Genomic DNA, 56056 nt, shown 5'->3' on the forward strand with positions numbered 1-56056 from the left:
CAGTGATCTTCAACGAAAGATCACTGTCTTGGTGGACGTTTCGCAACAGTCACTGAGGCGCGGGGACCCCGAGGTCCGGGACGCAGAGGATCTCAGGACCGCAGGATGCCCGGGACTCCAGGACGTGGGGCGCAGAGGACCGCAGGGTGCCGGGACCTGAGGATCCGGGACGCAGAGGACCGTGAGGCTTGGGGCACGGGGCCCGACCGGCCGCCCGCGGCCTGCGGGACCGCGGGCGGCGGGGACTACCGGGCGAGGTCCTCGACCGCGCCGGCCAGCTGGTCGACGGCCCAGACGAGGTCGTCCTCGGCGATGACGATCGGCGGGGCGAGGCGGATGGTGGAGCCGTGGGTGTCCTTGGCCAGGACGCCCCGGCGCATGAGCGCCTCGGAGATCTCCCGGCCGCTCCCGAGCGAGGGGTCGACGTCCACGCCGGCCCACAGGCCCCGCCCGCGTACGGCCACCACGCCCCGGCCGACCAGGGCGTTCAGCCGCTCGTGCAGCACGCCGCCCAGCTCCTTGGAGCGGGCCTGGTACTCCCCGGTGCCGAGGATGTCGATGACCGCGCACGCCACCGCGCAGGCGAGCGGGTTGCCGCCGAAGGTGGAGCCGTGCTGCCCCGGCCGGATCACGCCGAGGACATCGGCGTCGGCCGCGACGGCGGAGACGGGGACGACGCCGCCGCCCAGCGCCTTGCCCAGCACGTAGACGTCGGGGACGACGCCCTCGTGGTCGCAGGCGAAGGTCTCGCCGGTACGGCCCAGCCCGGACTGGATCTCGTCGGCGATCATCAGCACGTTGTGCTCGGTGCAGAGCTCGCGGACCTGCCTCAGGTAGCCGTCCGGCGGGACCAGCACGCCGGCCTCGCCCTGGATGGGCTCCAGCAGCACCGCGACCGTGTCGGCGTCGATCGCTTCGCGGATCGCCTCCACCGAGCCGTACTTCACGACCTTGAAGCCCGGCGTGTAGGGGCCGTAGCCGCCGCGCGCGTCGGGATCGGTGGAGAAGCTCACGATCGTCGTGGTGCGGCCGTGGAAGTTGTCCTCCATGACGATGATGTTCGCCCGGTCGCGGGCGACGCCCTTGACCTCGTAGCCCCACTTGCGGGCCGTCTTGATCGCGGTCTCCACGGCCTCGGCGCCGGTGTTCATCGGCAGGACCATGTCCTTGCCGGTGAGGTCGCCCAGCCCGGCGGCGAAGGCCGCGAACTGGTCGTGGAAGAAGGCGCGGCTGGTCAGGGTGAGCCTGCCGAGCTGCTCCCGCGCCGCTTCGATGATCTTCGTGTTCCCGTGCCCGAAGTTCAGCGCCGAGTAGCCGGACAGGCAGTCCAGGAACCGGCGCCCCTCGACGTCGGTGACCCAGGCGCCCTGCGCCTCGTGGATCACGACGGGGAGCGGGTGGTAGTTGTGCGCGCTGCGGCGCTCACTGAGCTCGATGAGCTCGGCCGTGGTGGTCATCGGTACGTCACCGTCTTCTCTGGTCCGCGGCCTCCGCCGCCCCCCGTTCATCCCCGGATCTCGAGCGTGCAGCACTTCGGGCCGCCGCCGGCCTTGCGGAGCTCGGACAGATCGACCGGTACGACCTCGAAGCCTGCGCGTCCGAGCGCGCTCCGCAGCCCCGCCGCCTCTTCGTTGATCACTACGTGGGTGCCGTCGCTGACCGCGTTGAGGCCCAGCACGGCCGCGTCGTCCTCACCGGCGATGACGGCGCCGGGGAAGAGGCGGCGCAGCACCTCCTGGCTCCCCGGGGAGAACGCGCCGGGGAAGTACGCCACGTTGTGCCCGTTCAGCGGGAAGAGGGCCGTGTCCAGGTGGTAGAAGCGCGGGTCCACCAGACGCAGGGTCACCACCGGGCGGCCGAGGAACTCCTGCGCCTCGAAGTGGGCGGCGATGTCGGTGCGGAATCCGGTCCCGGCCAGGATGACGTGGTCGAGGGTGAGGAAGTCGCCCTCGCCCTCGTTGGTGAAGGTCGCCTCGCGCACCTGGTCGTAGCCGTTGCGGACGAACCACTCCAGGTAGGCCGGGCCCTCGGCGGCGCGCTCGGGGTGCGCGAACCGCGCGCCGTACACCCGGCCGCCGACGACCAGCGCGCCGTTGGCCGCGAAGACCATGTCCGGCAGGCCCTCCACCGGGTCGATCAGGCTGACCCGGTGCCCCAGGGACTCGTAGGCGCTCCTGAGCGCCTCCCACTGCCGGATCGCAGCATCGCGGTCGGCGCCCGCGCCGGGGTCCATCCACGGGTTGATCGCGTACTCGACCGCGAAGTGCTCGGGCGGGCACATGAGGAAGTGCCGCGTCACGGTGGTCCCGCCCGCCGCGGGGAGCGGGGCCGCGGCCGCCGCGGGCGACGGCCCGGCGCCGGTGGTCACGGAGGCGGGGGGAAGGGGGTTCTCCCGGCCGAGCACCCCGGTGACTTCGCTGGCTGTGATGGCGCACCTCCACGGGAGGACGTGGTGTCAGGGACGGCAACAGCCTAGGAACGGGATCCGCGCAGGCCAAGGGGCCTGTCGTGCGCGCCGGCGCGGCTTTCGCGCGTCCTTCAGGCGAGGAACGGCGATTCGTTGCGCGGGGTGATCAGCGGGGCGTCGATCAGCCGGGAGAGCACGATGGAGCTCTTGGTCCGCACCACGAACGGCTCCGCGGCGATGCGCTCGATCACCCGCTCCACGTGGCGCACGTCCGTCGCCCGGATGTGCAGCAGCGCGTCGGCCTCCCCGGTGATCGTGCACGCCGAGACCACCTCGGGGTGCCGGGCCACGGCCACCCCGATCTCGGCGGGCGAGGTCTTGCCCGCGCAGAACAGCTCGACGTACGCCTCGGTGGTCCAGCCGAGCGCCGCGGGCTCCACCCGCGCGGTGAACCCGGTGATCGCCCCCGTCTCGCGCAACCGGTCCACCCGCCGTTTCACCGCCGACGCCGACAGGCCCACCCGCTGCCCGATCTCCGCGTAGGTGGCGCGGGCGTCCTCGACGAGCGCCCCGATGATGTCGCGATCCAGCCGGTCCAACTCCACGCTGCTTTGTAACACAGCCGCGCGGGCGGGCGGCGCGCGGCCGGGGTCCGGCCCGCGCCCCGGCGGGCGGCCGGGCTCGCGGTGGCCGCACGGCCCGGACCGGCTCGGACCGGCCGGGGTCGGCCGGTCCGGTGCCGCGGTCAGGCGGAGGTGCCGGCCGGGGCGGGCGCCGGCCCGGGGACCCCGGCGGCCCTGCGGGCGCGCAGGCCGAACGCGGTGACGACCACGGCCAGCACGGCGGCGGCGACCGGTACGGCGAGCGCTGTGCGGAGCGCGGCGAGCTCCGCCCCGGGTGATGCGCCGCCGCCCAGCGCCGCGACGTGGACGGCGGTCACCGCCGACAGGCCGAGGGCGGTGCCGAACTGGATCGCGGTGTACAGCAGGCCGCCGGCCAGGCCGTGCTCGCGTTCGTCGACGCCCTCGGTGGCCGCCATGGTCAGCGGCCCGTAGGCGAGGGAGAAGGCCAGCCCCAGCAGGGCCATGGTCGGCAGCATGGCGGCGTAGGTCCAGTCCGGCCCCACGGGCAGGAACAGCGCGTAGGCCAGGGCCGCCAGCAGCAGGCCGCCGAACAGCACCCGGACGTTGCCGAACCGGTTCACCAGCCGCGGGGTCAGGGTCGGGGCGAGGACGGTGTCGACGCCGACCACCAGCATCGCCAGACCCGTCTCCAGCGTGCTCCAGCCGCGCAGCTCCTGCAGGTACAGGGTGACCAGGAACTGGAAGCCGGCGAAGGAGCCGACGAACAGCAGCGCCCCCGCGTCGGCGCGCAGCAGCGGGCCCGAACGCAGGATGCCCAGCCGTACCAGCGGGTGGGCGGAGCGCCGCTCGATCACGGTGAAGGCGGCCAGCAGCGCCAGTCCTGCGGTGAACACCCCGGCCGTCACGCCCCCGCCGTTCCCGGGATGCTCCAGCCGGACCACTCCGTACACCAGCAGCAGCATCGCGCCGGTGATGCTGAACGCACCGGCCAGGTCGAAGCCGCCTGCCGGGCGCTCCGCGGCGGCCGGTTCCCGGACCAGGGGGACGGCGGCGAGCAGGATCACCGCCGACAGGATGACCGGTGCGAAGAACACCCACCGCCAGCCGAACGAGGCCAGCAGCCCGCCCGCGACCAGGCCCAGCGAGAACCCGCCCGCGGCCGTCCCCGCGTAGACCCCCAGCGCCCGGGTGCGCTGCGGGCCCTCGGGGAAGTTGCCGGTGACCAGCGCCAGCCCGGCCGGGGCCATGAAGGCGGCCGCGACCCCCGTGGCGAACCGGGCGACCAGCAGCATCCACCCCTCGGTGGCGAACCCGCCCAGGCCGGAGAAGACCAGGAAGACGGCCAGCCAGAACAGGAACATGCGGCGGCGGCCCAGCAGGTCGGCGGCGCGGCCGCCCAGCAGCATGAACCCGCCGTAGCCGAGGACGTAGGCGCTGACCACGCCGCTGAGCATCCCGGTGGACAGTCCCAGGTCGGCCCGGATCGACGGCAGCGCCACGTTCAGCATCGCCACGTCGATCCCCTCCAGGAAGATCGCCCCGCACAGCACGAGCAGCACGCTCCAGGCGCGCCCGTCCATGCGTCCGCCCACGGGTCCGTACGGGTGTCCGCTCACGGGTTCGTGCGCGTGCCGATCCGTGTGCCGGCCTGTGTGCCCGTGCGTGTGCTCGGGCGTGCGTCCGTCCGGCGCGGATCTCGATGCGGACATGTGCCGGCTCCTCTCGGAGATCGGGGACCGCCCCCCGGTTCTCCGGGTGACGGTCGGTTCCCTCTTGTTACCGGCAGCATCGTCGGACACCATGAAGCCATGGAAGAAGGCACTTCGAAGTCCCTCGGTCACTGCTGTGATACCGGCGACGACTACGACGTCCTCCAGTGGGACACCCGGGAGGACTGCGAGGTCCGGCAGATCCTCGACCGGGTGGCGGACAAGTGGTCCCTGCTGGTCATCGCCCTGCTCGACCGGCGCAGCCTGCGCTTCACCGAGCTGCGCCGTGAGATCGACGGGATCAGCCAGCGGATGCTCACCCGGACCCTGCGCCACCTGGAGCGCGACGGGCTGGTGAGCCGGACCGTGCACCCGACCGTGCCGCCGCGGGTGGACTACGAGCTCACGCCCCTGGGCGCGACCCTGCACGACACCATCCGCGCGCTGGTCACCTGGACCGAGGAGCACCAGAACGAGATCGCCGCCGCCCGCGCGGCGTACGACGTCCGGGAGGCGGCGGAGCGGCAGGCCGCGGAGCGGGCGGAGGCCGGGCGGGCGGCCGTCGCCCGGGACGTCCTCGCCGGCGGACGCTGAGCGGTCCTGCCGTACCCGAGTGGTCCTGCCGTACCCGAGTGGTCCTGCCGTACCCGAGTGGTCCTGCCGTACCCAGGCGGTCCTGGCGTGCCCAGGCGGACCGGCCTCTTCATACGGCGAGGGCCGCGGCGGCGCGCCGCGGCCCTCGGGGTCGTCGTACGGCGGGCGCCCTCCGGCGTCCGCTGCGGTTCGTCAGGCGGGTTCGGCCTCGCCGGTCGCCTGCTCCATGGCCTCCTCGGGGGAGGTCTCCAGGTCGTCGCTCTCCTGGGCCTTCGACGCCGACGCCTTGTCCAGCCGGACCCAGCTCGTCACGCTCTCGATGGCGAACAGCACGCCCAGGTAGAGCGTGAGCGCGGCCAGCACCCAGGTCAGCACGCCCAGCGCGGCGCCCGCCCCGAGCAGCAGGAGGCGGATCTCCCAGCCCAGACCGGCGCGGAACACCCAGTCGGGCGGCCAGATGCCCTGGCGGGTCCGGTAGACGGTGTCGTAGGTGTGGTAGCCGACGACGTAGAGCAGGACGAACAGCAGCCACTTGGGCGCGTCCGCGGCCAGGCCGACCAGGATGACGACCAGGAACTCGGTCGCCCGGATCAGCGGCGGCACCAGCCAGTCGAGCTTGCCCAGGTGGTCGCGGGCCGCGGTGGGCAGCACCAGCGCCACCATGACCAGCGCGGGGACGATCAGGACCGGGCCGTCGTCCAGCGTTCCGGCCACCGCCATCGCGACCACCACGAGCAGCGCGGCGAGGCAGGCCGGGACCGGGGGCAGGCCGGGGCCGACCGCGCGGCGCAGCGCGGTGACCAGCGGGCCGTCGTCGCGGTAGGCGAGCAGGCGTGCGGTCTGGATGCGCAGGCGCTCCTCGTAGGGGTCGGGAGCGGGGGTGGCCTGCGGCTGGGTGATCATGCGAGCGACCTCATCAGACGTCCGGTGAGCGAGTAGGTGGCCCCGATGCCGCCCCAGATGATCAACACGAGGAAGGTGATCCGGGCGTCGAAGAGGGCTCCGGTGATGGCGATGACGGCGAAGCGCTCACCGATCGGGAACACGATCATCTTGCGGGCCCAGTGCACGGCCCGGTACCTGCCGGCCTTGGTCCACATCTTCAGCAGGTTGCGGATCCCGCTGCTGCGCGCCGCCTTGCGCTGCTCCAGCGCGTCCCGGAGCGGGGTGTCGGGAGCGATCGAGAGCGGGATGGAGGGCAGCGGGGACGGGGGCCTGCGCCGGTTGGCCGCGCCGAAGGAGAAGTCCAGCAGGTGCTTGATGGACTGCAGGCCGAGCGCGACCAGCGCCAGGGTCCACACGTCGCCGACCCCGGAGACGGCCGCGCCGACCGCCAGGCCGGCGAAGACCACGTACTCCTTGAAGCGGTCGAAGGTGGCGTCCAGCCAGGCGCCGAGTACGCCGAACTTGCGGGCGTACCGCGCGACCTGGCCGTCCACGCAGTCGAAGACGAAGGCGAAGTAGATCAGGAGCCCGCCGGCCACCATGCCGGGGCGCTCGCCGGTGGCGAAGCACGCCGCCGACGCCACGCCCAGGGCGATCGAGATCAGCGTGACCTGGTTGGGCGTCAGCCCGCGCCGGGCCGCCCAGCGGGCGATGTAGCGCGAGTAGGTGCTGACGAAGAAGGTGGTGAAGAAGCCGTCGGCGCCCTTGACCGCGTTGTTCAGCCGGGCCTTGTCCTCGTCGAACCCGGCCATGTCCGCCACGGCCTGGTCGGCTTCGGACCGTTCGGTGATGCGGCGGTAGAACAGGTCGCGGCGGCCGCGGATGCCGACCGAGACGCCGCGCCGTACCAGGCCCAGCACCAGCAGCTGGACCAGGTCGTCCTCCGGGCCGAGCAGGTGCGCCATGTCGGCGAGCTCGCGGGCCGCCTCGGCCAGCGTCGGCGCGTGCTTGACGTGCACGTGCAGCGGGCCGAGCAGGACGGCGTTGGGCCGGGTCACCGCGTGGTAGGCCGAGCCGACCGAGATCACGCGGGACTTGGCCGCGCGGACCCGGACCGGCAGGCCCTCGAGGACCCGGTCGCCGATCTCGGGCTGGGCCTCGTCGATGGGGACGTTCGGGACGACGGCGTCGCCGTTCTCGTCCTCCTCTCGGGGCTCCTTGACGATCAGCGCGAGCGCGCCGCGCTTCGACTTGGTGATCTGGTAGATCAGCTCGTCGTGGATCAGGGAGTCGGCGGGGAGGATGAGCAGGTTCTCCGTGGCGTGCTCGACCGCCTCGGCGACGGCGCGCAGGTCGCCTGCGAGGTCGGAGGTCTCGACGAGCGTGCCAGGGAAACCCCGGTAGGCCGTGGCGTCGCCCGAGCGGGCGATCGTCACCGGCGCGGAGTCGAGCGAGGCGAGCTGGCCGTGCAGCTTGCCGATCACCGTGGGGCAGCCGGGAAGCGCGGGCAGAGTCAGCGCGGCGGACGGCGTCGACTGGCCGGGGGCGGCATCAGGGCCGGGCGATGAGCCCAGCAGGACCACGCGGGGCATGGCACCCTTTCGTGCGGGGGTGAGGTGGAACCGGGTCGAACATGGCGGGAAAGTTCGCCAGAGGCCAAAGTTTAGTGAGTCCCGAGTGAACAACACGCACTCGTGACCCATCCGTACTCCATGATCATTGACGGAGGCCTGCCGGGCCGGGTCTCCCCCTAGACTGGGCGGGTGAGCCTCTACCGTGACGAGGGCGTCGTGCTGCGCACCCACAAGCTGGGCGAGGCCGACCGCATCATCACGGTCCTCACCAAGCGGACGGGCAAGATCCGGGGCGTGGCCAAGGGCGTCCGGCGCACCACCTCCCGCTTCGGCGCCCGGCTGGAGCCCTTCACCCATGTCGACCTCCAGCTGCACACCGGCCGCACGCTGGACGTGGTCGCCCAGGTCGAGACCATCAGGCCGTACGGCGAGGCGCTCATCGCCGACTACCCGCGCTACACCGCCGGCAGCGCGATGCTGGAGACGGCCGACCGGCTGATCATGGGGGAGAAGGAGCCCGCCCTCCGCCAGTTCCTGCTGCTCGTCGGGGGCCTGCGGGCGCTGTCGGCGGGGGAGCACGAGGCCAGGCTGGTGCTGGACGCCTACTTCCTGCGCTCGCTGGCCGTGGCCGGATACGCCCCCGCGCTGGTGGAGTGCGCCCGGTGCGAGGGCACCGCCGTGCGGGCGTTCGCCATCGTGGCGGGCGGCGCGGTGTGCGGAAACTGCCGCCCGGCCGGCGCCGCGGTGCCCGCGGGGGAGACCCTCGCCCTGATGAACGCCCTCCTCAAGGGCGACTGGCCCGCCGCGGACGCCTCCGCGGCCCGGCACCGGGCCGAGTGCAGCGGCCTGGTCGCCGCCTATCTCCAGTGGCACCTCGAACACGGCATACGCTCTCTGCGACACGTAGAAAGGGAGCCCGCAACGTGAACGTCCGTCCCCCCGCCCCCCACCCCTCCGGCGCCGTCCCGCCGCCGATCCCGCGCGACCTCGTCCCCCGGCACGTCGCGATCGTGATGGACGGCAACGGCCGGTGGGCCAAGCAGCGCGGCCTGCCGCGCACCGAGGGGCACAAGGCGGGTGAGGCGTCGCTCTTCGACGTGATCGAGGGCGCGATCGAGCTGGGCATCCCCTACCTGTCGGCCTACGCCTTCTCCACCGAGAACTGGAAGCGCTCGCCCGACGAGGTGCGCTTCCTGATGGGGTTCAACCGCGACGTCATCCGCCGCCGCCGCGACCAGCTGCACGCCATGGGCGTGCGGGTCCGCTGGGCCGGCCGTCCCGGGCGGCTGTGGAAGAGCGTCATCTCGGAGCTGCAGGACGCCGAGGAGATGACCGAGCGCAACTCCACGCTGACCCTGCAGTTCTGCGTCAACTACGGCGGCCGGGCCGAGATCGTGGACGCCGCGCTCAGACTGGCCGAGGACATCGCCGCCGGGCGGGTCAAGCCGGGCCGGGTGAAGGAGGAGACCTTCGCCCGCTACCTGGACGAGCCGCAGATCCCCGACGTGGACCTGTTCGTGCGCTCCTCCGGAGAGCAGCGCACCTCCAACTTCCTGCTCTGGCAGTCGGCCTACGCCGAGATGGTCTTCCTCAACCGGCTCTGGCCGGACTTCGACCGCCGCGACCTGTGGGAGGCGTGCGAGACCTACGCCAAGCGCGACCGCAGGTACGGCGGGGCGGTCCCCAACGAGGTGCGCTGACCTCCCCGCACAGGTCAGCGGTCTTGTGGGCCCCTCCCGGCGGTGTGAGACTGGAACTGACGAGAGGGGGACGTCATGATCGAGGTGAAGAGCGTCGACAAGCCGGACGAGCGCCGCGACTTTCCGATGGGGCACCTGGACGTCTGCGACCTGGAGGGGCTGACCTTCGGCGTCGCCACGTTCGAGCCCGGATGGCGCTGGTCGGAGTCCGTCAAGCCGATCGCCGGGACCGACTCGTGCCGGGTCCGCCACAACGGGTTCGTCGTAAAGGGCCGGTTGTGCATCCGGATGGACGACGGCGAGGAGGCCGAGGTGGGACCCGGCGACGTCTTCGTCTGCGATCCCGGGCACGACGCCTGGGTCGTCGGCGACGAGCAGACCGTGGTGTTCGACTTCGCCGGCGGGGCCGCGGAGTACGCCAGGGCGCCGGCCCGGTGATCTGAGCCGGTGATCCGCCGGCAGTACGGGCCGAGGGCGCCGAGGGACACCCGGTCGCCGACGCCGCGGGGATGCCGGTCCGCTGCTGCCGGCGCGGTCCCCGGCAGCGCCGCGCCTTCGAGACGCGCAGGTGATGACCGCGGCGCACCTCACCAGTGCACCTCACCGGGGCGCATCACCAGGGCACTTCGCCGGCGTCCTCGAAGAACTTGCCGGTCGGGCCGTCGTCGGGCAGAGTCGCGAGTCCGACGGCGATCGCCGCGCCCTGCTCGGGGGTGCGCACGCCGCGGAAGCCGTTGAGATCGGTCGCGACGAAGCCGGGGCAGCAGGCGTTGATCAGGATGTTCGTGCCGCTCAGCTCCCGGGCGTACTGGAGGGTGACGGCGTTCAGGAACGTCTTCGACGGCGCGTACGCCGCGGACACCGGGCCCGTCGTCTGCTCACCGCCGGGTCCCGATTGCCGGGTGAGGGAGCCGACGCTGCTGGACATGTTCACGATCCGCGGTGAGGCGGAGCGGCGCAGCAGCGGCAACATCGCGTTGGTGACGCGGATGACGCCGATCACGTTGGTCTCCACGACCGTCCGGACGACGGCGGGATCGACCCGGGTGGGCTCCTGCGGCACGCCGCCGGTGATGGCCGCGTTGTTGACGAGCACGTCGAGGCGCCCGGCCTGCTCCTCGATCAGCCGTGCGGCGGCGGTCGCGCTCGCGTCGTCGGTCACGTCCAGCGGTACACCGAACGCGTCGACGCCGGCCGCGCGCAGCTTCTCCACCGCGGCCTCCCTGCGCCGATCGTCGCGGGCGCCGACGCCGACGCTCCAGCCGAGGGCGCCCAGGCCCGCCGCGATCTCGTATCCGATTCCCTTGTTCGCGCCGGTGACCAGCGCGGTCGTGTGTTCGCTCATGGGAGCGATACTGCCGCCGGCCCTGGCGAGGGGTCCAACACCGATCGGCTGAGCATCGATACCGCGCGGGTATCGATGCTGGATAGCATGACCGGGTGGAGACCCGGGAACTGCGTTACTTCGTCGCCGTCGCCGAAGAGCTGCACTTCGGGCGCGCCGCGCAGCGACTCGGGATGGCACAGCCGCCTCTGTCACGGGCGATCCAGCAGCTCGAACGCCGGCTCGGGGCGGCGCTGCTGGACCGGACCAGCCGCACCGTCACGCTGACCGAGGCCGGCGCGGTGCTGCTGGCCGAGGGCCGGGCGGCCCTCGAGGCGGTCGACGCCGCCGAGCTCCGGACCCGCCGCGCCGCCCTCGCCGCGACCGGCCGTTCGGGCCTGGTTCTGGTCGCGAAAGCCGGCGCGTCCAGCGAACTGCTGGCGAAACTGCTCGACGCCTACGCCGCCGAACCCGGCGCGGTCTCCGTCGACGTCGTCCTGTGCGGCCCGGGCGAGCAGGAGCGGCTGCTGCGCGAGGGCCGGGCCGACGTGGCGCTGCTGCACCGGCCGTTCGACTCGACGGCCGGGTTCGACACCGAAGAGCTCATTACGGAGCGCCAGGTCGTGGTCCTGCCGGCCGGGCATCCGCTCGCCCTCCGGGAGCACGTGCACATGGCCGACATCGCCGTGCTGCCCGACCTGCCCCTGCCGCGCTGGCCCGACTCCGGCGGCGCCTACCCGCCCGGCCCCGGCCCGCAGGTCCGTGACCACACGCAGCTGCTGCAACTGGTCGCGCTCGGCCGCGCGTGCATGATCCTGCCGGAGTCGTGCCGGGCCCGATTGCACGGTGACCTGGCCGCCGTGCCCGTGCTGGACGCGCCGACGGTCACCACCGTGATCGCCTGGCCGCCGCACAGTCGGTCCAGAGCCGTCGCCGACCTCGTCAGGACCGCGGCACGTCTCTAGCGGCCGCCTCATCGGCGGCCCCGGTCCGGGCCGCCCCCTGCCGCAGGGCCCTTCTTGACGGACGCGTGCGGCTCCGGGACGGGCGGGCGGCGGCTCAGGCGCGGCGGCGGGCCCGGTAGGCGGCCACGTGCATGCGGTTGCCGCAGGTACGGCTGTCGCAGTAGACCCTGGAGCGGTTGCGGGACTCGTCGACGAAGACGCGCTCGCAGTCGGGGGCCGAGCAGGTGCGCAGGCGCTCCCACTCGCCCTCGACCAGCAGGTGCGCCAGGGCCACGCCGAGGTCGGCCGCCAGGTGCTCGCCGAGGGAGGCGCCCGGGGCGAAGTAGTGGACGTGCAGGGAGTGGCCGTCGTGCTCGGTCAGGCGCGGGGTGATGCGGGTCTCGCTCAGCAGGGTGTTCAGCCGGATCACGGCGGTGGCCTGGTCGGGCGCGGTGAAGACCTTGTGGAAGGCCTCGCGGAGGGCCCGGACCTGGCCCAGGTCGGCCGCGCCGAGCTCGCCGACGCCGCTGATCTGCCAGCGGTCCACGAATTCGCCGAGCCCGTCCAGGCTGTCCAGCCGGTCCTCGCCCCCGGTCGAGGGGGAGGTGTTGACCAGGTCGACGGCGGTGGCGAGCGAGTGCACCATGTCATGTCCGAATGGCATGTCGACTCCTGTTCGGTGCGGGGTTCGGCGTGGTCGCACGTACGGCGGCCCGCCGTCCCGGAAGCGTATCTCTCCGGGACGGCCCCGCGGCCTTCCGTCACCGGACATCACCGCATCGGTTTCACCGGACATCACCGCATCGGTTTCACCGGACATCACCGCATCGGTTTCACCGGACATCACCGCGCCGGTTCATCGCGCCGGTTCCACGGCGTCGGACCGGGGCGCCGGGGACCGGAGCGGTCACGGGGCCGGCCGCCTCCGTCCCCGCGGGCGGGGCCGCTCAGGACCGCGCGGCGGTGGAGCAGGACGAGCAGGTGCCGAAGACCTCGACCGTGTGTGTGATCTCGGTGAAACCGTGCTCGCTGCCGACCGCCTCGGCCCAGCGCTCCACGGCGGGCCCGGCCACCTCGACCGTCCGCCCGCAGCGGCGGCAGACCAGATGGTGGTGGTGGTCGCCGCTGGCGCACGCCCGGTAGACCGACTCGCCGTCGTCGGTGCGCAGGACGTCCACGTGGCCCTTGTCGGCCAGCGCCTGCAGCGCCCGGTAGACGGTGGTCAGCCCGATCTTGGCGCCTTCCGCGCGCATCTCGGCGTAGACGTCCTGCGCGCTGCGGAAGCCCTCGCTCTGGCGGAGGATCTCGTGTACGGCGTCGCGTCTGTTGCTCATGGGCGGGACTCCTGAGGTCGGCTTCGGCGTACGAATCTACCGAGCCCGAGGGCCAGGACGAACCCTCCCAGCGCGACGAGCACGATCAGCGCACCCGGCGGCGCCTCGACGTAGAAGGAGGTGGTGAGGCCGCCGACCGTGGCGACCACCCCGGAGGCCATGGCCAGCAGCATGGTGCTGCGGAACCCCCGGGTGAGCTGCTGGCCGGTCGCCACCGGGACCACCATCAGGGCGCTCACCAGCAGCAGCCCGACCACCCGCATGGCGATGACCACGGTCAGCGCCGCGGTGACGGCGATCAGCAGGCTGAGGAGGCGGACCGGCAGGCCTGCGGCCTTGGCGACCTCCTCGTCCTGGCAGAGGACGAACAGCTCCCGGCCGAAGACCGCCACCACGCCGAGCACCGCGACCGCGAGGGCGCCGATCACCCACACGTCCTGGAGGGTGACGGTGCTGATCGAGCCGAACAGGTAGGACATGAGGGTGGAGTTGCTCCCGCCGGGGGCGAGCGAGATGAGCAGCACGCCTCCGGCGATCCCGCCGTAGAACAGCAGGGCCAGCGCCACGTCGCCGCTGGTCCTGCCGCGTGCGCGGACCAGCTCGATGGCGACGGCGCCCAGCACCGAGACGAGCACGGCGGTCAGCACGGGGGCGGTGCCGGTGAGGAAGCCGAGCGCCACACCGGTCAGCGCGACGTGCCCGATGCCGTCGCCCAGCAGGGCCAGGCGGCGCTGCACGATGAAGGTGCCGACGGCCGGGGCGGTCAGGCCGATGAGGAGCGCCGCGATCATGGCCCGCTGCATGAAGTCGTACTGGAGCAGGTCGATCACGAGGTGGGTCTCCACTCCAGGGGGCTCGCCGGGGGCTCCTCGGCGTGCGGGTGCACGTGGTCGTGGCCGGGCAGCGCGTGCGCGCCGACCGCGTGCGGCGGCGGGCCGTCGTGGCAGACGCAGCCGTCGCGCAGGACCACCGCGCGGGTGATCAGGGGCTCCAGCGGGCCCAGCTCGTGGGCGACCAGCACGACCGTCCTGCCCTGGGCCACGAGCCCGGCGAGGGTGTCGGCCAGCAGCTGCTGGCTGGCCGCGTCCACGCCGGCCGTGGGCTCGTCCATGACGAAGGTGTCGGGCTCCCCGGCCAGGGCACGGGCGATCAGCACCCGCTGCTGCTGCCCGCCGGACAGCGCCTGCACCGGGTCTCCCGCCCGGTCGGCCAGGCCGACGGCCTCCAGGGCCCGCGTGGTCGCGGCGGTGTCGGCCGCGCTCGTCGGGCGCAGCCGGCGCTGCCGTGCGATCCGCCCGGAGGCGACGACCTCGCGGATCGTGGACGGCACGCCGCCGCCCACGGAGAGCCGCTGGGGCACGTAACCGATCCGCCACCAGTCGCGGAACCGGGCGGGCGGCGCGCCGTACAGGAGGGTGGAGCCCCCGGACAGGGGGGTCAGGCCGAGCAGGGCGCGGACGAGGGTGGACTTGCCCGACCCGTTCGCGCCGAGGACGGCCACCACCTCGCCGGAGCGGACGGTCAGGTCGATCCCGCGCAGCACCGGGCGGCGGTCCAGGCTGACCTGGCCGCCGCGCATGGTGAACGCTTCTTCTCTATCTGTCACGTGGTGCCTTCACGAGCAGCTGAGCGCCTTCTTGAGGGTGGTGAGGTTCTGCCGCATGGCGGACAGGTAGTCGCCGTCCGCCGGCCGGCTCTCGATCGGGTCGAGGACCGCGGTGGTGGCGCCGACCTCCTGGGCGAGAACCTCGGCGACCTTCGGGCTGACGAGGGTCTCGGTGAAAATGGTAGTCACTTTTTCCCGTTTGGCGATTTCGGCCACCTCGGCCAGGCGCGCGGGGGAGGGCTCGGCGTCCGGATCGACGCTGATCCCGACCTGCTTGAGCTTGTAGCGGTCGGCGAGGTAGCCGAAGGCCTCGTGGCCGGTGACGATGGAGCGCGAGGCGCAGTCGGCCAGGCCCTGGGCCAGTTCGCCGTCCAGAGCGGTGAGGTCGGCGGCGGCCTTCGCGGCGCGCTCCCGGTAGTCCGCGGCGCGGGCCGGGTCGGCGGCGGCCAGCTTCTCGCCCAGCCGGGTCGCGACGGTGGCGAACCGGCTCGGGTCGAGCCAGAGGTGCGGGTCGTAGGAGACGTCGGAGGCGCCGTGCCCGTGCTCCTCCTCGGCGTGGTCCTCCTCGGCGTGGCCCTCCTCCGCGTGCTCCTCGGCGGCGAGGGTCTTGACCAGGGTGGCGGCGTCGAAGCCCCGGTCGGCGGCGTGCTGCTCGACCGCCTCGTCCACGGCGGGCTGCACGCCCTTGACGTAGGCCACCAGGGAGGTCTTCTCCAGCCCCGCCACCTGGGCGGGCGTCAGCTCCAGGTCGTGCGGTTCGACGCCGGGCTCGGCCAGGCCGATGACGGTGACGTCGCCTCCTCCCACCCGCTCGGCCAGCCACTGCAGGGGGTACAGGGCCGCGGTGACCTCGGGGCGGCCTCCCCCCGCGCCGCCGGTGCCGCCGGCCGATTCGGCGGCACCGGAGCCGCAGGCGGCGGTGGCGGCGAGGAGGGCGGTCCCGGTGAGCAGGCTGGCTGCGCGCATGCGGATACGTCGGGAGGAGTCGGACATCATGTCCAACAGTATGCGCGTAAATGAAAACGGTTGTCAAAATCGAGGGGAGACTGTCGCCCGGTGGACCGGCCGGGATGGTGAGGAGCGGAACGGGCGGGGAGCGAGCCGGTGAAGGGCGGGGCCGAGGACTCCTCGCCGGAGCGGCCCTTCTGCGACCCGTCCCGGTGGATCCGGCCAGGGCGAGGCACTCCTCCCCGACCGGGCGGTGTCAGAAGGCTCCGAACCGGTCGGCGGCCAGCAGCAGGAGGAAGGTCAGCAGGGCGATCCGGAGGATGCGGCCCTTGATGGCCAGGGACGGCCAGGACATGTAGGCCAGCCAGCCGACGAACGCGATCACCGGGAGCACGGCGAGGCCGCCCCAGAAGGACGGCACCGCGAAACCGGCCAGGAGGAGGACGACGAGGAGCAGCGGAGGGACCCAGCGGGGGAGCTGGAACAGGAACACCAGGGGCGCGGCGCTGAACCGCTCGACCTTCTGCCGGAGCCCGGTCGCATCGGGGGTGAAGAACTGCTCGCCGGGCGGGAGCGGGCGCCGGGCAGCCGGGCGGCCGGGTCCGGTCGTGCGGCCGGAGGCGGCACGCCGGGCGAGAGGGTGCGCGGGACGCCCGGAGCCGGGACGCTCGGAGCTGCTGCTCTTGTCGGCCACGGCCAGAGCCTAACGCCGGGGCGTCCGGCATGACACGCTCCGGCGGGGCGCGTTCCGCCGTACCTCCGTTCCGCCGTACCTCCGGACCCCGCAGGCTCCCCGGACGCCGCCCGGGGCGTCCCGCTTGTGGCCGGGGGCGGGCCGTACGTAGACTCGGCGGCGGCGGACTCCCACGCCGAACCTCCTCGATCGGGCACCCACGCCGCCCGTGCTCCACGGAGGCAAAGGGGATTCACGTGCCTCGGGAGGCTGCGGGTCCCATGCGCGCCGACCGACGTCGCGGCGGGCCGACCGGCAGGCGTGGGCTGCGGGTGGCCGTACGCCGCGAGCGGAGTCAGCATGACCAGCAAGAAGCAGCTCAAGATCCGGATCCGGGCGCGGATGGCGAAGACCGGCGAGAGCTACACCGCCGCCCGCCGCCATGTCGTCGACCGGCCCGAGCCCGCGACCGACGGCGCCTGGACCTTCCACGGCGGGCGCCACCCGGGCAGCGCGGCCATCGCCGCGGTCCTCGCCAACCGGGGCCTCGCCGTCGGCGAGCCGATGGTCTTCCTCGCCGGAGGCGGCATCGGCGCCGGATACATCCTGTGGGAGTTCAAGCACGACGGCAGCCGCCACCTCACGCTCGGCTTCCGCAACCAGTGGCAGTACCACGACCGCTGGACGGCCAAGACCCTGGACCGGCTCGGCGTCGGTTTCACCGCGCACACCACCTCGGGGGCCAAGGGCGCGTCCGCCGCCCTCGCCGCGGAACTGGACGAGGGGCGGCCCTGCATCGTGCTGCCCGACCGCTACCACGTCGGCTACTGGGGTCTCCCGGAGAGCCTGGACGGGTACGGCGGGCACCCGGTCGTCGTCTACCGGAGCGACGGCGGGGACGTGCTCGTCGACGATCGGGGAGCGGCCCCGATCAGGGTGCCGCGGACGCGGATGGACGCCGCCCGGGCCCGCGTGCCGTCCTACAAGAACGTCATGCACGTCCTGAACCCCGACGGCCCCGCCGCCACCGACGACGGGCGGCTGGCCTCGGCCGCGCTGGAGGGGCTGCGCGACGCCGCCGAGCACCTGAGCGCGGCCTCCGAGTCGTTCTCGCTCCCGGCCTGGCGCAAGTGGTCGCGGATGATGGTCGACCGCCGCAACGCCAAGGGCTGGCCGAAGGTGTTCGCCGACGGACGCGGGCTGGCGGGGGCCCTGCTGTCGATGTGGGAGGGCGTGGAACCCGTCGGGACGGACGGCGGCAACCTCCGCGACCTGTTCGCCGACGGGCTGGAGGAGGCCGGCGCGCTGCTGGACCTGCCGCTCGCGGACCTGGCGGAGGAGTTCCGCCGGATCCACGGGCTCTGGCACGACCTGGCCGAGGCGGCCTTCCCGCTCGACGTCCCGGAGTTCGCCCGGATGCGCGCGCTCACCGCCCGGATCCGCGAGTCGCTGCTGGCGGAGGGTACGGCGGGCGGCGGCGCGGAGGAGGACCCCCGGGCGGCCGCGGCGGGAGCGGGAGCGGTGCTGCCGCAGGACGCGGTGGACGGAGCCGCGGAGCTGGGGGAGCTGCGGGCCGCGGTGGACCGGGCCTCGCCGGTCGGGGACCACGAGGCGCTCTTCGCCGGCCTGAGCACGCGTCTGGCCGGGATCCACCGGGCGGAGAGCGAGGCGGTCGCGGCCCTGCGGGACCTGGTGCGGGAGCGGGGACGCGGATGAGAGGGCCCTCTGGCATGCTGGGCGGATGCTCGCTCTCATCCGCTACTCGGTGCCGCCCGCGCGGGCCGGGGAGTTCCTGACCCAGGCGTACGACATCATCGACACGCTGGCCGCGCAGCCGGGCTACGTGCGCGGCCGCGTGTCGAGGTCGGTGGACGAGCCGGACCTGTGGGCGCTGGTCAGCGAGTGGGAGGGGGCGGGGTTCTACCGCCGGGCCCTCGGCGCGGCGCGGATGGCGATGTACCCGCTGATGACACTGATGATCAACGAGCCGAGCGCCTTCGAGGACGTCGAGCGCGGGTGACCGCACCGCCCGCCCGGCCGCCCGCCCGGGCGGAGGAGGACGCACCGGGACCGGCGCGGGGCGCGGCGGGCACGGGAGCGGACACGGGCGCAGCGCGCACGGACGCGATGTGCGCGCCCCGCCGTCCCGGGCTCCCCTAAGCTGGGAGCCCAGTCGATTCCTCGCCGACCTCCAGCCGGATGGAGATTTTCCCTTATGTCACGCCGTACGGACATCATGGACACCATCGTCAGCCTCTCGAAGCGACGTGGGCTCGTCTACCCCTCCAGCGAGATCTACGGAGGCCTGCGCGCGTCGTGGGACTACGGCCCGCTGGGCGTGGAGCTCAAGAACAACGTCAAGCGGCAGTGGTGGAAGTCCATGGTCCAGGCCCGGGAGGACGTCGTCGGCCTCGACTCGTGCGTCATCCTCGCCCGCGAGGTGTGGCAGGCCAGCGGCCACGTGGAGACCTTCACCGACCCGCTGACCGAGTGCCAGTCCTGCCACAAGCGCTACCGCGCCGACCACCTCGAAGAGGCCTACGCCGAGAAACACGGGAAGCCGGCGGCCGGCGGCCTGGCCGACATCACCTGCCCCAACTGCGGCAACAAGGGCGCCTTCACCGCGCCCAAGCAGTTCAGCGGCCTGCTGAAGACCTACCTCGGCGCGGTCGAGGACGAGTCGGGCCTGGCCTACCTGCGCCCGGAGACCGCGCAGGGCATCTTCATCAACTACCTCAACGTGCAGCAGTCGGCGCGCCGGAAGATCCCGTTCGGCATCGGCCAGATCGGCAAGTCGTTCCGGAACGAGATCACCCCCGGCAACTTCATCTTCCGCACCCGCGAGTTCGAGCAGATGGAGATGGAGTTCTTCGTCAAGCCCGGCACCGACGAGGAGTGGCACCAGTACTGGATCGACGAGCGCTTCCGCTGGTACGTCGACCTGGGCATCAGCAAGGACAACCTGCGGCTCTACGAGCACCCGCAGGAGAAGCTGTCCCACTACTCCAAGCGCACCGTCGACGTGGAGTACCGCTTCAACTTCACCGGAAGCGAGTGGGGCGAGCTGGAGGGCATCGCCAACCGCACGGACTTCGACCTGACCGCGCACGGCAAGGCCTCCGGCACCGACCTGAGCTTCTTCGAGCAGGACACGGGCGAGCGCTACGTGCCGTACGTGATCGAGCCGGCCGCCGGCGTCGACCGCGCGACGCTCACCTTCCTCATCGACGCCTACACCGAGGACGAGGCGCCCAACGCCAAGGGCGTCATGGAGAAGCGCACGGTCATGCGCCTCGACCACCGGCTCGCACCGGTCAAGGTCGCGGTCCTGCCGCTGTCGCGCAACGCCGATCTGTCGCCGAAGGCCAAGGACCTGGCCGCCCAGCTCCGCAGGCGCTGGAACGTCGAGTTCGACGACGCGGGCGCCATCGGCCGCCGCTACCGCCGCCAGGACGAGATCGGCACGCCGTTCTGCGTCACCGTCGACTTCGACACCCTGGACGACCACGCGGTGACCATCCGCGAGCGGGACTCCATGGCCCAGGAGCGGGTCGCCCTCGACCAGGTCGACTCCTACCTGCGGCAGCACCTCAACGACTGACCCGCCGCTCGTGACGTACGGCTCCCGCCCCCTCGGACGGGAGCCGTACCCGCCCCGGGGAGCGGCCGGCGGTCCCCGCGCAAGACGAACCGGTGAACCCGGCAGGTGATGCGGTGAAGCGACCCACGATCGATGACATCGCCCGCCGCGCGGGGGTCTCGAAGGGGGCCGTCTCGTTCGCGCTGAACGGCCGCCCCGGCGTGTCGGCGGAGACCCGGGACCGGATCCTGTCGATCGCCACCGAGCTCGGCTGGCAGCCGAGCAGCGTCGCCCGCGCGCTCTCGGAGGGCAGGGCCGACGTGCTGGGCCTCGTCGTGGCCCGCCCGGCCCGCACGCTGGGGCTCGAACCGTTCTTCATGCAGCTGATGTCCGGGATCGAGGCGGCGCTCTCGGCGGCCTCGGTGGGCCTGCTGCTGCAGATGACCGAGGATCCGCAGACGGAGACCGGGATCTACCGCCGCTGGTGGGCGCAGCGCCGGGTGGCCGGGGTGATCCTGGTGGACCTGCGGGTGGACGACCCGCGGGTCGCGGTCCTGGAGGAACTGGGGATGCCCGCCGTCGTCGTCGGCGGACCCGAGGGGGCCGGCCGGCTGCCCGCCGTCTGGAGCGACGACGCCGAGGCGATCGGGTCGGTGGTGGAGCACCTGGGAGCGCTGGGGCACCGCAGGATCGCCCGGGTGGCCGGCCCGGAGGTGCTGCGGCACACGGTCGTCAGGACCCGGGCGATGGAGGCGGCGGCCGCCGCGCGCGGCATGGAGAGCGTCACCGTGCACACCGACTACGGCGCCGACGCGGGAGCGGACGCGACCCTGCGGCTGCTGCGTTCCCGGTACCGGCCCACGGCGGTCGTGTACGACAACGACGTCATGGCGGTGGCGGGCACGGCGGCGGCCCAGAACGCCGGGATCGCCGTGCCGGAGCGGTTGTCGGTGGTGGCGTGGGACGACTCCGCGCTGTGCCGGCTGACCCGCCCGCACCTCACCGCGGTGAGCCGGGACATCGCCGCCTTCGGCGCGCGGGCCGCCCAGAGCCTGCTCGACCTGGTGGCGGGGGCGGAGGTCGGCTCGTGCCGGGACGCGACGCCCCGGCTGGTGGTCCGGGGGAGCACCGCACCGCCCGCGGAGTGAGCGGGGGCCCGCGGCCGCCCGATCACCGGGGACGCCGGTTCCGGGGAGCGCCGCGCCGCCCGCGGGGTGAGTGGGGCATCCGTTTTCACCCGGTTGACCGCGTCCGCGCCGGGGCGGGATCCTGCTGGACGGCGAGGCCGCGCGATCGGCGCGGTGGCACCGCGAGGAGGCGGCACCGCGAAGGGGTCCGGGCGGTCTTCCGGCTCTCCGGTCCGCTCGGCTCCGCCCCCCCTCACCTGACAAGGAGCTGACGATGTTCGTCGACATGCCGCTGGACCAGTTGCGCGGTTACCTGCCCGAGCGGCCGGAGCCCGCCGACTTCGACGCCTTCTGGGACCGTACGCTGACCGAGGCCCGCAAGCACGACCTCGGCGCGGTCTTCACCCCGCACCCGAGCGCGCTGACGGTGGCCGACGTCTACGACGTGACCTACGCCGGGTACGGCGGGCACGCGATCAAGGGCTGGCTGCTGGTGCCGCGCGGGGCGGAGGGCCCGGTGCCGTGCGTGGTGGAGTACATCGGCTACGGGGGCGGCCGGGGCCTGCCGATCGACTGGCTGCTGTGGCCGTCGTTCGGCTGGGCGGTGTTCGTGATGGACTCGCGGGGCCAGGGGGCGGGCGGCTGGCGGCGCGGTGACACCGCCGACCCGGAGCCGGGCACGGGCCCGCAGACCCCCGGTGTGATGACCAAGGGCATCCACGACCCGGACGACTACTACTACCGGCGGCTCTACACCGACGCCGTCCGGGCGGTGGAGGCGGCCAGGACCCACCCTGCGGTGGACCCCGGCAGGATCGCGGTGTCGGGCGGCAGCCAGGGCGGCGCCATCGCGCTGGCGGTCTCCGCCCTCGTGCCGGACCTCGCCTGCGCGCTGATCAGCGTGCCGTTCATGTGCCACATCCGGCACGCCACGCAGATCACGGACGAGAACCCCTACGCCGAGCTGGCCGTCTACTGCCGGGTCTTCAAGGACCGGGTGGAGGAGGTCTTCACGACCCTGTCGTACTTCGACGGGCTCAACTTCGCGGCCCGCTCCGCCGTCCCGGCGCTGTTCTCGGTGGGCCTGCGCGACGGCGTCACCCCGCCCTCCACGGTCTTCGCCGCCCACAACCACTACGCGGGGCCGAAGGAGATGCGGGTGTACCCGTACAACGGCCACGAGGGCGGCGAGTCCGCCCACGCCATGGAGCAGGCCGCGTTCCTGCGGGCGGCCCTCGGCGCCTGACGCCCGGCCGGTCCGGGCGCGAGTGACGAGTGCGGGGTACGGCGTGCGCGCCGTACCCCGCACTCGTCCTGCGCTCCCGCCGGTCCCGCGGGCGCCCGGTGCACCCGCATGAACCGCGGAGAACGATCTGGAATTGGTTTACACCAATTGGTTTATACCAATTCTCGGGGTGACCGATATCACCTGGAAAATGTTGCCGATTTTAATTGGATTAGACCGCAGAGTGGGCTTTGAGCTGCATGGACGTGCTTCACGGGTAAGGGTGGCGTTTCATTCGCTGCTTCATCGGTAGAGTCCCGACTAAGGCGAAGAGCGCGTCATTTGAAGCCGTAGAAGGAGCAGCCGTGCCCAAGTACGTATACGACTTCACCGAGGGCAACAAGGATCTCAAGGATCTGCTCGGCGGTAAGGGGGCCAATCTGGCCGAGATGACCAATCTCGGGCTGCCGGTCCCCCCCGGCTTCACGATCACCACTGAGGCGTGCCGCGGTTTCCTCGCCGGAGGCGCGCTCCCCGGCGGCCTGGAGGAGGAGATCGCCCTCCACCTGGCCGCGCTGGAGAGGCGGATGGGCCGCCGCCTGGGCCAGGCCGACGACCCCCTGCTGGTGAGCGTGCGCTCCGGCGCCAAGTTCTCCATGCCCGGCATGATGGAGACCGTCCTCAACATCGGCCTGAACGACGAGTCCGTGCGCGGCCTGGCCAAGCAGGCCGGCGGGAACGAGCGCTTCGCCTGGGACTCCTACCGCCGCCTGATCCAGATGTTCGGCAGGACCGTCCAGGGCATCGACGGTGAGCTGTTCGACGGGGCCCTGGAGCGGCTCAAGGCCGGCCGCAGCGACCTGGACCTGCAGGCCGAGGACTTCCAGCGCCTGGTCGAGACCTACAAGGAGATCGTCCGCACCGAGACCGGCGAGGACTTCCCCGCCGACCCCTACCGGCAGATGCGGATGGCCGTCGAGGCCGTCTTCGCCTCGTGGAACGCCCCGCGCGCGGTGCTCTACCGCCGCCAGGAGCGCATCCCGGCCGACCTGGGCACCGCCGTCAACGTCTGCTCGATGGTCTTCGGCAACTGCGGCATGGACTCGGGCACCGGCGTGGCCTTCACCCGCGACCCCGGCAGCGGCCAGCAGGGCGTCTACGGCGACTACCTGCAGAACGCCCAAGGCGAGGACGTGGTGGCCGGCATCCGCAACACCATGCCCCTGCAGGAGCTGGAGGCCATCGACAAGGACTCCTACGACGAGCTCATGCGGATCATGGAGAAGCTGGAGAACCACTACCGCGACCTGTGCGACATCGAGTTCACGGTCGAGCGCGGGAAGCTGTGGATGCTCCAGACCCGGGTGGGCAAGCGGACGGCCGCGGCCGCGTTCCGCATCGCCGTGCAGCTGGTGGACCAGGGCCTGATCGACCTCGACGAGGCGGTCACCCGCGTCACCGGCGACCAGCTCGCCCAGCTCATGTTCCCCCGCTTCGACGGCGGCGCGGGCAGGAAGCGGATCGCCAGGGGGATGAACGCCTCCCCGGGCGCGGCCGTCGGCAGGGCCGTCTTCTCCTCCGAGCGGGCCGTCGAGCTCGCCGCGGCGGGCGAGGCCGTGATCCTGGTCCGCCGGGAGACCAACCCCGACGACCTGTCCGGGATGATCGCCGCCCAGGGCGTGCTCACCTCGCGCGGCGGCAAGACCTCCCACGCCGCCGTGGTCGCCCGCGGCATGGGCAAGACCTGCGTCTGCGGGGCCGAGGAGCTGGAGGTCTCCGCCGCCGAGCGCCGCTTCACCGCCCCCGGCGGCGTCGTGGTCGCCGAGGGCGACGTCATCTCCATCGACGGCTCCAGCGGCGAGGTGTTCCTGGGCGAGGTGCCCGTGGTCGACTCCCCGGTCGTGGAGTACTTCGAGGGCGCCCCCGTCGGGGGTGACGAGCTGGTCGCCGCCGTGCACCGGATCATGTCCCACGCCGACTCCGCCCGCCGCCTGGCCGTGCGGGCCAACGCCGACAACGCCGAGGACGCCGCCCGCGCCCGGCGGTTCGGCGCCCAGGGCATCGGGCTGTGCCGTACCGAGCACATGTTCCTCGGCGACCGCCGGCAGCTGGTCGAGGACCTCGTCCTGGCCGACGGCGACGACGAGCGCGAGCGGGCGCTGGCCGCCCTGGAGCCGCTGCAGCGGGCGGACTTCACCGAGATCTTCCGGGCGATGGACGGCCTGCCCGTCACCGTCCGCCTGCTCGACCCGCCGCTCCACGAGTTCCTGCCCGACCACACCGAGCTCGCGGTCAAGGTCGCCCTCGCGGGGGACCGGGCCACCGGCCGGGACCGCAGGCTGCTGGCCGCGGTCAAGCGCCTGCACGAGCAGAACCCCATGCTGGGCCTGCGCGGCGTACGGCTCGGCCTGGTCGTCCCCGGCCTGTTCGCCATGCAGGTCCGGGCGATCGCCGAGGCGGCCAGGGCGGTGCCCGGCGCCCGCGCGGAGATCATGATCCCGCTCGTCGGCGCCGTCCAGGAGCTGGAGTGCGTCAGGGAGGAGGCGGCCGGGATCCTGGCGGAGGCGGGGGTCGAGGCGGCGGTCGGCACGATGATCGAGGTGCCGCGCGCCGCGCTCACCGCGGGCCAGATCGCCGAGGCCGCCGAGTTCTTCTCCTTCGGCACCAACGACCTCACCCAGATGACCTGGGGATTCTCCCGCGACGACGTCGAGGCCGCGTTCTTCTCCCGCTACCTGGACCTGGGGGTCTTCGGCGTCTCCCCGTTCGAGACCCTGGACCGCGCCGGCGTCGGCCGGCTCGTGCGGATCGCCGCCGAGGAGGGCCGCAGGGCCAGGCCCGGCCTCAAGCTCGGCATCTGCGGCGAGCACGGCGGCGACCCCGACTCGATCCACTTCTGCCACGAGGTCGGCCTGGACTACGTGTCCTGCTCGCCGTTCCGCGTGCCGGTCGCCCGGCTGGAGGCCGGCCGCGCGGCCCTGGCCTGCGCCGGTTCCGACACCCGCTGACGGGATCGGCCGCGGGGACCGCGCCGGGCCGCGTCCGCCGGGGAGGCGGGCGCGGCCCTCCCGCCGGTCCTCCCCGGCGGCCCTCCCGCCGGTCCCCCGCCGGCCCGTACGACCGGCCGCTGGAACCGTCCCCCGCGGCCGTCCGCGGACCCTCCGGCGCGGCGAGGAGTCCACCGGACTCCGCGGCGTCCCGGAGTGTTTACCGGCTGTCAGGCATGGACCGGTCCTATCGGGGATAAAATCACTGCACTTATGCATCGCTATGACGAGTCCGATCAGGCCCGATGGGTGCCGGAACCCCCCGGCAACCCCGAGCGAGGCCCGTTCGCCCGGGACCGCGCGCGCGTGCTGCACAGCGCCGGGCTGCGGCGGCTGGCGGCCAAGACGCAGGTGGTCGGACCGGGGGAGACCCTGGCCAGCGGGCAGCACATCCCCCGCACCCGGTTGACCCACTCCCTGGAGTGCGCGCAGATCGGCCGCGAGATGGGCGAGGCGCTCGGCCGCGACCCCGACCTGGTGGAGACCGCCTGCCTGGCCCACGACCTCGGGCATCCGCCCTTCGGGCACAACGGCGAGACCGCGCTGAACGAGGTCGCCGCCGCGTGCGGCGGCTTCGAGGGCAACGCGCAGAACCTGCGCCTGCTGACCCGGCTGGAGGCCAAGGTCCTCACCGAGGACGGCCGCAGCGCCGGGCTGAACCTCACCCGGGCCACCCTCGACGCGGCCTGCAAGTACCCCTGGCGCCGCCCGGAGCCGGTCGAGGGGGTCACCGGCCGGCAGCCGTACGGCGCCTACGACGACGACCTGCCGGTCTTCGAGTGGATCCGACAGGGCGCCCCGGCCGGCCGGGTGAGCTTCGAGGCGCAGATCATGGACTGGGCCGACGACGTCGCCTACTCGGTGCACGACCTGGAGGACGCCCTGCACGCGGGGGAGGTCACCCTGGGGATGCTGCGCGACGGGGCCGAGCGCCGCGACGTGTGCGCCACCACCCGCGCCTGGTACGCCCCGGAGGCGGACCCCGCCGAGCTGGAGGACGTCTTCGCCCGGCTGGTCGCCTCACCGCTCTGGCCGCGCGAGGTCGACGGCTCCATGTCCGGCCTCGCCGCGCTCAAGGGCCTCACCAGCGCGCTCATCGGCCGCTTCTGCAGGTCCGCCGAGGTGGCCACCCGGGAGGCGTACGGTCCGGCCCCCGGTCGCTACGGCGCGGAACTGGTCGTGCCGAGGTCCAGCCGCCTGGAGTGCGCGGTGCTCAAGGGGGTCACCGTCCACTACGTGATCACCCGGGAGGACCACAGCGCCAACCGGGCCCGGCAGCGGGAGCTGATCCACGACCTGGCCCGCCTGATCGCACGGAGCGCCCCCGACTCCCTGGAACCCGCGCTCCGGCCCGCCTTCGCCAGGGCGGGCGACGACGCCGCCCGGCTGCGCGTGGTCGTCGACCAGATCGCGTCGCTTACCGACACCTCGGCGGTCACCTGGCACCGCCGCCTGGGCGGGCGCTGACGGACTCCGGCCCACCCGGCACCGCCGCCTGAGGGAGCGCCGACGAACGCCGGCGGGCGTTCCCGGCGGGGGACCCGGCCTCGCCGGGAAGGCCCCGGCGGGAGCGTCACCCGTTCAGGGTGGTGACCTGCCTGCTCTCCTCCACCGGCTTCTTGCGCGGCTTCCTGGTGGGCGTGGGGGTGGGCTCCGGCTTGGATGTGCACAGGATCGCGCACGCGGGCGTCCGGCCGGTCCGCTTCACGAGGGCCCGCGTCTCGTCGGCGGGGGACAGGGTGCGGTTCCCCTTCAGCCAGGCGTCCAGGTAGTTCCAGGGCTTGACCATGCCCCGCCGCACCCACCACACGGAGGGCTCGGTCTTCCAGGAGATGGCGAAGTAGAGGTTGCTGGCGGTGTCGCGGGCGTTGCCGGAGTTGCCGATCTGCCCGAGCACCTGCCCGGTCTTGACCCGGGTGCCGGGTGCGATCCCCGGCGCGACCGAGTCGAGGTGGCCGCCCAGGTAGAGCACGCCGTCCTCCCCGGCGACCGTGACGAACCGGCCCTCGCGGTCCTGGCCCCGGTCGGTGGAGGGCTTCCACCGGTTCTTGATGTTGACCTCGTGGACCACGCCGTCCACCGGGGAGACGAACGAGCAGCCCTTGCCCGCCCAGATCGTGGTCTTGGGCAGCACCAGCAGCTTGCGCTGGTAGGTGGCCTCGCAACCCTGCACGGGGAAGGTGTAGGTGAACTCCGAGACCTTCGGCGGGGGCACCGGGACGGGCTCCTCGCCCTGGGGCGGCCGCACGGCCACCGGGGACGGCGAGGGCGTCGCGGAGCCGGTCTCGGCCGCCGGCGGCGGGATCGTCGCGGTCACCGAGTCCGGGGCCGCGACCAGCTCCGCGGAGGCCGGAGGCACCGTGCTGACACCCGCCACCCCGACCGGAGAGGCGCACGCTCCGGTGACGAGGACGGCGCCCGCCACGGCGGCCAGTCGTGCTATATGCCCCGATCTCATGATGTCCACCCGCATAAGTTATCCAGAATCGGCCGTTACCTTTGTAACGGACCTCATCATCGACCACGACCCGTTCGGGAAAGTCGCTTTGGGGTCGCTTCCCGGCGATCTCCGGCACCGCTCGGGCCCGCAGGCCGGTCCGGCAGGCTCGCCGGGCGCCGTCCGGGGGCCGTCCGGGGGCCGTCCGGGGGCAGTTCGCAGGCCGGCCCGGCAGGCCCGCGGGGGGTGGTCCGCAGGCCGGTCCGGCGCCGCCTGAGCTGTCGGAGCGCCGGACTAGACTCGCGGCGTGGCAGGCCGGATCAGTGATGAGGACATCGCGCTCGTGCGGGAGCGCTCACCGATCGCCGACGTCGTGGGCGAGCACATCCAGCTCCGCAACGCCGGCGGCGGCAACCTGAAGGGGCTCTGCCCCTTCCACGAGGAGAAGAGCCCTTCCTTCAACGTCACCCCCGCCCGCGGCTACTACTACTGCTTCGGCTGCTCCGAGGGCGGCGACGTCATCACCTTCGTGCGCCGGATGGAGCACCTGTCGTTCGGCGAGGCCGTGGAGCGGCTGGCGCAGCGGGCCGGCATCCAGCTCCGCTACGAGCAGGGCGGCTACGTCCCCGGGCGGGAGCAGGGTGAGCGCAGCAGGCTGATCGAGGCGCACCGGGCGGCCGCGGAGTTCTACGCGGCCAAGCTGGCCGACCCGGAGGCCGCGCCGGGCCGGAGGTTCCTGTCGGAGCGCGGCTTCGAGCGGGTCGACGCCGAGCGCTTCGGGGTCGGCTACGCGCCCGCCGGGTGGGAGGCGCTGACGCGGCACCTCCTGGCCCGCGGGTTCACCGCCGCCGAGCTGGTCAAGGGCGGGCTGGCCAAGGAGGGGCGCAGGGGGCCGATCGACCGCTTCCGGGGGCGGCTGGTCTGGCCGATCCGCGACATCACCGGCGACGTGATCGGGTTCGGCGCGCGCAAGCTGAACGACGCCGAGGACGGCCCCAAATACCTCAACACGCCGGAGAGCCCGCTCTACCGCAAGAGCGAGGTCCTCTACGGCGTCGACCTGGCCAAGCGGGAGATCTCCAAGCAGTCCCGGGCGGTGATCGTCGAGGGCTACACCGACGTGATGGCCTGCCACCTGGCGGGCGTGACGACGGCCGTGGCCACCTGCGGCACCGCGTTCGGCGCCGAGCACATCAAGGTGCTGCGGCGGCTGCTGCTGGACCACACCGGATCGCAGGGCGAGGTGGTCTTCACCTTCGACGGCGACTCGGCTGGGCAGAAGGCGGCGCTGCGCGCCTTCGCCGACGAGCAGAAGTTCGCCACCCAGACCTACGTGGCCGTGCAGCCCGACGGGCTCGACCCGTGCGACCTGCGGGTCACCAAGGGCGACGCGGCGGTCCGCGACCTGGTGGCGAGCCGGCAGCCGCTGTTCGCGTTCGCCATCCGCAGCGTGATCTCCCGCCACGACATGAGCACCAACGAGGGGCGGCTGGCCGCGCTGGACGCCGCCGCGCCGATCGTGGCGGGCATCAGGGACCGGGCGCTGCGCCAGCTCTACGGGGTGGACCTGGACCGCTGGCTCGGCTTCAACAACGAGCGGTTCGTGATGGACCGGATCGCCGAGGTGGCCATGGCCGCCAAGGACTCCAGAGACCCCAGGGGCGCCGCCTCGGGGAGGGCGCGCGAGGGCGGGCCGGGCGGGCCGGGTGGTCAACGGCCGAGGCGGGTCGCCGACCTGACCGACCCCGGGGTGCGGATCGAGGCCGAGGTGCTGAAGCTGGCCGTGCAGCGCCCGTCGCTGCTCGGCGACCGGTTCGACGCGATCGGCGCGGAGGCCTTCACCCGGCCCGAGCACGTCGCGCTGCACAGGCTGGTCATGGAGGCCGGGGGCACCGCGGCCGGCGGCGCGGGCGGACGCGAGTGGGTGGACCGCCTGCTCGCCCTCGCGGGCGAGGACCTGCGCGGGACGGTCACCCGGCTTGCCGTGGAGGAGCTCCGCGCGGACCTCGCGAACGAGCAGCGGTACGCCTCGGACCTGGTCGCCGCGCTGGAGGGCATCACGGTGTCGCGGGCGATCGAGCAGGTGAAGTCGCAACTGGAGCGGACCGACCTGGCCGGCGGACCGGAGGAGTACCGCCGGCTGTTCGCGGAGCTGAACGAGCTGGAGCGCCGGCGGCGCGTGCTGCGGGAGCAGGCCGCCGGAAGCTGATCACGTAATCAGCTTTAATTTCCTGACGCTCATTCGGCCAAACCCGAATAAGGTCTCGATCCGATAATGATTGAGACCTTACCTCCGGTGACAAAAATAGGCCTGCCGTTTCAGGTGACTAATACAGCAGACTGTCTCCCGTGGGTGCATCGGTGCTGCCAAGCGGGCCGCCTTCGGTAGACCAGGTGGCCGACCTCGTCGCGAAAGGAAGAGAGCGCGGAAGCGTCACGGTCGATGACGTCGCCGCAGCCCTCGACAAATCCGAGCTGCCGTCCGACGCGCTGGAGCGCGTCGTGCGGATGCTCGCCGAGAACGGAGTGGAGGTCCTCGAGCCCCAGAGCGAGGAGGAGACCCCCAAGTCCGATGAGGAGGATGTCGGGAAACGAGCGCCGACCAGTGACCTGGTCCGCATCTACCTGCGGGAGATCGGGCGGGTGCCGCTGCTCACGGCGGAGGAGGAGGTGGAGCTCGCCAAGTCCATCGAGGCGGGGCTGTTCGCCGAGGAGAAGCTGGCCGCCATCGCCTCCCGGCTGGCCTTCCCCGAACTGGGAGACCTCGTCTGGGAGGGCACGCGGGCCAAGCAGCGGCTGATCGAGGCCAACCTGCGGCTGGTCGTGTCGATCGCCAAGCGTTATGTGGGGCGCGGAATGCTGTTCCTGGATCTGATCCAGGAAGGCAACCTCGGTCTCATCCGGGCGGTCGAGAAATTCGACTACACCAAAGGCTACAAGTTCTCCACATATGCCACGTGGTGGATTCGGCAGGCGATCACCAGGGCCATCGCCGACCAGGCGCGCACGATTCGCATCCCGGTGCACATGGTCGAGACGATCAACAAGCTGGTCCGGGTCCAGCGCCAGCTCCACCAGGACCTCGGCCGCGAGCCCGCGCCGGAGGAGATCGCGCTGGAGATGGACCTCCCGATCGAGCGGGTGATCGAGATCCAGCGCATCGCCCAGGAGCCGGTCTCGCTCCAGTCGCCGATCGGCGAGGAGGACTCCGACCTCGGCGACTTCATCGAGGACGCCGACGCGGTGGTGCCGATGGAGGCCGCGGCCTTCATCATGCTGCAGGACCAGCTCGAGGAGATCCTCGCGACGCTGTCGGAGCGCGAGCAGCGCATCATCCAGTTGCGCTTCGGTCTCGCCGACGGGCATCCCCGGACGCTGGAGGAGGTCGGCAGGGAGTTCGGGGTGACCCGCGAGCGCATCCGCCAGATCGAGTCCAAGACCCTGGCGAAACTGCGCCACCCGACGCGGGCGCAGATCCTGCGCGACTACCTCGACTGACCTCCCGGTCGAGGAGATCGGACCGAGGGCCCCGGAGCGTGCTCCGGGGCCCTCGCCGTGGGAGGGGCCCGCGGCCGCACCGACGGCGGGGTGCGCCGCCCCGCGGAACCGCCGCCTTGTCGACCCGCGGCTCTGCGGCCCCGCGGCCCCGGTGTGCCGGGGCGGCGGTTCCGGTTCCGGCTCCGGCGAGGGGTTGTCCATGGAGCAGGTCAAGGAACCCGCTGACGCGGTTAACGCGCTCGCCGAGCCTCTCTCCGGCCAGGCCGCGGGTGCAGCAGGCTGATCTCCGCACCCGGAAAACCCGATCTTCTCATCGAGAAGGAGTGGAGGAACATATGACCGACCTCAGCCGTCGCAGGCTTCTGACCGGTACGGGACTGGCGATGGGCGCCGGTGCCGCGGCCGGTGCCGGGCTGGTACAGCTCGGGAAGCCGGAGCCTGCCTCGGCCGCCGCGTCCGGTGGATCGATCCCCTTCCACGGACTCCACCAGGCGGGGATCGCCACGCCCGTCCAGGAGCGCCTGCACTTCGCCTCCTTCGACCTCGGCACCCGGTCGGCGGCGGAGGCGGCGGGGCTGATGAAGGCCTGGACGGCGGCGGCGGTCCGGATGACCGCGGCGGAGGAGATCGGTCGCGGGGCGACCGGCAGGGCGCTGGCCCCGCCGGACGACACCGGGGAGACCCTGGAGATGCACGCCTCGCGGCTCACGCTGACGGTCGGCTTCGGCCCCTCCTTCTTCACCAGGCTGAACCTGCCGGCGCCGGACCGGCTGAGGGAGCTCCCGCCCTTCCGGGGCGACCGGCTCGACCCGGCCCGCAGCGGCGGCGACGTCTGCGTGCAGGCGTGCGCGGACGACCCGCAGGTGGCGGTGCACGCCGTACGGAACCTGGCGCGGATCGCGGCCGGCAAGGCGTCGCTGCGGTGGTCACAGATCGGGTTCGGCAGGACCGCCTCGACCACGCCGGAGGAGAAGACCCCGCGCAACCTGATGGGCTTCAAGGACGGCACCAACAACATCGCCATGGACGACCGCTCCAAGCTGAACCGGCACGTCTGGGTGGGGGAGGAGGGGCCCGGCTGGATGGAGGGCGGGTCCTACCTCGTCACCCGGCGGATCCGGATGCACCTCGACATCTGGGACCGGACCCCGTTGAAGCAGCAGGAGGACGTCATCGGCCGGTACAAGCGGACGGGCGCCCCGTACGGAGGCACCCGCGAGTTCGACCCGGTGCGGATCCACGCGCTCCCGCCCGCCTCCCACGTGCGGCTGGCCCACCCCGACTCGAACGGCGGATCCAGGATCCTGCGCCGGGGCTACTCCTACACCGACGGCACCGACGGCCAGGGACGGCTGGACGCGGGCCTGTTCTTCATCGCCTACCAGCGCGACCCGGAGGAGGGGTTCGTCAAGCTCCAGCGGTCGCTGTCGGCCCGGGACTCCCTCAACGCGTTCATCCAGCACGTCGGATCGGGCATCTGGGCCTGTCCCGGCGGGGTGAGGCCCGGGTCATTCTGGGGCGAGGCACTGTTTTCTTAGGAGATACGGGCGCAAACTGGGCAGATGGAAGCGCGGCCGGCCATAGACGACGCCGCGCTCGAGCGCGAGGCGTGGTCCGTGCTCGAGGCGAACCGGACGGGCACGGCCACCGTGCCCGCGCCCGGCCTGTATCCGCACCAGTGGAACTGGGATTCCACCTTCGTCGCACTCGGGCTGGCCCGGCGGGATCCCCGCCGGGCCGGGGAGGAACTGCTCAGCCTGCTGACCGGACAGTGGGGCACCGGCATGGTGCCCCACATCGTCTTCCGCCCGGCCCTGGCCGAGTCCTACTTCCCCGGCCCGTCCGTCTGGCGCTCCGCCGGCCACCCGGCGGCCCCGAGGGGGGTGCCCACCTCGGGGCTGACCCAGCCGCCGATGCAGGCGCTCGCCGCGTGGCGGGTGTGGCGCCACACCCGCGACACGGCGGACCGGGAGGAGGCCGACGCGCTCGTCCGGCGGCTCCACCCGATGCTGGCGGCCCAGCACGACTACCTGACCTCCTGCAGGGACCTGGGCGGGGGCGGGCTGGCCGCGATCGTCCATCCCTGGGAGTCGGGGATGGACGACAGCCCGGCCTGGGACGACCCGCTGGAGGCGCTCGCCGGGGCCCGCGACGCCCGCCTGCCGGGGGAGCCCTCCGACCGGCACCCCGGCGACCACCACGACCGCTACGTCTGGCTGGCCCTGCGCTACCGCGACTCCGGATACGACGGGGCCTACCTGCGCCAGGACCATCCCTTCGCGGTCGAGGACCCGATGTTCAACGGCATCTGGCTGGCCTCCTGCCACGCGCTCGCCGAACTGGCCCCGGTGGCCGGAGCGGATCCGAGGCCGTACGGCGAGGCCGCCGAGCGGATCCGGGCGGCGCTGCTGGAACGCCTGTGGAGCGGAGGCGCGTTCCAGGCGCGCGACCTGTGCGCCGGGCGGCTGATCCCCGTCTGCACGGTCGGCGGCTTCGGCCCGATGCTCGACCCCGGGATGCCCGCGGACCGGGTGGCGGAACTGGTGGGCGTGCTGGAGTCGGCGCGCTTCATGGGCGCCGCCGGATACCCGGTGCCGAGCTGCGAGATCCGCGCCTCCCGGTTCGACCGCTCCCGCTACTGGCGGGGACCGTCCTGGGTGAACACCAACTGGCTGTTGCGGCGGGCGGCGGCGCTGCACGGCCGGGACGACCTGGCCCGCCGGCTGGGCGCGGCGACCCTCCGCCTGGTACGGCAATCGGGCTTCCGCGAGTGCTTCGACCCGTTCGACGGCAGCGGCCGGGGCGGCCGGGACTTCTCCTGGTCGGCCGCGCTCACCCTCGACCTGCTCGCGGATAGCGTGGAGGCATGAGGCTCTTTCACCGCACGCCCGCAGAGGTCCGCGCCGCCGTCGTCCCGCCCGACCGGGTCCTGACCTACGCCCAGGGGCCGGACGGCTACGTGATCGCCACGGACCGGGCGCTGTATCTCGGGGAGACGCGGCTGCCGTGGTCCGGGATCGACCGCGGCCTCTGGGGCGAGGAGGGGCTGACGGTCGTCACCACGGACGGGCGGGAGCACCGGGTGCCGCTGCCCGAGCCGGGACGGGTCCCGGAGGCGGTGCGGGAGCGGGTGGTCTCCTCGATCCTGGTCAGCCAGTACGTGCCGCTGGACGCGCGCGGGGGAGTGAGGCTCGTGGCCCGGCGCGGGGAGGACGGAGAGGCGGTCTGGGACCTCGGGTTCGACGCGGGCCTCGACGGGAGCGATCCGGGCCTGCGGGCCCTGGCGGAGCAGGCGCTGGAAGGGGCCCGCCGGAGCTTCGGGATCTGATCGGGGCGGCGCTCCCCGGGCGTCTCGGACGTCACCGGCCTGACGCCCGGCGCCGGAGGACGCCTTCGGGACCTGACCGGGTCCGGCGCTCCCCGGGGGCGACCGCGCCGGCCGCGCGCCGTCCACGGGGCGCGGCCGGCGGTGCGGTCAGTAGGGCGAGCCGGTCCTGGCCTCCTCCGGCCAGCCGGTCCCGCTCCCGTCGTGCGCCTCGTCCGCACCGGAGTGGGGCAGGCGGCCGGCCACCTGCTCCTTGGCCATGGTGGTCACCTTGGAGACCTGGGCGCCGACCAGGCCGGCGGCCTCCTGCACGGACGGGTTGTCGGTCACCCGCTGGGCCATCCGCTTGATCTGCTCGTAACGCTCCCGGCCGGCCCGGCTACCAAGGACGTAGCCCACCGCCAGACCCGCGCAGAACATCATCCGATAACGCATCTCCACCTCCACAGGCGTGCTCAGCCGGACCCTACCCACGGATCGCGATTCCTCCCGCACCTACCCCGAGCCGTCGATGCGACACGCACTCCCGGAGTGCGCTAATCTATTCATGCGCCGCAGGGAGCAGGGGGAAAACCCCGGCTCACAAGGCGCAGAGCGCGATCCCGTGTAGCTCAATCGGCAGAGCAGCCGGCTGTTAACCGGCAGGTTATAGGTTCGAGTCCTATCGCGGGAGCCACCTCAGGAGGCCCCGGGAGCACCGCTCCCGGGGCCTCCTGTTGTTTTTCCCGCTCCCGCTGTCTCCGTTCGGGGGACAAATCACGGTGAATCACAGAAAATGATGGACGCCGCACTCTGCGTCGCCGTGAACGCGTCACCGTGACCACGCGAGTGATCAGCTGTTCGGTCACGTCGGTGGGCACGGCCACCGACCGCGTCCGGCGATCACGCCGGGGCCCGTGTCCACCGAGGCGGGCCACGCGACGGCGCGGGGCGCGGTCGCCGCGGACCACAGCGGTCGCAGTGGGGAAGGGCCACTGCGCGCAGGGCACAGGGCCGCCCGGAAACGGCCGCCGTGCCCGTGAGTCACACATGGGTGGTTGGTTCAGTGCTGACCTGGCGGAGGTCCCGGCGTCGTGCGCCGGAGCCGGTGCACGACGTCCGAGTTCCCCACGAGCCCGCGCCGGAGCGCGCGGCGCCGCACGCCGACACGGCGGCCGCGGAGGATTACCTGAGGCTGTTCCACGCGGAGAACCCCGCCGCGGGGCCGGTGGAGCCGCGGCTGCGCGAGGTGCGGGCCGAGATAGCGAGAACGGGGACCTACACGCACACGCCCGGCGAGCTGGTCTTCGGGGCCAGGGTGGCCTGGCGCAACAGCGGCAGGTGCATCGGGCGGCTCTACTGGAGGTCGCTGCGCGTCCGCGACCGCAGGCACGTGAGCAGTCCGGAGGGCGTGGCGGTGGAGTGCGTCGAGCACCTGCGGGACGCGGCGCCCGGCCGCCGGATCCGCCCGACGATCACGGTCTTCGCCCCGGACCGCCCCGGCGCGCCGGGGCCGAGGATCTGGAACGAGCAGCTGATCCGGTACGCCGGGTACGAACTGGACGACGGCTCGGTCGTCGGCGACCCCCGGTACGCCGCCTTCACCACCATGCTCCGCAAGCTCGGCTGGCAGGGCGGTCCGGGCACGCCGTTCGACGTGCTCCCGCTGGCGGTCTCGGCGGGGGGAGGGCCGCCGCTGCTGTCGGAGATCCCCGGCGACGCGGTGCTGGAGGTGCCCCTGTCCCATCCGTCCTACCCGTGGTTCGAGGAGTTCGGGCTGCGCTGGCACGCCGTACCGGCGATCTCGAACATGTGCCTGGAGATCGGCGGGATCTGCTACCGGGCGGCGCCGTTCAACGGGTGGTACATGGGAACCGAGATCGGTGCGCGGAACCTGGCCGACGAGGACCGCTACGGCATGCTGGCGGCCGTGGCCCGGCGGATGGGCCTGGACACCGGCAACGACCGCTCGCTCTGGCGCGACCACGCGCTGGTGGAGCTGAACGTCGCGGTGCTGCACTCCTTCGAGCGGGCGGGGGTGACGATGACCGACCACCACACCGAGGCGCGGCGCTTCCTGATCCACCTGGAGCGGGAGGAGAAGGCGGGCCGGGCCTGCCCGGCGGACTGGAGCTGGATCGTTCCGCCGATCTCGGGCTCGGCCACCCCGGTCTTCCACCGCTACTACACCGATCTGCAGCTGTCCCCGGCGTTCGTGCACCACCCCGACTCGCTGGAACGGGGGCTGGGCCGCGGCGCCGTACCGGGCTGGTGACCGGCGTGGTTCCGGGCCGGTGACCGGCGCGGATCCCGCAGGAGGGGGGCCGCCGCTGTCCCCGGAGGGGGAAACGGTGTAGAACGTTATTCTGTGGTTCGGAGGAAGGGGCGGAGAATGCTGGATCTGGTGCTGTCGTCGATCGACCGGGGCGTGCTGACCCTGACCTTCAACCGGCCGGACCGGCTCAACGCCTGGACCGACGCGATGGGCCGGCGCTACTTCGACCTCCTGGCCGAGGCCGAGAAGGACCCTGAGGTCCGCGTGATCGTCGTCACCGGGGCCGGGAGGGGCTTCTGCGCCGGGGCCGACTTCCAGACGCTCAACGCCATCCAGGACGGCTCCTACGCCGAGGAGCCGGACCCGCGCCCCCACACCTTCCCGACCACCGTCGGCAAGCCCGTCATCGCCGCGGTCAACGGCGCCTGCGCCGGGCTCGGCATGGTCCACGCCCTGGTCTGCGACCTGGTCTTCACCGCCGCGGAGGCCAAGTGGACCACCGCCTTCGCGCGGCGCGGGCTGATCGCGGAGTACGGGCTGTCCTGGATCCTGCCCCGGCTGATCGGCCAGGGCAGGGCCATGGACCTGCTGCTGTCGGGCCGGACCTTCACCGGGGCGGAGGCCGCCGGGCTCGGCCTGGCGGCCCGGTCGGTGCCCGGGGAGAACCTCCTGGAGGAGGTCGCCGCGTACGCCCGCGAGCTGGCGGTGCACAGCTCGCCGGCTTCGATGTCGGTGATGAAGCGCCAGATCTGGGGCGACTGGAACACCACCCTGGAGGCGGCGGAGACCGCGGCCCGGCGGCTGATGGCCGAATCCTTCGGCCGCCCGGACTTCGCCGAGGGCGTCGCCAGCTTCCTGGAGCGCCGCGAGCCCCGCTTCCCGCCGCTGTAGCCGGGGCCGCGGGCGGCGCGCTCAGGCGGTCCCGACCGCGGACGGCTCGTCGAACTGGGTCCGGTACAGCTCCTCGTAGCGGCCCCCGGCGGCGAGCAGTCCGGCGTGCGTGCCGCGCTCCACGATCCGCCCGTCCTCGACCACCAGGATGAGGTCGGCGGCCATGATCGTGGAGAGCCGGTGCGCGATCACCAGCGCCGTCCGCCCGTCCAGCGCCTCGCCCAGCGCCGCCTGCACCGCCGCCTCCGAGGTGGCGTCCAGGTGCGCGGTGGCCTCGTCGAGGATCACCACCCGGGGGCGGGCCAGCAGCAGCCGCGCGATCGTCAGCCGCTGGCGCTCGCCGCCGGAGAGCCGGTAGCCGCGCTCGCCCACCACCGTGTCCAGCCCGTCGGGGAGCGCGGCGACGAGCTCTCCGAGCCGGGCGCGGCGCAGCGCCTCCCAGAGCTCCTCCTCGTCCGCCTCCGGCCGCGCCAGCAGCAGGTTCTCCCGGATCGACTCGTGGAACAGGTGCCCGTCCTGGGTCACCATCCCGACAGTCTCGCGGATCGAGTCGGCCGACAGCTCCCGCACGTCCACCCCCGCCAGCCGTACGGCGCCGCCGTCGGCGTCGTACAGCCGCGGCAGCAGCTGCGCGATGGTCGACTTGCCCGCGCCGGACGAGCCCACCAGGGCGACGAGCTGCCCGGGCTCGGCGCGGAAGGAGATCCCGTGCAGCACCTCGGCGGCGTCGCGGCCGTCGAGGACCGCCACCTCCTCCAGGGAGGCGAGCGAGACCCGGTCCGCCGACGGGTAGCCGAAACGCACCTCGTCGAACTCCACCGAGACGGGCCCGTCGGGCACCCGCCGGGCATCCGGCCGGTCGGCGATCAGAGGCTTGAGGTCCAGCACCTCGAAGACCCGCTCGAAGCTCACCAGCGCGCTCATCACGTCCACCCGGGCCCCGGCCAGCGCGGTCAGCGGCGCGTACAGGCGGGTGATCAGCAGCGCGAGCGCGACGACCGAGCCCGCGTCCAGCCGCCCGCGCAGCGCGTAGAAGCCGCCGAGGCCGTAGACGAGCGCCAGCGCCAGCGCCGAGACCAGCGTCAGCGCGGTGACGAACGCCGACTGCACCATCGCCGTGCGCACCCCGATGTCGCGCACCCGCCGGGCCCGCGCGGCGAACTCGGCCGACTCCCGCGCCGGGCGGCCGAAGAGCTTGACGAGCGTCGCACCGGGCGCGGAGAACCGCTCCACCATCTGCGTGCCCATCGCCGCGTTGTGCCCGGCCGCCTCCAGCCGGAGCCGGGCCAGCCGGGCGCCCATCCGCCGCGCGGGCAGCACGAACACCGGGAGCAGCACCAGCGCGAGCAGGGTGATCTGCCAGGAGAGCCGGACCATCACGGCCAGCGTGAGCACGAGCGTCACCAGGTTGCCCGCCACCGTGGACAGGGTGTCGGTGAAGGCCCGCTGCGCGCCGATGACGTCGTTGTTCAACCGGCTGACCAGGGCACCGGTCCGGGTCCTGGTGAAGAAGGCGATCGGCATGCGCTGCACGTGGTCGAAGACGGCGGTGCGCAGGTCGAGGATCAGGCCCTCGCCGATGCCCGCCGACAGCCACCGGGTCAGCAGCCCGAGCCCGGCCTCCGCCACCGCGATGGCGGCGATGAGCGCGGCGAGCCCGACGACGACGTCCAGCGGCTCGCCCGCGACGATCGCGCCGACGGCGTCACCCGCGAGCACCGGCGTGGCCACCGTCAGGACGGCCGTCACCACGCTGAGCAGCAGGAAAACGGCCAGGCGGCGCCGGTGCGGCCGGGCGAAGGCGCCGATCCGCCGCAGCGTGGCCATCGAGAACGGGCGCCGCTCCTCCTGGGCGTTCATCGTCCGGTACAGCGCGTTCCAGGCGGTCATCTCCATGCTCATGACAGTCCCTCGTCCGTAGAAGCCGTGGATCCTCCTGGGATCATGAGGCGACCCTAGAACCTCAACTAAAGTTGAGGTCAAGCGCGTGAGGCGAGACGCCCCCACCGGCTCGACCCGATGGAGGACGCCTCTGCCGGTCCGGTCCGATGGAGGGCGTTTCCACCGGGCCGGACCGGTGCACCGCGGTGCTCCCACCGCCCCGGGCCGCTACGCCGTCGCGGGGACCCGCGCCGTCCGGTCGTCCGGCACGGTCCGGCCGAGGTTCCGGACGTCGGGCAGGAGCAGCACGCCCAGGCAGGAGACCGCGATCAGGGCCGCGGCGCCGTACAGGGTGGGGGCCGTGCCCACTGCGGCGGCCAGCGGTCCCGCCAGGGCCATGCCGAGCGGGGTCAGCCCCAGGGAGAGCAGCCAGTCGTAGGCGGACACCCGGGAGAGGGCCTCGGCCGGGATGTGCTCCTGCACGGCCGTCTCCCACAGGGGCGACATGAACGCCAGCCCGCCGACCATCAGCCCGTAGGCCGCCGCGACGACCGGCGCGGGCGCTCCGGCGGCGAGCAGCACGAACGGCGGCGCGCCGAGCGCGAGAGCCAGGTTGGCGGCCACCAGCGGCCTGCGCGGCCTGAACCGGAGCGCCAGCAGCGCGCCGCAGAGCGCGCCGGCCGTGCCGCCCTGCGCGATCATCCCCCAGGCCAGCTCACCGCCCAGGTGGGCGACGGCGATCGCCGGGCCGATGGTGATCAGCGCGCAGCGGCCGAGGTTCCACAGGGCGTGGCCGGCCAGGTTGGTCCAGTACCAGCGGTGCCGGCGCAGCTCCGCCCAGCCGTCGGCGAGCTGCCTGCCGAACCGCTCCCGCGGCGCGGGCGGGATCGGCGCCGGCCGGAGGCGGGCCAGCAGGGCCGCGCTGACCGCGAACGTCGCGGCGTCCAGGAGGAGCGCCCAGCCCGGCCCCGCGGTCAGCGCCAGCGCGGTCGCGATCCCCGGGCCGAGCAGCATGGAACCGCGGGCGGCGATCGACATCAGCGCGTTGGCGCGGGGCAGGTGCTCGGGGGCGACGGTCGCGGGCACCAGGCCGGTGGTGGCGGGCAGGAAGAAGGCGGAGGCCGCCCCGGAGACGGCGGCCAGCGCCGCGAGGTGGACGACGTCGATGGTGCCGGCGATCAGCTCGGCGCCCATGAGGGCGTGGGTCAGCGCGCGGACGAGGTCGGCGGCCAGCATCACCCGCTGGCGGGGGAGGCGGTCGGCCCAGACGCCGCCGGGCAGCATCAGCGCCACCGCGGCGACGGACTGGGCGGCCAGCACCAGCCCGAGATCGGTGGCGGAGCCGGTCGCGGTGACGATCGCCAGGGCGAGGGCCACGGGGGTGACCGCGTCGCCGAGGTGGGACAGGGCCTGGCCGGACCAGAGCAGGCGGAAGCGGGGGTCGCGGAGGGGAGTCACGGCGAGAATATTACTACGAAATCAAAATATATCTAGTCGTATTAACTGGCGCGGTCGCTAGGCTGGGGCGCATGGCGGAACCCGACTCCATCGATCGGCACATCGCGCACTGGTCGCGGGAGCTGCCCGACCTCGACCCCCGGACCGAGGGGATCATCACGCGCCTGCAGATGATCGTGCGGCGGATGAAGCGGGACAAGGAGTCGGGTCTGCTCGGGACGGGGCTCAAGTACTGGGAGTTCGAGGTGCTCCACCGGCTGGTCGCGGCGGGCGCGCCGTACCGGGTGGCGCCGACGGCGCTGGCCGAGTGGCTGGACACCCACCCCGCCACGATGACCAGCCGCCTCGACCGGCTGGAGCAGGCGGGGTACATCGCCCGGGAGCACGATCCGGGCGACCGGCGCCGTCTGCTCGTCACCCTCACCGGTCTCGGGCGGGAGCGATGGGAGGCGGTGATGGGCCGGAGGGGCGAGACGGAGGACCGGATGCTGGCCGTGCTCGACGACGGCGAGCAGGAGGCGCTGGCGGTCCTGCTCAGGAAACTGGTGGCCGGGATCGAGGCGGACGGCCCGCCGCTCATGCCCGACTGGCCGGCCGCACGCTGATCTGGGGTACACGTCCGCGTTCCGAGTCCCCCGCCCGCGGGCGGATCTCCCGTGGTACGGAGGGTCCGGATGGCGGGGGACGGTGACCGGGCGGAGGGCGGGGATCAGACGACGTGGGACAGCCAGTGGGGCGGGGTCGCGAAGGGGGCGGTGAAGGCGGTGACGGCCTCCATCAGGTGATCGGCCGTGGCGCGGGCGTTGGCGATGACCTCCGGGGGATAGGCGTAGCGGACCTGGTGCTCGGCGAACTCGTCCTCGTCATCGAGGAAGATCCGGCCGTCGCGCTTGCGGATCACGTCGAGGTCCAGGTCGACCATGGTGACCTCGCCGTCGCGCCACTCGGGCACCGTGGTGATGTCGCAGTAGATCTCGGTCCTGTCCGGCTCGGCGTTGAACAGGGCGGTCCACCAGGCGTCGCGGGGGAAGAGGAGCACGAACGGGTGCTCCCACGCGATCGGGGGCTCGGCGCCCTTGCGGCCGAGGGTGCCGGCGACGCAGCCGGTCCAGACCCCGTGCTCGTCCTCCCCGAGGAGCAGTGCGGTGTGGTGCCAGTGCAGGGAGCCGTCGTACTTTCGGTACGTGACGTTCACGGTTTCGAAGGGCATGTCCCGACCCTAGTCCTCCGGCCGCTCCAAGATCCGGCGGATCGCGCCTCGCCCGGAGGGGCGCGATCCGTCCCGGACGCCGCTCGCCGCCGCCGTCCCGCGCGTCAGTCCCGGTAGGCGGTGGCGTAGAGCTTCCACAGGTCCTCCGGCGTCAGCTCCCGGCCGCTGTCGTCGGCCGCGGCCTGGACGAGGCGGGCGAAGTCGGCCCGCCGCTCCTCCGGCAGCTCCAGCCCGTAGTGTTCGCGGAGCAGGTAGGCGACGCCGCCCCGGCCCGACTGGCTGTTGACCCGGATCACCGCCTCGTAGCTGCGCCCCACGTCGGAGGGGTCGATCGGCAGGTACGGCACGGACCAGTGGGCGTCCCGGCCGGCGCGGGCCAGGCCCTTGCCGATGGCGTCCTGATGGGTGCCGGAGAAGGCGGTGTAGACGAGGTCACCGCCGTAGGGGTGCCGGGGGTGGACCGGGATCCGGATGCACTCCTCCACGATGCGGCGGACGCGGTCGATGTCGGAGAAGTCCAGCATCGGGTCCACGCCCTGGGAGTACAGGTTGAGCGCGAGGGTGACCAGGTCGACGTTCCCGGTGCGCTCGCCGTTGCCGAACAGGCATCCCTCCACCCGCTGCGCGCCCGCGAGCATGGCCAGCTCGGCGCAGGCCGCCCCGGTGCCCCGATCGTTGTGCGGGTGGACCGAGAGCACGACCGACCCGCGGCGCTCCAGGTTGCGGTGCATGTACTCGATCTGGTCGGCGTATACGTTCGGGGAGGCGATCTCCACGGTGGCCGGCAGGTTGTGGACGACCGGCCGGTCGGGGGAGGCGTCCCAGAGCTCGGTGAGGCCGTTGCAGACCTCCAGTACGAAGTCCGGTTCGGTCAGGTTGAACACCTCCGGCGAGAACTCGAACCGGACGCCCTCGCCCGCCAGCCGGGCCATGCGCGTCGCGGCATCCCTGATCATGGCGTGCACCTCGGCCCGCCCGCGGCCGAGCACCACCTCGCGCCAGACTGGGGCGGTCGGGGTGTAGAGGTGGACGATGGCCCTGGGCAGTCCTTCGACGGCGGCGAACGTCTGCTCGATCAGGTCCGCACGGGCGGCCGTGAGGACCGAGACCGTCACGTCCTCGGGCACCGCTCCGCTGCGCACCAGGTGCCGGACGAAGCCGAAGTCGGTCCGGCTGGCCGCGGGGAAGCCGGCCACGATCTCCTTGAAACCCATCCCGACCAGCAGGTCGAACATGCGGCGCTTGCGGGGGGTGTCCATCGGCTCGGCCAGCGCCTGGTTGCCGTCGCGCAGGTCCTCGGAGACCCAGAGCGGGGCCTGGGTGATCCTGCGGGCGGGCCAGGTGCGGTCGGTCAGGGGGATCTCGACCCGCTCGTGGGCGGGCAGATACTTCTGGTACGGCATGCCGCTGGGGCGCTGCGGGTTCAGTCGCGGGTTCATCTCGGCCGTCCTCCGGTCGCTCGGTTCTCGCTCGGTCCTCGGTCGTTCGGGAGCCGACCGGCGGCACGGCACCCCGCGGCGGGGCGCCGGTCGGATCAGACCCCGCCGCGGCGGCCGAGAAGGAGACAGCGCAGCGACATGCCGATATGCTAAGCACACCTCAGCTCCTCAGACAACCTGAGAGGTAGAAATGTCCCTCGGCGCCCTCCGCCCCAGTTCCCTGGTCGACCAGGCCACCCGCCGCCTGCGCGACCAGATCACCTCGGGGGAGTGGCCGGTCGGCACCCGGCTGCCCGGCGAGACCACCCTGGCGAAGGACCTCGGAGTGGGCCGCTCCACCGTGCGCGAGGCCGTCCGCGCCCTGGCCGGGGCCGGGCTGGTGCGGGCGCGGCAGGGCGCCGGGGTCTTCGTGGTCGCCACCGAACCCGCCGAGGACTGGCCCGCCCGGCTCCGCCGCGCCGCCGTCGTCCACGTCTACGAGGTGCGCACGCTCGTCGAGGTGCAGGCCGCCCGGCTGGCCGCCGAGCGGAGGACCGGCGCCGACGTCGCGGCCCTCCACGAGGCGCTGGCCGCCCGGCGCGCCGCCGCCGCGGGCGACGACGCCGCCTTCGTGGACGCCGACATCGCCCTGCACGCCGCGGTGGTGGCGGCCGCGCACAACCCCGTGCTCACCGACCTGTTCGCCGAGTTCGTCCCCGCGCTCCGGCGGGGGCTGATCGATCTGGTGAACCTCCTCGGCCTCCGGCACGGGGACGGCAACCCGGGTGACGACACCCATGCCGCCCTGGTCGGGGCCGTCGAACGGGGAGACGCCGAGGCGGCCTGCCGTACGCTCCAGGACGAGCTGGACCACACGATGGCGCTGCTGCGCGAGGCGGCGCGGACCACCGGGCCGTAGGCGCCGGGACTGTTCCCGGTGGTCCCAGACGTGCAGCGGGTGGGTTACCGGTCAGGTCGGGCGGGGCCTCCGGCCGGGCGAGGTCGGCCGGAGGGCTCCCGGTCAGGCCAGGCGGCGGGCGCCCGCGGCCGGGGTCGCGGGGCGGACCTCCGGCGGGGCCCAGCCGCGCTCGGCGTAGGCCAGCAGCACCGAGTCCCGTACGGTCTCCACCCGGTCGTCGGCGACCAGCGCGATCGCCGATCCGCCGAACCCGCCGCCGGTCATCCGCGCCCCCCTGGCCCCACCCCGGACTGCGGCCTCCACGGCCACGTCCAGCTCCGGGCACGACACCTCGAACTGGTCGCGCAGCGACAGGTGTGAGACGTTCAGCAGTGCCCCGATCTCGCTCACGGCTCCGGCGCGCAGCAGCCCGACGACCGCCTCCACCCGGTGGTTCTCGGTCACCACGTGTTGCGTGCGCCTGCGTTCGTCCCCGGACAGCAGCGCCAGCGCCCCGGCCAGGTCGGTGACGTCGCGCAGGGCGTCCACGCCCAGCCGCGCGGCGGCGCTCTCGCAGTCCTGCCGCCGCCGGGCGTACTGGCCGTCGGCGAGCTCGTGGTGGACCCCGGTGTTGATGATCAGCAGCCGGAGACCGTGCGCGGCGAGGTCGAACGGGATGGCCCGGGTCCCCAGCGTCCGGCAGTCCAGGAAGAGGGCCTTGCCCTCCTCGCCGAGGGCCGACGCCGCCTGGTCCATGATCCCGCAGGGCATGCCGACGAAGTCGTTCTCGGCCTTCTGCGCGGCCAGCGCGATCTCCATCCGGGACAGGCCGAGGCCGTACAGCTCGTCGAGCGCGAGGCCGACCGCCACCTCCAGCGCGGCGCTCGACGACAGCCCCGCGCCCCGGGGCACGTCCCCGTCGATCACGATGTCCGCGCCCCGCACCGGGTGCCCGGCCTCCCGCAGCGCCCAGACCACCCCGACGGCGTACCGGGTCCAGCCCTCGGCCTGCCGCAGGTCCTCGACGGTGACCGCGGGCCCGGCCGCCTGGAGGGAGCGGAGGCGGACGAGGCCGTCCTGGCGGGGCGAGACCGCGGCGGTGACCCCCCACGGCACGGCGAACGGCAGCACGAACCCGCCGTTGTAGTCGGTGTGCTCGCCGATCAGGTTGACCCGCCCCGGCGCGTGCCAGACCCCGTGCGGCTCGGCGCCGAAGGACTCCCGGAAAGCCTCAACAACCCTCATGTTCCAACACTCCTCAACGCGGCCTCACCGTACCCTAGCGACCCCGGCCGTTGCTCCCACCGGATCAAGGTCACATCTTGGACCCGTCCGCCCGGTGGATGTGCGAACGGGGCGGACCTTTGGTTGAATGCGTCGGTACGGCTTGCGCGAGGGGCGGTAGCTCAGCCGGTTAGAGCAGGGGACTCATAATCCCTGGGTCGCGGGTTCGAGTCCCGCCCGCCCTACCCCTCACGACCTGCGGCGATGTCGTTTTCTTGATCGATTTCCTGTCCGGTTCGTCGCCTGGTGGGCACAGGGTGGGCATGCGCCGGACCATCGACAGGCCGTCGGGTGGTTCCCCGACCCCCTACGGCGCTCATTTTCCGAACGACAGCGGTCGGCTCCGGTCACGGGCAGGACGCATCGTGTGCCTCCCGGCTGCCATTGAGCCCACCGCCCACTGGTGGCCGGGGCCTTCGGGCAACCGGTATCCGGCGCGTCGCCTCTACTCTCCGCCCTGATGTCAACACATGGAGCCATTATGTGGAGATTTGCCCCACATGCGGACCGGCCCGATGAGTGGAGACGCCTCCGACCCCCGCTCTCCGTACAGCCCTCCGTATCCGCCGGTCTACTGCCCGGCGCCGTCCGCACCCTCGGCCCCTGCCTCCGGTCTGGCCACCGCCAGCCTCGTTGTCGGCATCCCGGGCATCCTCGGTGGCTGGTGCCTGTTCGGCCTGCCCTGTATGGCCGCGATCGCGCTCGGACATGCGGCCATGCGCGAGACGAAGACCGGCCGGCGCGGCGGCCATGGAGCCGCGATCGCGGGGCTGATCCTCGGGTACGTGTGCGTCGCCCCCATGGCGCTGATCACGATTTTGCCGGTCACGCTCTATGTGATCGGTAGCAGCTCGCCGTAGTCGCTGCGGCGCGAACGCGGAAGGGTCCCTAGAGAATGCCGACGACGAGCTCGGTCCGTTGAAGCGGCCTGACGGGCTGTGAAGACCACGGAGGCCCCCGCCCTGGTGAAGAGGGCGGGGGCCTTCGTCGTGCTCAGGGGCGGTGCCTCCTCGGGCTGCGGATGTCCTTGATGGTGACGACGTCGAACTGATCTGGATTTTCCGGTGGATCGTCCGTCCACATTCGCACCGCTACCCAGAGCCCTTTCCGGGGCTCGAACACCGTTATCTCCGGATCCGTGACGTCCTTTTTCCAGGGGAATCTTCCTTGCATGGCGCATCGGTTCTCGATCGCTTCGATGAGTTCTTCGACGCGCCGCCGATCTTCTGGCGTTGCTCCGGCTTTCCACGTTGTGACGATCTCTTCTGAGTGTCTAGTGATCCGAAGCTTCGCCACCGGCTACTCCCGTAGTCGCTTGACCAGGTCGCTGACGTCCATCAGGTCCTCGGCAGCGCTGGGCCCGGTAGGCGCTTGGAGGATCTCCTGCCGGGTGACCGGGTCGCCGTGGAGAAGGAGCGTCACATCCACACTGTTGGCGAAGTGGGTCAGATGGTCAACGTCACCTGTGCGGTTGAAAGCAGTCACCGCACAGTAAAGCGATCTGAATATCTCCCTTTGTTCGCGCGGATTTAGGCTGTCGTAAATCTCCATCGCGTCATTGATTTGCGGGTCATCGAGAGGGATTTCTCCGGGGCGGAGGTTGATGTCGGCCATGTCGGCTCCTTCGCTCTGCTCGGCGTCTGTCACGGTAGGGCTCTGCGTGGTGTCTCGTCTGGGGTTGTGATGAAACGGCATGTCAGGCGCGGGCGAGCTCGGCGGCGAGGATGACGACCTCGTTCCGGACCTCGATGCCGCGCTCGGCCAGCCGCTCCACGCCGAGCGTGGCGGTGACGTTGGCCGGAGCCACGAGGTCGGGCGCGACATTCAACAGGTAGTAGGTGAAGCCCCGGGTGTACCGCACGGGGCGTGCCTGCGGGCTCGGTGCGACTGCAGATTCAGTCGCACATTGCGCACCGGCGGACCGTCCATCTCGTCTACGCCGCACCCCGGCATCCCAAGGACACCGATGCGTGAAGCCGCTCGCAGGACGGGTTCTGAAGAGAAGCCATGACCGAGCCGCAGCGGACCTTCGTCCGCGGCGATGACGACCTGGATCTGCTCCCGGCCTGCCCGGGCGTCGCGGTCGAGGAGATGGAACGTGCTCACACGCGATGATCCGTAAGAGAGACGACCAGGGCCGAGGCGGTCGGGTAACCCAGGGCGCATCAAGGCCTTCGCGGAAGCATCGGAGCGGTTCGGCCTGTCACATGTTCGTCTGCGGGAATGGTGATGATGTCATAGCGCGGAGGTCGCGTCGGTGTGGGTGAAGTCGCCGCCTTTGAACAGCAGCGGTTCGTGTCTGTCTCGCGCCAGCGCGTAGGAGAAGCAGTCGCCGAAGTTCAGCCCTGCCTTGTGTCCGCTGCCTTTGCCGTAGTCCCAGTAGGCGCGGCGGGCGATCTGCGCCTGCTCCGGTGTGACGGGCAGGATCTCGATCCGTATTCGGGCCAGGAAGTCGTCCAGGAGCCGGGAGGCGGCTGGATCGCGGGTTCGTTCCACCACGGCGGCCAGCTCCACGTAGGTCGCAGCCGACATCCGGCGTGCCGGAGCATCCTGGATGGCCCGGGCGAAGTCGGCGGCGTCCGGCTCGCCGTTCAGGATCGCGACGATCGCGCTGGTGTCGATGATCATGCGGGGAGCCCGGTCTCCGGGTCGTAGAGGAAGTCGGCGGACAGATCCGCCGGACCGATCCGGGAGCGGATCTTCGCGGCGAGGGCGAGGAGATCGTCGGCCATCGCGGCATCCCGGGTCGCCTGGCGATCGGCGAGTAGGCGCTCACGCCGCTCCCTGAGGGCGGAGATGACCGCCGCGGTCTTGCTCTCCCCGGTGAGTGCGCTGACTTCAGCCGCCAGGCGATCGGCCTCGGGATTTTTGATGTTCAAGCTCATGGCCGCTCCTTTCTACCATTACTACCCTGTGATTCTACCTTTTCTAGTAATAGGCGTCCTTGTTTCGCGGAGCGCCCCAACTGCACTCGACCGTCCAGTCGGCGTGGACCGGCCGGATCGCCGGCCTATTCCGGCGGTGGATCATCGAGTTGTTCCGGAGAGATCGAAAACCGTTGGAAGATATTGGTTTGCCCTGGTTTTACCTCTGTGTGCCAGGGCAGGCGCCACGGATGTTACGGATCACTGCCACGGCCGTAGCTCTGCTCACCGGGCTGCTTGCCGTACCTTCAGCCTCGCCGGCCTCGCCGGCCCCGTCCACCTCGACGGTCACGCCCACGAGCCCGCCCGCCCATCCGTGCGCCGCGGCCACGCAGCGGTGCGAGGGCCGGATCCGGGTTCCGCTCGACTGGGGCGACCCCGCATCGGAACGGATCGAGGTGGCGTTCGCCTGGGTCCCCAGGAAGGGCGCCACCTCCACCGTCCTCGCCAACCCCGGAGGACCGCTGCCGGCGCTGCCGCTGCTCCCCGTGCTGGAACGGACGGTCGACCGGCAGAACCTCCTGGTCGTCGAACCGCGCGGACTGGGCGCGTCCAGCCCGCTCGACTGCCCCGGACTGGATCTGAACCGCCCGGAGAGCATCACCGCGTGCGCCGCGCACCTGGGCCCGCGGAGCCGGTTCTTCACCACCGACCAGGCCGTCGCCGACATGGACGCGGTCAGAAAAGCCCTGGGCCTGCCGAAAGTGACGTTCTACGGCATCTCCTACGGAACCCTGTTCGCCCAGGCCTACGCCGCCCGCTTCCCGGACAGCACCGCCGGGGTGTTCCTCGACAGCCTCGTCCCGGTCGGGAAGAACGGCTACGCGATCGAGCCCATCCGGGCCAGGACCGACCTGCTGGAGCTGACCTGCCGCTCGTCCCGGGACTGCGCGGCGACCTGGTCGGCGCTCGTCCGGCGGCTGCGCGACCGGCAGGACCCGGCGATCTCCATGCTGACGCTGCAGAGCCTGCTGCCCCACCTCCACGAGCCGGTGTTCGGCCGTGAACTCAACGCGGCCGCCGCGGCCTACCTGCGCGGCGACCCGCTGCCGCTGCGCCGCCTGGCCAAGGCCGCCGACGCGGCCCCGGTCCCGCCCCTGCGCGGACCCGGCTTCGCCGGCATGCTCTCCTACAAGTGCGGCGACGCGGCGTTCCCGTTCGGCCGGAAGGCCACGACCGCCGAGCGTGAGCGCCGGCTGAGCCGCTTCTACGACCAGAAGCGGCCGATGAGGCCGTTCACCGTCGCCGAGCTGGGCGGGACAACCGGATGGGCCAACTGGTGCCTCCACTGGCCCACGCCCCGCGACAACCCGCCGGTCCCGCGCCGCGCCGGCCACCCCGACGTGCCGACCGCGACCGTCGCCGGGGACTACGACACCCACACCCCCGCCGAGGTCGCCCGGTACTTCCCGCACGGCGAGCTGCTCCGGGTCATCGGCGGCGGGCACAGCACGACGCTCGGCGTGGACTGCGCCCGCCAGGCGCTGCGCTCGTTCCTCGCCCGGGCCGGCGAGCTCCCGCGCTCCTGCGACGTGTCGAGTCACCGCGCGCTCGCGGCCTTCCCCCGGACGGCGGAGGACCTGCCGGACGCCGGTGACCTCGACCGGCGTGTCGTCGCCGGATTCGCCGCCGCCTCCGACGCGCTGGTCCGGCGCGACCCAGGCTCGGCGTCCTACCGACGGCTGACGGAGGAGCCCGGTCTGCGCGGCGGACGACTGGTCTTCGACGACAAGGCGGCGACCATCCGCCTCGAGGACGTGCGTTTCGTGAGCGATCTGGCGGTGAGCGGCCAGGTCGTCCTGAATCCGGACCGTACGGCCACCGCCCGGCTGACCGTCGGCGGCGCCGAGGTCGTCCTGTCCTGGCCCGCGTTCCGTCCGCTGGACCCCGTCCCCGTCTCCGGCAGCTTCGACGGCCGGCCCTTCACCGCGCGGATCCCCGTCCGGTGAACCGGTCCTGACCCCCGTCCGGTGAACCGGTCCTGACCCCCGTCCGGTGAGCCGGTCCTGGCGCGATCCGCGGCCGGCCGGACTCACCCGGGACGGGGAGCGGCGACGCCGGTGCCGGTGGTGGCCTTTCATCCCGGCAGATCTCCCTTCCGCGCCGCTGCGATGATGAGCGCCCCGGAGACGGTCCCGGCGAAGAACGGGGACGGCACGAGAAGCACGCCGCCCACCAGGCACCACGCCGCGAGGCCCCAGCCGATTCCGGCGGGCACGGCCACCCCGCGCCCGGCGAGGTGCCAGATCAGGCAGCCCAGGAGGATCAGGGGCACGGCGAAGCTTCCCGGGCCGCCCCAGAAGACGGCCTCGTTCTGCAGGTGTTCCACCGTCCGGACGGCGTCCCCGGGTGGGAATACGAGCGGGACCGCCGCCCACATCCCCTGGTCCACCCAGCCGGTGATGTCCTCCCGGAAGGCGAGCGTCAGCAGGGACAGGTGTCCCGCCCCCAGCACGAGCATGATCCCGCTCGCCCAGCGGAGCAGTCGTTTTCCGGAGTTCATCGTGAGGTCCCTTCCGCATGGCCGGCTTCCGCTGGGTGACGGTCGCGTCGGGCTCGTTCCCATCGCCGATCCGGCGCCCGGCCGATGGGCTTGGACGGGCCGGAATCCGGGGTGACGGGATGGATCCGCTCCCCGCCGGTCACACCGGCGAGGTCTCCGCCGCCCATCACGTAGCCCGCCCCTCGCGCGGAGAGCCTTCCCGATTTCTATGTTGACCAGCATAGGCTATATCGATCGACATTCGATTTGCCATCCGGCATACCTGGTTAGATGGCCGCATGGCCGCCACGCGACGTATCGAGAGGACTCAGGAGAGCCGCCGGCTGCTGGTGACGGCCGCTGCCGAGCTCTTCGCGGAGAAGGGGTACCGGCAGACGAGCTTCATCGACATCGCGGAGCGGGCCGGCATCAGCCGCGGCTCCATCCCCTGGCACTTCGGCAACAAGCTGGGCCTGCTGGAATCGGTGGTCGACGACCGGCTCCAGGCCGTACTGGCCGGTCTCCCCCCGGTCCCGGGGGAGCCGGTCCCGGGGGAGCTCTCCGGTGACCCGCTGGACCAGGTCATGGACTTCATCCGCCTGCCCGCCACGCGTTTGTTCATCACCCTGCTCGCCGAGGCCGTGGAGGCCGGATCACCGATCCGCGAGCACTACGCGCGGCTGCACGCCGCGCTCCGGCAAGCGGTGCGGGCCCGGATACCGGCGGAGGCGCTCCCTCCGGGAACCACCTCCGAAGCGCTCACGGTCCTGCTGGTGGGGGCCGTCATCGGCGTTCACGCCCAGTGGCGGGTCGCTCCCGAGGCGGTCGACCTCGAGGCCGTCCGCGCCACGGTCCGAGCCCTGCTGCCGGCCGGCCTCGGGCTCGCCTGACGCCGTGGCGCCTACCGGATCAGGGCACCGTCCGGCAGGGCTCGGCTGCATCCGTTGCCGGACGGAGGAGACCGGACGGAGGAAAGTGGCGAGGGAGGCTCGGGAGCTGTGAGCGCCAGTAGGCCCAGGGGCCTACCTGGAATCGAACCAGGAGAGAAGGAAGCCCTCGAATGGCCTCGCCGCCGGATGCGAGGAGAGCGGGAGAGCTGGAGTTTCAATTTGGAAGATTGAGAAGGAAGCCCTCCCATGGCCTCGCGGCCCCCACGGTATCAGGCGGGGATCAGCTCGTGCAGCGTCGCGGCGGTGTACACCCGCGAGCCCGGTGGGAGCTCGGCCGGGGCCTCCAGCCCGATGTAGGTGGTCCGCCCGGTCGCGGCGGCGGTGGCGGTGGCGGCTGCGGCGGCGGTGGCGGCTGCGGCGGCAGGGGCGGTGGCCTTCGCGCGCAGCAGGTCGGCGAGGTAGCGGACCCGGAGGTGGTCGCGTTCCACGATCGCGCGCACCAGCAGCGACGTGGTCACCCGGTTGCCCTCGACCTGGTTGAACCGGGGGTGGCCCTTCAGGTAGAGGTGCAGCCACTTGACCCGCCAGAGCCCGTCGTCGCCGCGCAGGAAGACCAGCGGCAGGGCGATCCGGCCGGAGCCGCGCAGGTCCGACTTCATGCGCACGGTACGCGGCTCGAAGGGGCGGCCCTCCTGCTCGGCGTCCCTGGTCATGAAACCGAAGAACGCCTCGGCGGCCTCGTCGAACGGCTCCCCGGAGTAGATGTTGACCATCGGGATGATGATCGGCCGGGTCGCCTCGGCGAGGCGGACGTCGATGAACTCCGAGGCCCCGTCGGAGGCGTCGGTGAGGTCGCCCGAGTACTGCGCGAAGTCGCCCGAGTAGTTCGTCCAGGAGACCTGCTCCGGGTCGCCGTAGGAGGCGTCGAGCATGAGCGCCGACAGGTCGTAGTCGGTGCGCCGCTCGGCCTGGCGCCAGTGGACGAAGAACCTGAGCAGCTCCCCGTCCACCCGGGAGAGCGACCCGCGGGGGAGCATGCCGAGCCCGGGGGCGACCGCCTTGCCCGACAGGGGCAGGGCCACGTCGAGCACGCCGGGGTCGACGACGAGCTCGCCGGGGTCCGGGAGCCGGCGGGTGATCTCCTCGTCCAGGAGGGCGAGCAGCCGCTCCAGCGTCTCCCCGCCGAGCGGCGCGCGGCCGTCCGGCGTCGTCCACGCCCTGCCGTACCGGTTGACGAAGACGCGGCCGGCGGCGGGGGTGATCCGGTTCTGCAGGTGCTCGCGCAGGGAGAGCAGCACGCGGCCGGACGCCCGCCCGGCGGCCCCCGCGGCGGCGTCCAGGACGTCCGACGGGGACGAGCAGGTCCGCAGCAGGTGGTCGAGGCGGCGCAGCAGCGCGCCGGGGGCGTGCTCCAGCAGCCGGACGGCGTCGGCGGTACGGCCGGCCGACAGGGCGGCCTCCACCTGGCTGTCGAAGCCGGGGACCCTCCGGGTGCCCCTGGCCGTCTCGAAGACCTGGGCGGCCCGCGGGAACCGCGGGAACTCGTGCGGGTGCAGCCGCTCGCCGAGCCGCTTCCACTGCTCCCGGTGGCGCGCGACGTCGCCGTGCTTGGCCGGGGGCAGGCCGTCCAGCGCGGCCAGGAGGGCGCGGCGCTCGGCGCGGCGGAACGAGCGGAACCGGGTGGGCGCGGCCAGCGTGACATCGCCGCCGGAGGCGCCGCAGGCCAGCCGGAGCACGTCGGTCACCGTGTCGACGAGCAGGGGGAGACCGGCGGCCAGCCGTACCTCGTTGACGACGGCGCGGTTCTCGCGCACGGGGACGTGCTCCGGCTGCTCGGCGCAGAACGAGGCCAGCGCGCGCAGGGCCGCCAGGTCCTCGGCGGCGAGCGGCGCCTGCGAGCCCGCCAGCGAGAAGTAGAGGTCGCGCGCCTCGAACTCCAGGCTCCCGCCCGGCTCCAGTACGGTCACCCGGTCCCCGGCCAGCGGGACCAGCTCCGCGTGCGCGGCCAGCAGCTCGGCGTAGGTGTGCCGGTAGCGGCCGTACCCCGGCAGGCTCAGCAGGTCGAGCGTCGACGGCCGGACCCGCGCGGCGGCGGGGTCGAGCGCGGTGACGGGGTCGAGCGCGGTGACGGGGTCGAGCGCGGTGACGGGGTCGAGCAGCGCCTCGCGCAGCAGGCCGGCCCAGAACTCCACGGTGTCGGGCACGTTGGCGGGGAAGTCGATGAAGTAGGCGTTGTGCCGCACGTGGTCGCCGACCAGCCCGCGGACCGCGGCCAGGACGCGCACGCCGAGGTCGACCACCGTCTCGCCGGGCAGCGCGGCGAGGCGCGCGAGCAGGGCCGGCGAGCACGTGAACCCCACGCTCAGCAGCGCGGCGTCGAGCTGCCGGGCGGCCGTCTCGCCCCAGCCCGGCGCGGCGTCGGCGGGAACGTCGAGGGGGACCCGCAGTCGCCTGGCGATGACCAGGCTTTCCAGGGCGAGGTTTTCCGGAGCGAGGTTTTCCAGAGCGTCCACGGATGCACCTTATAGGCGGATAGGTGAGGCAATCGGGTGATCCGGACGCGGAGGTCCACGAGCGGCGGCTGCCCTGCGTCGTCGCGCTGGACGAGATGGCCGCCCCGCTCTCGGGCGTGCGGGCCGCGGCGGGCGGGCAGGACGTCCTCACGTCGGCTTCGAATTCCGCGAATCACCCGCAATCCACAGAATTCGACAATCGCTCAATTCTGCCGTCTTGCGAGCTGTACGCTCATGCCGGATTTCCCCCCGATCAAGGACGTGATTCGTCGGTGGCTGACCAGCGAGGCTTGGAGTCGATGAGTGCGTACGAGCGTCGATCCTGGGACCTGAGCCTGAGGCGCCTTCATGAGCCACCGCACAAGGCGCTCATGCCCAGGAAGGTTCGGGAATTCGCAAGCACGTCGGCCGATAAGGCCGCTCATTTCGCTGACGCGCACCTGCCGACGGCGAAGGTCAAGAGCATTGCGGAAAAGACCCTGAACGGGACTCTGGAACTCATCTTCAAGCCTGCCCTCTGCTCCGCGAGTTCCCAGAACGCACTGCGCGGGTACGCGAAGGAGCACCCGACCGTACGCACGCTGGAGGACCTGAAGAAGCTCGACCTCGAGGACCTCGACCGGTTCCGGCGCCGCAAGGGGCTGTACGTCACGACCTCGGCGGCGCAGGGGGCCGCCGCATCGCTTGTCGTCACCGGAACGGTGGTCTCGTCGACGGTCAGCGGAGGAGTGACGTCGGGCGCGGCGGTCGCTGCGATCGCGGCCGACGCGGTGGCCTCGTTGGCGATGATGGGCCGCAGCGTCGGCTCGGTGGCGGTGAGGTACGGATACGACGTCCGGCTTCCCGACGAAGAGCTGTTCGCGATGGGCGTGCTGTCCTTCGGGATGGCCGGCACGCTCGAAGCGAAGCAAGCGGCGCTCATGGCGCTGTCACGCCTCACGCAGCAGATGATGCGGAGGGCGACATGGAAGCAGCTCAATGAACATGTCCTCGTCGCGGTGATCGGGCGCGTTTATCAAGCGCTCGGCTTCCGGCTGATAAAGCGGAAGCTCGCTCAGACGGTGCCGCTCGTCGGGGTCGCGATCAACGCCGCGCTGAGCGCGAACATGACCCGGCACGTGTATCAGCGCGCGGAGGACGTCTACCGCATCCGGTTCCTGTCGGAGAAGTACGGCCTTGATCCGCAGGAATGGCTTCAAGACGCCACTCATGTCTACGACGATCCGGAGCCCGGAACGGATCTGCCGGATTTCGCCGGGATCCTCGATGAGGACAGGCAGCCACCGGTACCGCGTTCGTAGATCTCGATTCGTTCTGCCGAGAGCGCGCCCTCGGCTGCGTCATGGCGATGTCGGCCGATCTTCCCCTGGCCGCGCCGTGCGCGAGGGCACCGAACCGATCGGTCGCCGCCGTGCCGGGCCCGCAGGGCGGT

The 56056-nt window shown here is 72.5% G+C and carries 52 protein-coding genes and 2 tRNA genes; 27 read left to right on the forward strand and 27 right to left on the reverse strand.

Translation table 11 applies throughout. The features are described from left to right. Positions 1-245: 245 nt before the first annotated feature. The 4 genes from rocD to IEZ07_RS00020 all read right to left on the reverse strand — a co-directional run bounded on the left by rocD (position 246) and on the right by IEZ07_RS00020 (position 4583). Positions 246-1457, reverse strand: coding sequence for an ornithine--oxo-acid transaminase (rocD, locus tag IEZ07_RS00005; protein WP_068896866.1), 1212 nt, complete (start codon positions 1455-1457; stop codon positions 246-248). Between the two features lie 47 nt (positions 1458-1504). Further along, positions 1505-2281, reverse strand: coding sequence for a dimethylargininase (gene ddaH, locus IEZ07_RS00010; protein ID WP_191893344.1), 777 nt, complete (start codon positions 2279-2281; stop codon positions 1505-1507). Positions 2282-2538: 257 nt separating this feature from the next. Beyond that, complete coding sequence (locus IEZ07_RS00015; RefSeq protein WP_068896865.1) at positions 2539-3012, reverse strand: Lrp/AsnC family transcriptional regulator; 474 nt, start codon at positions 3010-3012, stop codon at positions 2539-2541. A gap of 140 nt (positions 3013-3152) precedes the next feature. Beyond that, on the reverse strand, positions 3153-4583 hold the full coding sequence (locus tag IEZ07_RS00020; RefSeq protein WP_301549293.1) for an MFS transporter: 1431 nt from the start codon (positions 4581-4583) through the stop codon (positions 3153-3155). A 216-nt stretch (positions 4584-4799) separates the two neighbouring features. On the opposite strand from IEZ07_RS00020, the gene IEZ07_RS00025 reads away from it, so the two are divergent. Further along, positions 4800-5294, forward strand: coding sequence for a winged helix-turn-helix transcriptional regulator (locus tag IEZ07_RS00025; protein ID WP_191892909.1), 495 nt, complete (start codon positions 4800-4802; stop codon positions 5292-5294). Between the two features lie 192 nt (positions 5295-5486). Here the strand turns inward: IEZ07_RS00025 and IEZ07_RS00030 are convergent, their stop codons facing one another. Both IEZ07_RS00030 and IEZ07_RS00035 read right to left on the reverse strand, forming a co-directional pair. Then, complete coding sequence (locus IEZ07_RS00030) at positions 5487-6197, reverse strand: DUF5941 domain-containing protein (RefSeq protein ID WP_191892910.1); 711 nt, start codon at positions 6195-6197, stop codon at positions 5487-5489. Further along, positions 6194-7771, reverse strand: a complete 1578-nt coding sequence (locus IEZ07_RS00035; RefSeq protein ID WP_191892911.1) for a CDP-alcohol phosphatidyltransferase family protein — start codon at positions 7769-7771, stop codon at positions 6194-6196. The genes IEZ07_RS00030 and IEZ07_RS00035 overlap by 4 nt, the downstream gene beginning before the upstream one ends. Positions 7772-7942: 171 nt before the next feature. On the opposite strand from IEZ07_RS00035, the gene recO reads away from it, so the two are divergent. The 3 genes from recO to IEZ07_RS00050 all read left to right on the forward strand — a co-directional run bounded on the left by recO (position 7943) and on the right by IEZ07_RS00050 (position 9891). Next, complete coding sequence (gene recO / locus IEZ07_RS00040) at positions 7943-8680, forward strand: DNA repair protein RecO (RefSeq protein ID WP_191892912.1); 738 nt, start codon at positions 7943-7945, stop codon at positions 8678-8680. Next, positions 8677-9453 (forward strand): isoprenyl transferase, encoded by a 777-nt coding sequence (locus IEZ07_RS00045; RefSeq protein WP_068896860.1) that lies wholly within the window; start codon positions 8677-8679, stop codon positions 9451-9453. Before recO ends, IEZ07_RS00045 begins: the two co-directional genes overlap by 4 nt. 75 nt (positions 9454-9528) lie before the next feature. Further along, entirely contained in the window at positions 9529-9891 is a 363-nt protein-coding gene (locus IEZ07_RS00050; RefSeq protein ID WP_191892913.1) for a cupin domain-containing protein, read from the forward strand. A 175-nt stretch (positions 9892-10066) separates the two neighbouring features. Here IEZ07_RS00050 and IEZ07_RS00055 read toward each other — a convergent pair whose 3' ends face one another. Next, a complete protein-coding gene (locus IEZ07_RS00055; protein WP_191892914.1) occupies positions 10067-10798 on the reverse strand; it encodes an SDR family oxidoreductase in 732 nt (243 codons plus the stop codon). Between the two features lie 95 nt (positions 10799-10893). Here IEZ07_RS00055 and IEZ07_RS00060 point away from each other — a divergent pair, with 95 nt between their 5' ends. Next, positions 10894-11742 carry a LysR family transcriptional regulator gene (locus IEZ07_RS00060; protein ID WP_191892915.1) on the forward strand — a complete coding sequence of 283 codons (849 nt, stop codon included), beginning with the start codon at positions 10894-10896 and terminating at the stop codon, positions 11740-11742. 94 nt (positions 11743-11836) lie between these two features. Here the strand turns inward: IEZ07_RS00060 and IEZ07_RS00065 are convergent, their stop codons facing one another. The 6 genes from IEZ07_RS00065 to IEZ07_RS00090 all read right to left on the reverse strand — a co-directional run bounded on the left by IEZ07_RS00065 (position 11837) and on the right by IEZ07_RS00090 (position 16303). Continuing rightward, positions 11837-12385 (reverse strand): CGNR zinc finger domain-containing protein, encoded by a 549-nt coding sequence (locus IEZ07_RS00065; RefSeq protein ID WP_068896857.1) that lies wholly within the window; start codon positions 12383-12385, stop codon positions 11837-11839. Between the two features lie 283 nt (positions 12386-12668). Further along, positions 12669-13055, reverse strand: coding sequence for a Fur family transcriptional regulator (locus IEZ07_RS00070; RefSeq protein WP_068896856.1), 387 nt, complete (start codon positions 13053-13055; stop codon positions 12669-12671). Next, the gene (locus IEZ07_RS00075) at positions 13052-13885 is read right to left on the reverse strand and encodes a metal ABC transporter permease (RefSeq protein WP_068897080.1); all 834 of its coding nucleotides are present in this window, start codon (positions 13883-13885) and stop codon (positions 13052-13054) included. Before IEZ07_RS00075 ends, IEZ07_RS00070 begins: the two co-directional genes overlap by 4 nt. Continuing rightward, complete coding sequence (locus tag IEZ07_RS00080; protein WP_191893346.1) at positions 13882-14634, reverse strand: metal ABC transporter ATP-binding protein; 753 nt, start codon at positions 14632-14634, stop codon at positions 13882-13884. The genes IEZ07_RS00075 and IEZ07_RS00080 overlap by 4 nt, the downstream gene beginning before the upstream one ends. A 36-nt stretch (positions 14635-14670) precedes the next feature. After that, entirely contained in the window at positions 14671-15627 is a 957-nt protein-coding gene (locus tag IEZ07_RS00085; RefSeq protein WP_239319191.1) for a metal ABC transporter substrate-binding protein, read from the reverse strand. A gap of 238 nt (positions 15628-15865) precedes the next feature. Next, the gene (locus tag IEZ07_RS00090; protein ID WP_191892916.1) at positions 15866-16303 is read right to left on the reverse strand and encodes a DUF6703 family protein; all 438 of its coding nucleotides are present in this window, start codon (positions 16301-16303) and stop codon (positions 15866-15868) included. Between the two features lie 339 nt (positions 16304-16642). On the opposite strand from IEZ07_RS00090, the gene IEZ07_RS00095 reads away from it, so the two are divergent. From IEZ07_RS00095 to IEZ07_RS00125, 7 genes are all read left to right on the forward strand, one after another. Next, on the forward strand, positions 16643-17998 hold the full coding sequence (locus IEZ07_RS00095) for a BtrH N-terminal domain-containing protein (protein WP_204054184.1): 1356 nt from the start codon (positions 16643-16645) through the stop codon (positions 17996-17998). A gap of 25 nt (positions 17999-18023) precedes the next feature. Continuing rightward, positions 18024-18302, forward strand: coding sequence for an antibiotic biosynthesis monooxygenase family protein (locus tag IEZ07_RS00100; protein ID WP_068896852.1), 279 nt, complete (start codon positions 18024-18026; stop codon positions 18300-18302). 195 nt (positions 18303-18497) lie between these two features. Continuing rightward, a complete protein-coding gene (locus tag IEZ07_RS00105; protein WP_191892917.1) occupies positions 18498-19883 on the forward strand; it encodes a glycine--tRNA ligase in 1386 nt (461 codons plus the stop codon). Between the two features lie 113 nt (positions 19884-19996). Continuing rightward, entirely contained in the window at positions 19997-21010 is a 1014-nt protein-coding gene (locus IEZ07_RS00110; protein WP_191892918.1) for a LacI family DNA-binding transcriptional regulator, read from the forward strand. Between the two features lie 253 nt (positions 21011-21263). After that, a complete protein-coding gene (locus IEZ07_RS00115; RefSeq protein WP_191892919.1) occupies positions 21264-22235 on the forward strand; it encodes an acetylxylan esterase in 972 nt (323 codons plus the stop codon). 344 nt (positions 22236-22579) lie between these two features. Further along, complete coding sequence (gene ppdK, locus IEZ07_RS00120) at positions 22580-25222, forward strand: pyruvate, phosphate dikinase (protein WP_191892920.1); 2643 nt, start codon at positions 22580-22582, stop codon at positions 25220-25222. Positions 25223-25474: 252 nt separating this feature from the next. Continuing rightward, positions 25475-26728 (forward strand): deoxyguanosinetriphosphate triphosphohydrolase, encoded by a 1254-nt coding sequence (locus IEZ07_RS00125; protein ID WP_191892921.1) that lies wholly within the window; start codon positions 25475-25477, stop codon positions 26726-26728. A 106-nt stretch (positions 26729-26834) separates the two neighbouring features. Here the strand turns inward: IEZ07_RS00125 and IEZ07_RS00130 are convergent, their stop codons facing one another. Further along, a complete protein-coding gene (locus IEZ07_RS00130; protein WP_191893349.1) occupies positions 26835-27719 on the reverse strand; it encodes a M23 family metallopeptidase in 885 nt (294 codons plus the stop codon). Positions 27720-28005: 286 nt separating this feature from the next. Here IEZ07_RS00130 and dnaG point away from each other — a divergent pair, with 286 nt between their 5' ends. The 5 genes from dnaG to IEZ07_RS00155 all read left to right on the forward strand — a co-directional run bounded on the left by dnaG (position 28006) and on the right by IEZ07_RS00155 (position 34524). Continuing rightward, the gene (dnaG, locus tag IEZ07_RS00135) at positions 28006-29907 is read left to right on the forward strand and encodes a DNA primase (RefSeq protein ID WP_191892922.1); all 1902 of its coding nucleotides are present in this window, start codon (positions 28006-28008) and stop codon (positions 29905-29907) included. Between the two features lie 185 nt (positions 29908-30092). Next, the gene (rpoD, locus tag IEZ07_RS00140; RefSeq protein ID WP_231647298.1) at positions 30093-31196 is read left to right on the forward strand and encodes an RNA polymerase sigma factor RpoD; all 1104 of its coding nucleotides are present in this window, start codon (positions 30093-30095) and stop codon (positions 31194-31196) included. A 335-nt stretch (positions 31197-31531) separates the two neighbouring features. Continuing rightward, positions 31532-32734 carry an iron uptake transporter deferrochelatase/peroxidase subunit gene (gene efeB / locus IEZ07_RS00145; protein WP_191892923.1) on the forward strand — a complete coding sequence of 401 codons (1203 nt, stop codon included), beginning with the start codon at positions 31532-31534 and terminating at the stop codon, positions 32732-32734. 24 nt (positions 32735-32758) lie between these two features. Beyond that, on the forward strand, positions 32759-34066 hold the full coding sequence (locus tag IEZ07_RS00150; protein WP_191892924.1) for an MGH1-like glycoside hydrolase domain-containing protein: 1308 nt from the start codon (positions 32759-32761) through the stop codon (positions 34064-34066). Next, entirely contained in the window at positions 34063-34524 is a 462-nt protein-coding gene (locus IEZ07_RS00155) for a hypothetical protein (protein ID WP_068896842.1), read from the forward strand. The genes IEZ07_RS00150 and IEZ07_RS00155 overlap by 4 nt, the downstream gene beginning before the upstream one ends. A 147-nt stretch (positions 34525-34671) precedes the next feature. Here the strand turns inward: IEZ07_RS00155 and IEZ07_RS00160 are convergent, their stop codons facing one another. Next, the gene (locus IEZ07_RS00160; RefSeq protein WP_068897077.1) at positions 34672-34956 is read right to left on the reverse strand and encodes a YtxH domain-containing protein; all 285 of its coding nucleotides are present in this window, start codon (positions 34954-34956) and stop codon (positions 34672-34674) included. A 165-nt stretch (positions 34957-35121) separates the two neighbouring features. Here IEZ07_RS00160 and IEZ07_RS00165 point away from each other — a divergent pair. The 3 genes from IEZ07_RS00165 (at position 35122) to IEZ07_RS00175 (ending at position 37666) form a co-directional block, all read left to right on the forward strand. Further along, positions 35122-35197: transfer RNA gene (locus IEZ07_RS00165), tRNA-Asn, on the forward strand. 411 nt (positions 35198-35608) lie between these two features. Beyond that, entirely contained in the window at positions 35609-36775 is a 1167-nt protein-coding gene (locus IEZ07_RS00170; RefSeq protein ID WP_191892925.1) for a nitric oxide synthase oxygenase, read from the forward strand. A 117-nt stretch (positions 36776-36892) separates the two neighbouring features. Further along, a complete protein-coding gene (locus IEZ07_RS00175) occupies positions 36893-37666 on the forward strand; it encodes an enoyl-CoA hydratase-related protein (protein ID WP_191892926.1) in 774 nt (257 codons plus the stop codon). Positions 37667-37687: 21 nt separating this feature from the next. On the opposite strand, the gene IEZ07_RS00180 is transcribed toward IEZ07_RS00175, so the two are convergent. Together IEZ07_RS00180 and IEZ07_RS00185 are read right to left on the reverse strand one after the other, a co-directional pair. Beyond that, on the reverse strand, positions 37688-39568 hold the full coding sequence (locus IEZ07_RS00180) for an ABC transporter ATP-binding protein (RefSeq protein ID WP_191892927.1): 1881 nt from the start codon (positions 39566-39568) through the stop codon (positions 37688-37690). A gap of 207 nt (positions 39569-39775) precedes the next feature. Beyond that, positions 39776-41005, reverse strand: a complete 1230-nt coding sequence (locus IEZ07_RS00185) for an MFS transporter (protein WP_204054185.1) — start codon at positions 41003-41005, stop codon at positions 39776-39778. Positions 41006-41076: 71 nt separating this feature from the next. Between IEZ07_RS00185 and IEZ07_RS00190 the strand changes: the two genes are divergently transcribed. Beyond that, positions 41077-41610, forward strand: coding sequence for a MarR family winged helix-turn-helix transcriptional regulator (locus tag IEZ07_RS00190; protein ID WP_191892928.1), 534 nt, complete (start codon positions 41077-41079; stop codon positions 41608-41610). Between the two features lie 104 nt (positions 41611-41714). Here the strand turns inward: IEZ07_RS00190 and IEZ07_RS00195 are convergent, their stop codons facing one another. Together IEZ07_RS00195 and IEZ07_RS00200 are read right to left on the reverse strand one after the other, a co-directional pair. Next, positions 41715-42215: a DUF402 domain-containing protein gene (locus IEZ07_RS00195; RefSeq protein WP_191892929.1), complete on the reverse strand. Its 501-nt coding sequence runs from the start codon at positions 42213-42215 to the stop codon at positions 41715-41717. A gap of 104 nt (positions 42216-42319) precedes the next feature. Beyond that, entirely contained in the window at positions 42320-43654 is a 1335-nt protein-coding gene (locus tag IEZ07_RS00200) for a 2-isopropylmalate synthase (RefSeq protein WP_239319194.1), read from the reverse strand. A gap of 190 nt (positions 43655-43844) precedes the next feature. On the opposite strand from IEZ07_RS00200, the gene IEZ07_RS00205 reads away from it, so the two are divergent. Then, the gene (locus IEZ07_RS00205) at positions 43845-44552 is read left to right on the forward strand and encodes a FadR/GntR family transcriptional regulator (protein ID WP_191892930.1); all 708 of its coding nucleotides are present in this window, start codon (positions 43845-43847) and stop codon (positions 44550-44552) included. 102 nt (positions 44553-44654) lie between these two features. On the opposite strand, the gene galK is transcribed toward IEZ07_RS00205, so the two are convergent. Then, positions 44655-45776, reverse strand: a complete 1122-nt coding sequence (gene galK / locus IEZ07_RS00210) for a galactokinase (protein WP_191892931.1) — start codon at positions 45774-45776, stop codon at positions 44655-44657. Positions 45777-45926: 150 nt separating this feature from the next. Here galK and IEZ07_RS00215 point away from each other — a divergent pair. After that, positions 45927-46000, forward strand: a tRNA-Ile gene (locus IEZ07_RS00215). Between the two features lie 330 nt (positions 46001-46330). Continuing rightward, positions 46331-46675 carry a DUF4190 domain-containing protein gene (locus IEZ07_RS00220; RefSeq protein ID WP_191892932.1) on the forward strand — a complete coding sequence of 115 codons (345 nt, stop codon included), beginning with the start codon at positions 46331-46333 and terminating at the stop codon, positions 46673-46675. A 133-nt stretch (positions 46676-46808) separates the two neighbouring features. Here the strand turns inward: IEZ07_RS00220 and IEZ07_RS00225 are convergent, their stop codons facing one another. The 5 genes from IEZ07_RS00225 to IEZ07_RS00245 form a co-directional block, all read right to left on the reverse strand. Continuing rightward, positions 46809-47111 (reverse strand): hypothetical protein, encoded by a 303-nt coding sequence (locus tag IEZ07_RS00225; protein WP_191892933.1) that lies wholly within the window; start codon positions 47109-47111, stop codon positions 46809-46811. Positions 47112-47114: 3 nt separating this feature from the next. Beyond that, the gene (locus IEZ07_RS00230) at positions 47115-47429 is read right to left on the reverse strand and encodes a hypothetical protein (RefSeq protein WP_191892934.1); all 315 of its coding nucleotides are present in this window, start codon (positions 47427-47429) and stop codon (positions 47115-47117) included. Positions 47430-47511: 82 nt separating this feature from the next. Continuing rightward, positions 47512-47676: a hypothetical protein gene (locus tag IEZ07_RS00235; RefSeq protein ID WP_191892935.1), complete on the reverse strand. Its 165-nt coding sequence runs from the start codon at positions 47674-47676 to the stop codon at positions 47512-47514. A gap of 374 nt (positions 47677-48050) precedes the next feature. Then, positions 48051-48443 (reverse strand): type II toxin-antitoxin system VapC family toxin, encoded by a 393-nt coding sequence (locus tag IEZ07_RS00240; protein ID WP_191892936.1) that lies wholly within the window; start codon positions 48441-48443, stop codon positions 48051-48053. Next, on the reverse strand, positions 48440-48700 hold the full coding sequence (locus IEZ07_RS00245; protein ID WP_191892937.1) for a type II toxin-antitoxin system VapB family antitoxin: 261 nt from the start codon (positions 48698-48700) through the stop codon (positions 48440-48442). Before IEZ07_RS00245 ends, IEZ07_RS00240 begins: the two co-directional genes overlap by 4 nt. 230 nt (positions 48701-48930) lie before the next feature. Here IEZ07_RS00245 and IEZ07_RS00250 point away from each other — a divergent pair, with 230 nt between their 5' ends. Beyond that, on the forward strand, positions 48931-50688 hold the full coding sequence (locus IEZ07_RS00250; RefSeq protein ID WP_191892938.1) for an alpha/beta fold hydrolase: 1758 nt from the start codon (positions 48931-48933) through the stop codon (positions 50686-50688). A 128-nt stretch (positions 50689-50816) separates the two neighbouring features. On the opposite strand, the gene IEZ07_RS00255 is transcribed toward IEZ07_RS00250, so the two are convergent. Further along, entirely contained in the window at positions 50817-51242 is a 426-nt protein-coding gene (locus tag IEZ07_RS00255; RefSeq protein ID WP_191892939.1) for a DUF6463 family protein, read from the reverse strand. A gap of 278 nt (positions 51243-51520) precedes the next feature. Between IEZ07_RS00255 and IEZ07_RS00260 the strand changes: the two genes are divergently transcribed. Then, positions 51521-52111: a TetR/AcrR family transcriptional regulator gene (locus tag IEZ07_RS00260; protein WP_191892940.1), complete on the forward strand. Its 591-nt coding sequence runs from the start codon at positions 51521-51523 to the stop codon at positions 52109-52111. Positions 52112-52380: 269 nt separating this feature from the next. On the opposite strand, the gene IEZ07_RS00265 is transcribed toward IEZ07_RS00260, so the two are convergent. Beyond that, on the reverse strand, positions 52381-54624 hold the full coding sequence (locus IEZ07_RS00265; RefSeq protein WP_239319196.1) for a TerD family protein: 2244 nt from the start codon (positions 54622-54624) through the stop codon (positions 52381-52383). A gap of 23 nt (positions 54625-54647) precedes the next feature. Between IEZ07_RS00265 and IEZ07_RS00270 the strand changes: the two genes are divergently transcribed. Then, on the forward strand, positions 54648-55925 hold the full coding sequence (locus tag IEZ07_RS00270; protein ID WP_191892941.1) for an EcsC family protein: 1278 nt from the start codon (positions 54648-54650) through the stop codon (positions 55923-55925). Positions 55926-56056: the final 131 nt, after the last annotated feature.

This window comes from Planomonospora parontospora, assembly GCA_014647935.1.
In the GTDB taxonomy this organism is placed as follows: Bacteria; Actinomycetota; Actinomycetes; order Streptosporangiales; family Streptosporangiaceae; genus Planomonospora; species Planomonospora parontospora.

Coding starts and splice junctions, on each gene's coding strand:
- IEZ07_RS00200 (WP_239319194.1), bottom strand. CDS start 43,654: ATGAACCCGCGACTGAACCCGCAGCGCCCCAGCGGCATGCCGTACCAG.
- IEZ07_RS00260 (WP_191892940.1), top strand. CDS start 51,521: ATGGCCGCCACGCGACGTATCGAGAGGACTCAGGAGAGCCGCCGGCTG.
- IEZ07_RS00030 (WP_191892910.1), bottom strand. CDS start 6,197: ATGATCACCCAGCCGCAGGCCACCCCCGCTCCCGACCCCTACGAGGAG.
- galK (WP_191892931.1), bottom strand. CDS start 45,776: ATGAGGGTTGTTGAGGCTTTCCGGGAGTCCTTCGGCGCCGAGCCGCAC.
- IEZ07_RS00155 (WP_068896842.1), top strand. CDS start 34,063: ATGAGGCTCTTTCACCGCACGCCCGCAGAGGTCCGCGCCGCCGTCGTC.
- IEZ07_RS00205 (WP_191892930.1), top strand. CDS start 43,845: ATGTCCCTCGGCGCCCTCCGCCCCAGTTCCCTGGTCGACCAGGCCACC.
- ddaH (WP_191893344.1), bottom strand. CDS start 2,281: ATGTGCCCGCCCGAGCACTTCGCGGTCGAGTACGCGATCAACCCGTGG.
- IEZ07_RS00220 (WP_191892932.1), top strand. CDS start 46,331: ATGAGTGGAGACGCCTCCGACCCCCGCTCTCCGTACAGCCCTCCGTAT.
- IEZ07_RS00115 (WP_191892919.1), top strand. CDS start 21,264: ATGTTCGTCGACATGCCGCTGGACCAGTTGCGCGGTTACCTGCCCGAG.
- IEZ07_RS00070 (WP_068896856.1), bottom strand. CDS start 13,055: ATGAGCAACAGACGCGACGCCGTACACGAGATCCTCCGCCAGAGCGAG.
- IEZ07_RS00195 (WP_191892929.1), bottom strand. CDS start 42,215: ATGCCCTTCGAAACCGTGAACGTCACGTACCGAAAGTACGACGGCTCC.
- IEZ07_RS00125 (WP_191892921.1), top strand. CDS start 25,475: ATGCATCGCTATGACGAGTCCGATCAGGCCCGATGGGTGCCGGAACCC.
- IEZ07_RS00085 (WP_239319191.1), bottom strand. CDS start 15,627: ATGCGCGCAGCCAGCCTGCTCACCGGGACCGCCCTCCTCGCCGCCACC.
- IEZ07_RS00245 (WP_191892937.1), bottom strand. CDS start 48,700: ATGAGCTTGAACATCAAAAATCCCGAGGCCGATCGCCTGGCGGCTGAA.
- IEZ07_RS00150 (WP_191892924.1), top strand. CDS start 32,759: ATGGAAGCGCGGCCGGCCATAGACGACGCCGCGCTCGAGCGCGAGGCG.
- efeB (WP_191892923.1), top strand. CDS start 31,532: ATGACCGACCTCAGCCGTCGCAGGCTTCTGACCGGTACGGGACTGGCG.
- IEZ07_RS00250 (WP_191892938.1), top strand. CDS start 48,931: ATGTTACGGATCACTGCCACGGCCGTAGCTCTGCTCACCGGGCTGCTT.
- IEZ07_RS00035 (WP_191892911.1), bottom strand. CDS start 7,771: ATGCCCCGCGTGGTCCTGCTGGGCTCATCGCCCGGCCCTGATGCCGCC.
- IEZ07_RS00055 (WP_191892914.1), bottom strand. CDS start 10,798: ATGAGCGAACACACGACCGCGCTGGTCACCGGCGCGAACAAGGGAATC.
- IEZ07_RS00130 (WP_191893349.1), bottom strand. CDS start 27,719: ATGAGATCGGGGCATATAGCACGACTGGCCGCCGTGGCGGGCGCCGTC.
- IEZ07_RS00180 (WP_191892927.1), bottom strand. CDS start 39,568: ATGAGCATGGAGATGACCGCCTGGAACGCGCTGTACCGGACGATGAAC.
- IEZ07_RS00240 (WP_191892936.1), bottom strand. CDS start 48,443: ATGATCATCGACACCAGCGCGATCGTCGCGATCCTGAACGGCGAGCCG.
- IEZ07_RS00175 (WP_191892926.1), top strand. CDS start 36,893: ATGCTGGATCTGGTGCTGTCGTCGATCGACCGGGGCGTGCTGACCCTG.
- IEZ07_RS00065 (WP_068896857.1), bottom strand. CDS start 12,385: ATGCCATTCGGACATGACATGGTGCACTCGCTCGCCACCGCCGTCGAC.
- IEZ07_RS00105 (WP_191892917.1), top strand. CDS start 18,498: ATGTCACGCCGTACGGACATCATGGACACCATCGTCAGCCTCTCGAAG.
- rocD (WP_068896866.1), bottom strand. CDS start 1,457: ATGACCACCACGGCCGAGCTCATCGAGCTCAGTGAGCGCCGCAGCGCG.
- IEZ07_RS00080 (WP_191893346.1), bottom strand. CDS start 14,634: ATGCGCGGCGGCCAGGTCAGCCTGGACCGCCGCCCGGTGCTGCGCGGG.
- IEZ07_RS00190 (WP_191892928.1), top strand. CDS start 41,077: ATGGCGGAACCCGACTCCATCGATCGGCACATCGCGCACTGGTCGCGG.
- IEZ07_RS00160 (WP_068897077.1), bottom strand. CDS start 34,956: ATGCGTTATCGGATGATGTTCTGCGCGGGTCTGGCGGTGGGCTACGTC.
- IEZ07_RS00025 (WP_191892909.1), top strand. CDS start 4,800: ATGGAAGAAGGCACTTCGAAGTCCCTCGGTCACTGCTGTGATACCGGC.
- IEZ07_RS00255 (WP_191892939.1), bottom strand. CDS start 51,242: ATGAACTCCGGAAAACGACTGCTCCGCTGGGCGAGCGGGATCATGCTC.
- IEZ07_RS00100 (WP_068896852.1), top strand. CDS start 18,024: ATGCTCGCTCTCATCCGCTACTCGGTGCCGCCCGCGCGGGCCGGGGAG.
- IEZ07_RS00095 (WP_204054184.1), top strand. CDS start 16,643: ATGACCAGCAAGAAGCAGCTCAAGATCCGGATCCGGGCGCGGATGGCG.
- IEZ07_RS00230 (WP_191892934.1), bottom strand. CDS start 47,429: ATGGCCGACATCAACCTCCGCCCCGGAGAAATCCCTCTCGATGACCCG.
- IEZ07_RS00050 (WP_191892913.1), top strand. CDS start 9,529: ATGATCGAGGTGAAGAGCGTCGACAAGCCGGACGAGCGCCGCGACTTT.